The following is a 57671-nucleotide window of genomic DNA, read 5'->3' on the forward strand; positions in this document are numbered from 1 at the left end:
CCAGGCTCAGGTAGTTGTCGTTGAGCGTCCCGAACACGGCGAGCACCACGACCAGGGCGCCGATCAGGCTGAGGTGCTGGGCGCCGAGCCGGGCGATCAGCGAGGGGAGGACGGAGCCCCGGGCGGCCTCGGGCCGGGCGGGCGGGCTGGTCAGGGCGGTCATGAGGTGGCTCCAGGGGAGGGGTTGCGGGGCGTGAGGTCGTCGGCCATGGCGAGGTGCAGGACGGCTTCCTCGGTGGCGTCGGCGCGGTCGAGTTCGCCGGTGATCCGGCCGCCCTGCATGACGACGATGCGGTCGGCCAGGCCGAGCAGTTCGGGCAGTTCGGAGGAGATCACCAGCAGGGCGACGCCCTGTTCGGCGAGGTCGGCGATGATCCGGTAGATCTCGGCCTTGGCGCCGACGTCGATGCCGCGGGTGGGCTCGTCGAGGATCAGCACCTCGGGTTTGCGGGCCAGCCAGCGGGCGAGGACGACCTTCTGCTGGTTGCCGCCGGAGAGCTTGCGCACCTCGTGCTCGATCGAGGGGGTGCGCACCCGCAGCCGCTCGGTGTACTCCCGGGCCAGTTCGCGTTCTGCGCCGCGGCGCACGAAGCGGAAGCGGCGCAGGCGCTCCAGCACCGCCACCGAGGTGTTGTCGCGGATCGAGCGGTGCAGGAACAGGGCCTGGGCCTTGCGCTCCTCGGGCGCCAGGCCGAGTCCGGCCCGGATCGCCCGGCCCGGGCTGCCGCCCAGCGGCTTGCCGTTGAGCGTGGCGGTGCCGGAGCGGATCGGCAGGTCCCCGGCCAGCGCCAGGGCCAGCTCGGAGCGCCCGGCGCCGATCAGCCCGGCCAGGCCGACCACCTCCCCGGCGTGCACCCGCAGGTCGATGCCGTGCACGTCGTCGGTGGTGACGCCGCAGACGTCGAGCACGACCCGGTCGGTGGCCACCCGTTCGCGGGTGAACATCGCGGACAGGTCGCGGCCCACCATCAGCCGCACCAGCTCGCCCTCGTTCGTGGCGGCGGCGTCCTGGACGCCCGCGAGTTCACCGTCGCGCAGCACGGCGATCCGGTCGGCCAGCTGGAAGATCTCCTGCATCCGGTGCGAGACGTAGACGACCGCGACCCCGTCGGCGCGCAGGCGCCGGATGAGGGCGAACAGCGCCTCCACCTCCTGCTCGGAGAGCGAGGAGGTGGGCTCGTCGAAGGCGATGACCTTCGCCTCTCCGGTCAGTGCCCGCAGGATCTCCACCAACTGGCGCTGCGCGGGGGTGAGTTGCGAGCCGAGCAGGTCGGGGTCGAGGACGCCCGCGAAGCCCAGGCGCTCCAGGTCGGCCAGGATGCGGCGGCGCAGCTCGGCCCGGTCCAGGCGGCGGCCGGCCCGGCGCGGCAGGGAGCCCGCGTAGACGTTCTCGGCGACGGTGACGTGCGGGATGATCTCCGGCTCCTGCGGGATGATCCGGATCCCGGCGGCCCGGGCGTCGGCCGGGGAGCGCAGGTCGAGGCGGTGGCCGTCCAGGTGCAGGTGGCCCTCGGTGGGCTGGTGGTCGCCGGTGAGGATCTTCAGCAGGGTGGACTTGCCCGCCCCGTTCTCGCCCATCAGCGCGGTGACCTGCCCTCCGGGGAAGTCGAGGGTGACGCCGCCGAGCGCCCGGACGGCGCCGAAGCGCTTGCCGACGGCGACGACGCCGGCCGTGCCGGGCGGGAGCGGTGGCGGGGAGTGGTCGGGTGGGGTGGTCATGGCGGGTCACCTCGGAGCGGACGGGCGAACGGGCGGAGGGCGCGGCGCGCAGGAGAAGCGCGCAGGAGAAGGAAGGGGAGCGAGGGAGGGTGGGCCCCCGGCCCGGCGGGGGCAGCCGGGCCGGGCCGGGGGCGGCTCGGGCGGGTCAGCTGCAGCTGACGCCGGCGTCCTGCCAGTCGGCGGCGTCCACCATCCGGGTCGGCGCGAACGCCTCGGCGGGGAACTCCTTGCCGTTCTTGAGCTTGTCGTACACGGTCTGGACGGCCAGTGCGCCGACGTCCTTGCCGTTGATGAACAGCGCGGCCTTCATGCCGCTGGGCTGCCCGCTCTTCCAGTCCTTGCAGGCCAGGTAGGCGCCGAGGCCGACGCCGGCCACGTCCTCGGCCTTGAAGCCTGCGTTGGCCAGCGCGGTGACGCCGCCCTGCACGTTCTCGTCGTTGCAGCCCCACACCACCCAGTGCTTGACGCCCGGGTTGGCGGTGACGGTGGCGGCGACCTTGTCCTGGGCGCCGGTGGGGGTGTTGTCGGTGGCGACGTCGATGGCCTTGACGCCGGGGACGGCGGCGTCGAACGCCTGCCGGGCGCCCTTGACCCGGTCGCCGCAGACCGTGACGTCCTGCTTCCAGGCGGAGATCACCCGGGTGTCGGCGGCGCTCCAGCCGGCCTTGGTGAACTCCTCGGCGGCGCGCTTGCCGACCTCGCCGCCCATCTGGGCGCCGGAGAAGCCGATCCGCGGCACCAGCTGCTCCTTGGCGCAGGCGGCCGGGTCGGGGCCGTCGGCGCAGATCTGGTCGTCCGAGGTGAGCAGGGCGACCTTGGCGTCCCGGGCGGCCTGGACGACCTGCGGGCCGACCGCCGGGTCGGGGACGACCACGATCAGGCCGTTGGACTTCTGGGCGAGTGCGGACTGCACCTCGCTGACCGTCTTGTTGGCGTCGTTGCCGAGGTTGACGACCTTCAGGTCGACACCGAGCTCGGCGGCCTTGGCCTTGGCGCCGGCCGCCTCGCCGACGAAGTACTCCTGGTCGCCCTGCTTCTGCAGGTAGGTGATCGAGATCTTCCCGTCCACCTTGGCGACGCCGCCGTCGCCGGACCCGGACTGCTGTCCGGTCGAGCAGGCGGTGGCGGCCAGGCCCAGGGCGAGCAGCAGGGCTGCGGCCGAGGCGGTGCGGGAGGAGGGGGCGGTTCGAGGCATGGGGACGCTCCTTGGCGCAGGAGTCCGGACCGGCGCGAGACTGGCGCACTGAAGTCAACAGACAACCGAACACGATCAAACGTGATGCAACAATGAGAGGGGTGGGGACTCGCCGGAGTCAAGCCGGGCGACCCACCGATACCGGGTCGTGATCTGGCCGCCGATCCGGCCGGACCCGCCACCGCCCGCCCGACCGCCACCGCGACGACCGCCGTGACCTGCGGCTTCTCCGAGCGGATCGGGCGCCCGCCGGGGCCGCCGCCCGATCACGAAGCGGCATCACGACGCAACAACGGCTTGACGCCCCGGCAACACCGGGTCAACACTCGTCGCCAACACCATGTTGGCGTAAACATCCGCCGAAGGGCACTTCCCGTGAGCACGTCGCAGCGCACCACCTCCAGTCCCGCCCGGTCCCGCTCCGCCCCCGCCACCCGCCGTCCCCGCAACCGCGGTGCCCGGCACGGCGGTTGGGGCTTCGCGTTCTTCGCGCCGTTCCTGGTGGTGTTCGTGATCGGGGTCGCGGCGCCGCTCGGCTACGCCGCCTACCTGAGCCTGTTCCAGGACCGGCTGATCGGCGGCACCGTCTTCGTCGGGCTGGAGAACTACCGCCGGGCCCTGGGCGACGAACTGTTCCGGGCCGGCCTGTGGCGGGTGCTGATGTTCCTGCTGGTGCAGGTCCCGGTGATGCTCGGCCTGGCCCTGCTGGCCGCGCTCGCCGTCGACAGCGGCCGGCTGCGCCGCCCCGGCCTGTTCCGGATCGGCGTCTTCGTCCCGTACGCGGTGCCCGCCGTGGTCGCCTCGCTGATGTGGGGCTACCTGTACGGCGACCGGTTCGGACTCGCCGGGCAGATCGGCGACTTCCTCGGCACGAAGCTGCCCGACCTGCTCGGCCCGGACTGGATGCTCGCCTCCATCGGCAACGTGGTGACCTGGCAGTACACCGGCTACAACATGCTGATCCTGTACGCCGCGCTGCGCACCGTGCCCACCGAGCTGTACGAGGCCGCGGCGCTGGACGGGGCCGGCGAGTTCCGCAAGGCGTGGAGCATCAAGCTCCCCGCGGTCCGCCCGGCCCTGGTGCTGGCCACGGTGTTCTCGATCATCGGCACCTTCCAGCTGTTCAACGAGCCCAACGTGATGCAGTCGCTGGCGCCGAACGTGGTCTCCACCAGCTACACGCCCAACATGTACGCCTACAACCTGGCCTTCAACGGCCAGCAGTTCAACTACTCGGCAGCCGTCGCCGTGGTCCTCGGCGGCGTCACCGCCGTGATCGCCTACGCCGTCCAGCTCCGGTCGATGCGGAAGGGGCAGGGCGCATGAGCAGCAGCACCACCACCACCATCACGAAGCGGCGGCCGCGCCGCGGCCGGGCCAGCAACGCGCTCACCCTGGCGATGGCCCTGATGCTCGGCTACGCGCTGCTCCCGCTGGTGTGGCTGTTCATGGCCTCCACCAAGGACACCGCCTCGCTGATGGACAGCTTCGGCCTGTGGTTCGGCCACGGCTTCCACCTGTTCGGCAACATCGCCGACGTGCTGAGCTACGACCACGGCATCTACCTGCGCTGGTTCGGCAACACCCTGCTGTACGCGGTGGTCGGCGCCGGCGGCGCCGCGTTCATCGCCACCGCCGCCGGGTACGGCCTGGCCAAGTACCGCTTCCGCGGCCGCACCGCGCTGGCCGCCACCGTGCTCGGCGCGATCGCCATCCCCGGCACCGCGCTGGCCGTCCCCACCTACCTGCTGTTCAGCAAGGCCGGGATCGTCGACACCCCGTGGGCGGTGCTGCTGCCCTCGCTGGTCAGCCCGTTCGGCGTCTACCTGATGCGGGTGTACGCCGCCGAGGCGGTCCCGGACTCGATGCTGGAGGCCGCCCGGATCGACGGCGCGGGCGAGCTGCGCACCTTCTTCACCGTCTCGCTGCGGCTGCTCGCCCCCGGCTTCGTCACCGTCCTGCTGTTCGCCCTGGTCGCGACCTGGAACAACTACTTCCTGCCGCTGATCGTGCTCAGCGACCCGAAGTGGTTCCCGCTGACCGTCGGCCTCAACCAGTGGAACGCGCTGGCCACCGGCGCGGCCGGCAGCGGCGCCACCACCACCGACTTCTACCCGCTGGTCGTCACCGGCAGCCTGCTGGCGATCGTCCCGCTGGTGGTCGCCTTCCTCTTCCTGCAGCGCTACTGGCAGTCCGGCCTGTCGGCCGGCTCCGTCAAGGAATGACGGCACCTGCCCCTCCCTCCGCCCCTCCACAGCAAGGAACCACCATGTCTCCCGCACCCGCCCGCCGCCGCAGACTCGCGGCCCTCGTCCCGGCCGCCGCCCTGGTGCTCGGCCTGACCGCCTGCGGTTCCTCCGGCGCCGGGTCCGCCGCCCCGGCGGTCACCGACCCCGCCGCGGCGCTGGACACCCCCACCACGCTGACCTTCTGGACCTGGGCGCCGAACATCGACAAGACGGTCGCGCTGTTCGAGCAGAAGTACCCGAAGATCAAGGTGAACGTGGTCAACGCCGGCCAGTCCGCCACCGAGTACACCAAGATGCAGACCGCGATCAAGGCCGGCAGCGGCGGCCCCGACGTCGCCCAGGTCGAGTACTTCGCACTGCCCGAGTTCGCGCTCTCCAAGCGGCTGGTGGACCTCAAGCAGTACGGCGCGGCCGGCCTGGAGTCGAAGTTCACCCCGTCCGCCTGGTCGCAGGTCGCGCTGAACGGCGGCGTCTGGGCCGTCCCGCAGGACACCGGCCCGATGGCGATGTTCTACAACCAGAAGCTCTTCGACCAGCTCGGCCTGAAGCCGCCCACCACCTGGGCCGAGTTCGAGGACGTCGCGGTGAAGATCAAGGCGTCCGACCCGAACCGCTTCATCACCTCCATCGACCCCGGTGACGCGGGCGGCCTGGACAGCTTCATCTGGCAGGCCGGCGGCCGGCCCTTCCAGCAGAAGGACGCCGGCAACGTCGCGGTCGACCTCCAGGACCCGGGCAGCAAGAAGGTCGCCGACCTGTGGTCCTCGCTGCTGCAGCGCAAGCTGGTCGACGCCGCGCCCGGCTGGACCAACGAGTGGTGGCAGAGCATGGACAGCGGCCGCTACGCGATGTGGCTGATCGGCGCCTGGGCGCCCGGCAACATCGCCTCCACCATCCCGAACACCGCCAAGGACTGGCGGGTCGCGCCGATGCCGCAGTGGTCGACGGGCGACAAGGTCTCCGCGGAGAACGGCGGCTCGGCCGTCGCGGTGCCCACCTCCAGCAAGCACCAGGCCGCCGCCGCGGCGTTCGCCATCTGGCTGAACTCCGACCCGGAGGCCGTCCGCTCGCTCAACGACAACGGCCTCTTCCCGGCCACCACCGGCCTGCTCACCGACCCGGCCTTCCTGGACAAGCCGCTGGACGCGCTCGGCGGCCAGAAGGCCAACCGGATCCTCGCCGACTCCTCCGCCACCGTCGGCACCGGCTGGCAGTACCTGCCGTACCAGGTGTACGCCAACTCGGTCTTCAAGGACACCGTCGGCCAGTCCGTGAACGGCGGCGACCTGAACGCCGGCCTGGGCGCCTGGCAGAAGCGGATCGCCGACTACGGCAACCAGCAGGGCTTCAAGGTCACCACGCCGTGACCCCCGGCCGGTGCCCGCCCGCCCCGCCGCGGGCGGGCGGGCACCGGCCCCCTCCCCCCAGCACCCCAGGAGCAGCAACCCCATGCCCGTCCTCGACACCGACGGCGGCGAGTTCACCCTCGACGGCGCCCCGTTCCGCATCCTCTCCGGCGGCCTGCACTACTTCCGGATCCACCCCGACCACTGGACCGACCGCCTGCGCAAGGCCCGGCTGATGGGCCTCAACACGGTCGAGACGTACGTCCCGTGGAACCTCCACCAGCCCCGGCCCGGCGAGTTCCGCTTCGACGGCGGGCTCGACCTGCCGGCCTTCCTCGACCTCGCCGCCGCCGAGGGCCTGCACGTGCTGCTCCGCCCCGGCCCGTACATCTGCGCCGAGTGGGAGGGCGGCGGCCTGCCGTCCTGGCTGCTCACCGACCCCGGCGTGCGGCTGCGCAGCAACCACCCCGGCTACCTGCACGCCGTCGAGGGCTGGTTCGGCGCGCTGCTACCCCGGGTCCTGGACCGGCTCGCCACCCGCGGCGGCCCGGTGCTGGCCGTCCAGGTGGAGAACGAGTACGGCGCGTACGGCGACGACACCTCGCACCTCGCCCACCTCGCCGAACTGCTGCGCCGGCACGGCGTGGACGTCCCGCTGTTCACCTGCGACCAGCCCGGCGACCTGGCCCGCGGCGCGCTGCCCGGCACCCTGGCCACCGTCAACTTCGGCAGCCGCGCCCGCCAGGGCCTCGCCGCGCTGGACGAACTGCGGCCCGGGCAGCCCAAGCTGTGCGCCGAGTTCTGGATCGGCTGGTTCGACCGGTGGGGCGGCCGGCACGTGGTGCGCGACGCCGAGGACGCCGCCCGCGAACTCGACGAGCTGCTCGCCACCGGCGCCTCGGTCAACCTGTACATGTTCCACGGCGGCACCAACTTCGGCTTCACCAACGGCGCCAACGACAAGCACACCTACCGGCCCACCGTCACCAGCTACGACTACGACTCGCCCCTCGACGAGGCCGGCGACCCCACCGCCAAGTACCACGCCTTCCGCGAGGTGCTCGCCAAGTACGCCCCGTCGATGGCCGAACCGGCCCCCGCCGCCGGGCCCAAGCTGCCCGCCGCCACCGTCCAGCTCACCGAGAGCGCCCCGCTGCTCGCCGACCTGCCGGTGCTAGGCACCGCCGTGCCCGCGCTGCGCCCGCTCACCATGGAGGAGCTCGGCCAGGACTTCGGCTTCGTCCTCTACAAGGCGGTGCTGCCCGCCGCCGGCCCCGCCCTGCTGGAGGTCGGCGCCGTCGCCGACCGCGCCCAGGTGTTCGTCGACGGCCAGCCCGTGGGCGTGCTGGAGCGCGAGAACCACGAGCGGGCGATCGCCTTCCACGTCCCGCGGGCCGGCGCCGTGCTGCGGCTGCTGGTGGAGAACCAGGGCCGGGTCAACTACGGCGAGGGCCTGCACGACCGCAAGGGCCTGCACGGGCCGGTGCTCCTCAACGGCGCGGAGCTGACCGGCTGGACCAGCCTGCCGCTGCCGCTGGACGACCTCGGCGAGCTCTCCTTCACCGGCACCGCCGGCCCCGTCCCCGGCCCGGTCTTCCACCGCGGCACCTTCCACGTCGACGAGCCCGCCGACACCTTCCTGCACCTGCCCGGCTGGACCAAGGGCAACGCCTGGGTCAACGGCTTCCCGCTCGGCCGCCACTGGTCCCGCGGCCCCCAGTGCTCGCTGTACGTCCCCGGCCCGGCCCTGCGCCCCGGGCCGAACGAGCTCACCGTGCTGGAACTGCACGCCGCCCCGTCCCACCGCACCGCCCGGCTGCTCCCCCACCCCGACCTCGGCCCCACCGAGGAGTAGCCCCGACCCCGACCAGTGCACCCCGGCGGCCGCCGCGCCGCCGGGGGCTTCGGCCTGCCCGCGACCAGGGAGAACACCGGCAATCACCATAATCAAACATGATCCATCAGGAAACTCGTCCGTAACCTTGACACAACCAAACAGTGCTCTGAGACTCTCAGCAGTGTCCGCCCGACCGCCCGGGCGCCTTCCCCCACCGCGAGCAGGAGTCCCGCCATGTCCTCGCCCCACCTCTCGCTGGACCGCCGGCAGTTCGTCACCGCCGCCGCCCTGACCGCCGGGGCCACCGCCCTCGGCGGGGCCCTGCTCCCCGCCGTCCGCGCCGCCGCCGCCGTCCCCCCGCAGGTCGCCCTCCCGCAGCGCGGCAGCTACGACACCGCGCAGGCCACCGCCTGGACCGACGGCTTCGTCACCGGCAACGGCACCCACGGCGCGGTGCCCCACGGCACCCCCGCCCTGGAGCGGGTCGTCCTCAACCACCACTCCTTCGTGCTCCCCAACGGCACCCGCGACCTCCTGCCGCCCGTCCTCTCCGGCAGCCTCGACACCGTCCGCGACAAGGCGCTGGCCGGCGACTACTGGGGCGCCGCTGGGACCTTCGCCGAAGGCTGGTCGCTGCGCTGGACGCAGACCTTCCACCCCGGCTACGAGCTGCGGCTGAACAGCCCGGCCATGACCACCGCCGACAACTACGCCCGGATCGTCGACTACCGCACCGGCGAGGTCACCCACACCTGGACCGACAGCGCCGGCACCTGGAAGCGGCACGTCTTCGCCTCCCGGGCCGACGACGTGGTCGTGCACGAGCTGCTGCCCGCCACCGGCCAGACCGTCAACACCACCGTCACCGCGTACACCGCGCTCGACGGCGCCCCCGCGGACGTGACGTTCACGACGACCGCCGCCAGGGTCTCCACCACCGAGGGCACCCTCGACGTGCGCGGCACCTACCCGGCCGGGCAGGGCGCGTACGGCTTCGAGGGCGTCACCCGGGTCGTGGTCACCGGCAGCAAGGCCACCGTCACGGCCTCCGGCGGCGGCCTGGTGGTCGCCAAGGCCGCCAAGGTGCTGCTGCTCACCAAGCTCGGCAGGTACGAGAACGCCACCGGGTGGAACGCCAGGCCGCTGCAGACCGCCCTGGCCGCGCTGCCCGCCGACTACACCACCCTGCTCGGACGGCACACGCCGCTGCACCAGGCGCTGTTCGACTCCTCCAGTCTCGACCTCGGGGTGTCCAGCGCCGACCGGCAGCTGTCCACCGGCGAACTGATCGCCCGCCAGAACGGCGACCGCTCCACCGTCGACCTCGCCCTGCTGGAGCGGATGTACGACTCCGGCCGCTACCTGTTCGCCAGCTCCAGCGGCCTGCTGCCGCCCCGCCTCACCGGCCTGTGGACCGGCTCCTGGAACGCCGCCTGGGCTGACGACATCACCACCGACGCCAACATCAACCTCCAGGTCGCGGGCGGCAACCTCCTCGGCCAGGACGGCGCCATGAACGCCTACTTCACCCTGGTCCTCGGCCAGCTCGCCGACTGGCGCGACAACGCCACCCGCCTGTACGGCGCCCGCGGCTTCCTCGCCCCGACCCGCACCGACGGCGAGCACGGCCACATGCTGCACTTCGACGGCGGCTTCCCCGGCCAGTGCTGGACCGGCGGCGCCGACTGGCTGCTGTACCCGCTGCTGGAGCACTACCAGGTCACCGGCGACGCCGCGTTCCTGCGCGACAAGCTCGGCCCGGCACTGATGGAACTCGCGCTGTTCTACGAGGACTTCCTCACCCGCACCGACAGCAGCGGCAAGGCGGTCTTCGTCCCGTCCTTCTCGGTGGAGAACTCCCCGTCCAACACCGGGCAGATGCTCTCGGTCAACGCCACCGGCGACATCATGGCCGGCCGGCACGCCCTGCAGGCCGCGATCGACGCGGCGAACGCCCTCGGCCTCGAACAGGGCTCCGGCCAGGGCGTGGCCCGCTGGACGGCACTGCTCGGCAAGCTCCCCGACTACACCGTCAACGGCGACGGCGCGCTCGCCGAGTGGTCCTGGCCCGGGCTGCAGGACCGCTACAACCACCGGCACGTCCAGCACCTGTACGGGGCCTGGCCGCTGCACGAGATCAACCCCGAGGAGCGGCCCGACCTGGTCCGCGCGGCCGGCCGCGCCCTGGATCTGCGCGGCGACGAGAACTACTCGGCGCACGGCAGCCTGCACCGGGCGCTGGCCCGGGCCCGGCTCAAGGACGGCGCCGGCGTCCTCGACAACATCCGCAAGATCCTCGGCAGCAACATGGTGTGGCGCTCCCTGGTGACCTCGCACAACCCCGACCTGACCACCTACAACTGCGACGCCGCCAACGCGCTGCCGGGCGTCCTCGCCGAGGCCCTGCTGTACACCCGCCCCGGCGTGCTGGAGATCCTGCCCGCGCTGCCCGAACAGATCGTCAAGGGCACCGTCCGGGGCGTCCGGGGTCGGAACCGCGTCCTGGTGGAGAGCCTGGCCTGGGACACCTCGGCCCGCACCGCCACCGCCACCCTGGTCTCCGACACCACCCAGACCCTCACCTTCATCTGCCGCCGCGGCATCGCCGCGCTCTCCACCACCGCGGCCACCGGCACCTCCCCGCTCGGCGCCCACGCCCGGACCCTGACCCTGACCGCCGGCACCCGCACCACCGTCACCGTCACCACGCTGGCCGGCACCTACCGCCTGGTCAACCGGGCCGGCGGCCAGGTCCTCGACGTGGCGAACCAGGCGACCTGGGACGGCGCCCAGGTCGTCCAGTGGCCCTGGAACGGCGGCGCCAACCAGAAGTGGCAGCTGCTGCCCGACTACGACGGCTCGTTCCGGCTCGCCAACGCCAACAGCGGCAAGGTCCTCGACGACCCCGGCTCCTCCCCCACCCCCGGCCAGGCCCTCGACCAGTGGACGGACACCCGCAGCCCCAACCAGTGGTGGAACCTCGTCCCCGCCGCGAGCGGGTACGTCCGCCTGGTCAACGTCTCCAGCGGCCTGTGCCTCGACGTCGCGGGCGACTCCCCGGACGCGGGCGCGGCCATCGTCCAGGCCGCCGCCAGCGGCGCCCCCTCCCAGGACTGGACGCTCGTACCCGTCTGACCGGATCACGGCCCCGCCCCGTCGACCACCCCTCCTCTCCCCCGAAGGAGCAGCCATGTCCCCCACCCCCCGCCCCGTCAGCAGGCGCGGCCTGCTGGCCGCAGCCGGTGCCGCGACCGCCCTCGGCCTGCTGCGGTTCGCCCCCGGGGCCGCCGCCAGCGACGGCCCGACGGCCTACACCGCGAGCTGGCCCTCCGTGGACCAGCACCCCCCGGCCCCGGCCTGGTTCCAGGACGCCAAGTTCGGGATCTACTACCACTGGGGCGCCTTCAGCGTCCCCGCGTTCGGCAACGAGTGGTACCCGCGCACCATGTACAACAGCGGCTCGTCCGAGAACCAGCACCACATCGCCACCTACGGCGACCCCTCCGTGTGGCCCTACAGCAACTTCATCGACGGCGCCCGCGACCGGGCCAGGAACCCCGTCAAGTTCGCCCCCAAGCTGGTGTCCAAGGGCGGCAACTGGGACCCGAACGCCTGGGCCCGGCTGTTCAAGGCGGCGGGCGCGAGGTTCGCCGGCCCGGTCGCCGAGCACCACGACGGCTTCTCCATGTGGAACAGCCGCGTCAACCCGTGGAACTCGGTCCAACGCGGCCCCAGGCTCGACCTGCTCGGACTCCAGGGGCAGGCCATCCGAGGTCAGGGCCTGAAGTTCATGGCCGCGATGCACCACGCCTACAACTTCAACGGCTTCTACGAGTACGTGCCCTACCAGTCGGACCCGACGCTCCGGATCCTCTACGGGCAGCAGGGCGCGGCCGCGGAGAACCAGCTCTGGTACGACAAGCTGGCCGAGGTCGTCGACGGCTACCAACCGGACCTGATCTGGCAGGACTTCGCCCTGGACCGGGTCGACGAGGCCGCCCGGCTCAAGTTCCTCTCGTACTACTACAACAAGGCCGTCTCCTGGAACAAGGACGTGGTCGCCACCTACAAGGACGGCTTCGACGACCTGGGTGAGGTCTACGACTTCGAGCGCGGCGGCCCGTCCGGACTGCTCACCCCCTACTGGCTGACGGACGACAGCATCTCCTCGTCGAGCTGGTGCTACACAGTCGGCATCGGCTACTACACCCCGCAGGCGATGCTGCACTCGCTGATCGACAGGGTCAGCAAGGGCGGAACCGTGCTGCTCAACATCGCGCCGATGGCCGACGGCACCATCCCCGCCGACCAGCAGTCCGTCCTGCTCGGCATGGGCGACTGGCTCGGCCGCTTCGGCGAGGCCGTCTACGCCACCCGTGCCTGGAGCACCTACGGCGAGGGTCCCACCCCGATGGGCGGCGGCTCGTTCAGCGGCCCGAAGGCCGGCACCGCGCAGGACATCCGGTTCACCCGCAGCCAGGACAACACGGTGCTCTACGCCACCGCACTCGGCTGGCAGGGCGGCACCATGACCATCGCCACGCTCGGCTCCGACCGGATCAACCTCGGCGGCCTCACCCGAGCCCAACTGCTCGGCAACACCGCGGGAACCGCCGTCGACCTGCCCGCCCCCGTCCAGGACGGCAGCGGCCTGCACCTGGCCATGCCCTCCACCGCCCCGCCCTTCCCCGCCCTCGCCTACACCGTCAAGCTGACCTTCGCGGGCAGGATCCCCGCCCTGGGCGCACCGGCCGCCACGGCCACCTGGGTCGAGATCGCCAACGCGCGCAGCGGTCTGGCCCTCGACGGCGGCGGCGACGTCGCCGCCGGAGCCGACCTCGGGCAGTGGGCCTACGACGGGAGCCCCAACCTCCAGTGGCAGCTCGTCGACCTGGGCAACGGGTACTACCGCATCACGAACCGCACCAACGGCATGGCCGCCGACAGCTGGGGCGACTCCGGCAACGGCGCCCGGGCGAGGCAGGCGCCGTGGAACGGCGGCCACAACCAGCAGTGGGCGTTCAACAGCGTCGGCGACGGCCGCTACCAGATCGTCAACCGCGGCACCGGCACCGCCCTCGACGGCGGCGGCAGCACCGCGCCCGGCGCCCCCGCGGTGCTGTGGGCGCCGAACCCCGACCCCAACAACGAGTGGACCGTCACCGGCAGCTGACCACGGCAACAGCACGGCGCGGACCGGCCGGGGCGCCGGGGAGGATGCCCCGCCGAGGAGCAGCCCCCTCGGCGGGGCGGGCCTCCCGAGCGGCGGGGCGGGCTTCCCGGGCGGCGGGCGGCAGGCTTCCCGGGCGGCGGGCCGGCTCAGCGGTGGCCGGTCACCAGGGCCTCGATCGCGGGGACGCTCGCGGCCGGGGTCGGCAGGGCCTCGTTCTCGGCGCGCAGGCGGGCCGCGGCGGCCCGCAGGACGGGGTCGGTGACCAGGCGGGTGAGCAGGGCGGTGTCGACGTCGGCGGAGCTTGAGCGCAGGCCCGCGCCGGCCGCGGCCAGGGTCTCGGCGACGATGAAGTTGTCGGCGCCCTGGGGCAGCACCAGCTGCGGGACGCCGGCCTGGAGGCCGGTGAGGGTGCTGCCGGAGCCGCCGTGGTGGACCACCGCGTCGCAGACCCGCAGCAGTTCCGCCAGCGGCACCCAGGGCAGCGGACGGACGTTGGCGGGCAGCGGGCCGAGCTCGCCGAGGTCGCCGCCGCCGACGGCGAGCAGGAACTCCGCGTCGACCCCGGCGGCGGCCGCCACCAGGCGGCCGATCGCGGCCAGCCCGTCCGTCCCGGCGATCACGGTGCCCAGCGTGACGGCGACCCGCGGCCGCGCCCCGCGGCGCAGCAGGTCGGCGGGCACGGTGCCGCCGCCGTTGTAGGGCAGGTAGCGCATCCGCAGCCCGCCGGCGTCGCCGCCGAGCGACTCGGGGACGATGTTCAGCGGGGTGGTGGCGGCCGGGCCCGCGACGCCGTGCTTCTCGTACAGGTCGGTGAAGTGGCCGGCCAGCCGGCCGGCCATGTCGAGGCCGGAGCTGAGGCCGAAGTTCTGCAGCGCGGCCGGGATGCCCAGCTTCGCGGCGACCAGCTGGGCGGACGCCAGGCAGGAGTCGTGCACCAGCAGGTCGGCGCCCCACTCCTCGGCGACGGCGAGCAGGCCGTCCACGGTGGCCCGGGAGGCGTGCGCGAAGGCGGCGGCCGCCAGGTCGAGGATCTGGTCCTGGGTCATGTGCGGCCGGGCGTAGCCGACGGACTCCCCGGCCGGGAGGACCGCCTCGAACGAGTCGCGCAGCGAACTGCCGTCGCCGATCTCGACGATCGGGAACCCGGCCTGGCGGAGCTGGTCGAAGGGCGCGGGTGAAGCGAACAGGACCTCGTGCCCGGCCGCCCGCAGGGCCTGCGCGGTCGGCACCATCGGGAACACATGGGTGGGCGCGGCCGGGCCGGTGAAGAGCATGCGCACGGTGGTCTCCTCGTGTCTCGTCAGCAGACGGAATCGCGTGGACGCGGGCCGTACCCGGACGACCGCGCCCGCTCCATTAACTGACGGATCCTCAGTTGACCTTCCCGGCACGATCGATAATCGGACGTTCTGTCACGCCCCTTGCCTTCCCGGCCCCGGTCTGCTCCCGTCCGCCGCCACTCCGGGTGAACCGTTGGTCAGCGGCAGGTGACGGCCGCGGCCCCGGCGAAGCGGCGGCGGCGCCTACGCCGCCGCGGCCGCCGGAGCGCCGCGACCGGTGCCCGGCAAACGACCGGATGCCGCCGCAGTCCCCCGGAGGGAACTGCGGGCGGGCGGGCGGCGGTTCAGCAGGAGATCGGCGCGGAACCCAGGGCCACGTCGTCGTACCAGAGGGTGTCGGCGCCGTTGCCGTAGGCCTCCCAGCCGAGGTCCAGGGTCACCGGCCGCGGGGCGGCGGTGCGGCTGAGCCACTGCTGGTCGATGTCCGCGGTGGGGACGCCGTCGTCGTGCAGGCCGGGCACCAGCCGGTCGTTCAGCCAGGTGTCCATGGACTGCTTGGTGGTGTCGACGGCGAAGCGGACGCAGACCCACTGGTTCACCGGCAGCGGCACGCTCTGCGCGACGCCGACCGGGCTCTGCGCGGGCAGCGTCGCGTCGTCGGACTCCCGGTTCCACTGCAGGGCGCCGTTCTGGCCGCCCAGCCGCAGGTGCTTGTTGCCGTCGGCGGAGTCCGCCATGGTGACCATGGCGATGTGGTCGGCCGGCAGCGCGGTGGTGTGCCGCACCCAGTACCGGGCGTAGACCACCGGCCCGACGGCGGCGACGTTCGCGGTGGCGGCCGCGAACACGTGGTTGCAGTAGCCGGCCTGCCCGTTGACCCGCAGCGAACGCCCGCCGCTGTGGGCGACCGCGGTGTCGACGGTCACCGTCCCGGCGCCCGAGCAGTCGGGGGCGGCGACGGTCCAGTCACCGCTCAGGCTGCTGCCGCTCTGGTCCTCGAAGCCCGAGCAGACCACCGTCCCGGCCCCGGCGCAGCCGGTGGAGCCACTGGAGCTGGGCGACGGCGACGGCGACGAAGACGGACTGGACGACGGGGACGGGGACGGGGAGGAGGACGGGGACGGGCTGGGTGTCGGGGACGGTGTGGGCGTGGGCGAGGGGGTGCCCGAACCCCCTTGGCAGGAGGCGCCGTTGAAGGCGAAGTCGGCGGGGGCCGGGTCGCTGCCCGACCAGGTGCCCTGCAGCCCGAAGGACACCGAACCCCCGCTCGCCACCGTCCCGTTGTAGCTCAGGCTGCTCGCCGTGACGGCGGTGCCGCTCTGGGCGAGCTGCGCGTTCCAGCCCGAGGTCACCTGCTGACCGGCCGCGAACGTCCAGCTCAGCTTCCAACTGCTGACTGCCGCACCCGCGTTGGTGACGGTCACCTGCGCGGTGAAGCCGCCCGTCCACTCGTTGCCCACCCAGGAGACCTGGCAGGCCGCACCACCCGCGCCCCAGGCCGGCGCCGGCCCCTGCCCGAATCCGGCCAGCAGTCCGAGCACCACCGCGAGGGCGGCGAGCACCGCTCCCCGTCCGCGCCGGCTTCCGTACGTCCTCGCTCCGTTGCGCACCATGTCGAACCTCCTCGTGTCGTCGGTTCCCGTCCGTGGGTCGTGCGGGCCCCGGGTCGGGGCCCGCCGCGGGCTGCGGCGGGCCCCGACCCGGGGCGCGGGGTCACGCGGCGGTGCAGGAGATGGAGCCGGTCGGGAAGTTGTTGCCGGTGGAGTTGGCGGTGAAGCCCAGCGTGGTGCTGGAGTTCGCGGCGATCGTGCCGTTGTAGGCCGCGTTCTTCACCGTCACGTCGCTGCCCGAGGTGGTCAGCGCCCCGTTCCACAGGCTGGTGATGGTGGTGCCCGGGCCGGTCTGCCACTTCAGCGTCCAGGAGTTGACCGGCGTCGCGTTGTGGTTCATCACCTCGACCGACGCCTGGAACCCGCCGCCCCAGGAGCCGACCACGCTGTACGTCGCCATGCAGCCGCTGCTCGGCATCGTCCCGCTGGGCGAGCTGCTCGGGGACGGCGAGGAGGACGGCGAGGAGGACGGCGAGGACGAGGCGCTCGGGGACGGGGAGGTCGACGGGCTCGCACTCGGGCTCGGGCTCGGGCTGGTGCCGGTGCTCGGGCTCGGGGAGGACGAGGAGGTCGGCAGGTGGATGCCGGTCACCTCGCCGTGGCCGCCGTCGAAGACCAGGTCGGAGCAGGAGAAGAAGTTCTCCTGGCTGTCCGAGCGCACCCACTGGATGAACATCTCGGCGGCGCCGCTGCGGCCCGACGGCAGGGTCAGGTTCCAGTAGTAGTGGCCGCCGTCGGCGCCGGGGCTGCCCACCTGCGGCGGGTTGGCGACGGTGGTGAGCAGGCCGAGGTCGGCCCAGGCCAGCGGGGTGGTCGGGGACCAGCCTTGCTTGGTCAGGTAGACCCGGAACTCGCCGGGGTGGGCGGCCCAGTTGGAGTAGTCGACCTCGACGGTGGCGCCGGAGGTGAGGTGCGTCTTGGGCCAGTCGTCGCGGGCCGCGTTGAAGGCCGCGAAGTCGTACGGGGACTTGTTGCCGGCGCTGCACAGGGTGCCGTCGGGGACGTAGCCCTGGCCGCGGCCGCCCGCGTTGGAGTCGAGCACCGCGAACCAGTTGTAGAGCGGGGTCGTGCCGCCCTGCGCGACGGCGGCCTGGCAGGCCGGGTTGGTCGGCGTCAGCGCGCCGGTCCCGGTGAGCCCGTCCTGGTAGCACAGGTACGTGCGCGAGCCCGGGACGATCGCCACGCCGTGCGCGTTCGCCGGGGACAGCCCGAGCAGCAGCGCGCAGATCGTCGCGGCCGCGGTCGCCAGGGCCGCGACGATCGTGGAGGTCTTGCGTCGTGACATGAAACTTTCACCACCTCGGTGGATGGGGCCCGCCCGTGCCGTCCCGGCCGGGCGAGCCGTCTGACTGGGGAAAAGCCATGCTCATGCCATGAGCGAGGGGGCTCGTGGGAGCGCTCCCAGGGCTCAAGGTAACGGGCTGTCAAGGGCGTGTAAACGGGGTGGCCCGCCGACCGTGAAAGGTTCAAGTCCCTTCCTCGGGAAGGATGTTGAAAACCACGGCGGCGAAGCCCGCCACCCGCGCCGACCCGGCGCCCCCGCGCTCCCCCGAACCCGCCCGGACCCGCTGGGATTCCACATGTATCCTAGTTGGGTGCCGGATTACCGATCCTCTGCTGCCCTGGAAGCCCTGGAGCGCCGCCTGCGCCACTCCCGCCTCCTGAACGTCGTCCTCGCCGCCGTCTGCGTGTTCCTCCTGGTCGTCGCGCTGGCCGGCGGCGGCTCCCGCAAGGTGGCCGGGTCCGTCCCGGCCCCCGCGGCCACCGGCGGCGCGAGCGCCGGCGCCACCGCGCAACGGACCACCGCCGCCGACTCGTTGGCCCGGCGCGACCCGGCGGACCGGATGGCGCTGGGCCCGGCCGACGCGCCGGTGGTCATGGTCGAGTACGCGGACCTGCGCTGCCCGTACTGCGCGCTGTTCAGCCAGCAGACGCTGCCCGCGCTGCTGTCCGAGTACGTCGACACCGGCAGGGTCCGCTACGAGTTCCGCGACCTGGCGTTCTTCGGCGACCAGTCGGTGGACGGCGCGGTCGCGCTGCACGCCGCGGCCGACCAGGGGCGGTTCCGGGAGTACCTGACCACCCTGTACGGCGCCGCCCCCGACCACGGGCACCCCGACCTGCCGAAGGAGAAGCTGCTCGGCTTCGCCCGCACCGCGGGGGTCCCGGACCTGGCGGCCTTCGAGACCGCGCTCGGCGACGCCGACCTGCGCGCCGCCGTGACCACCGCGACCGAGCAGGCCCAGGGCCTGGGCGTCACCAGCGTCCCGTTCTTCGTGGTCGGCGACCGGGTGCTGTCCGGCGCGCAGCCCGCCGACGCGTTCCGCGAACTGCTCGACGGCGCGCTGGCGAAGGCGGGCGGCACCCGGTGAACATCGGCTTCGCCGGGGCCCTGGCCGGCGGCGTGCTGACCCTGCTCAGCCCGTGCTCGGTGATGCTGCTGCCCGCGTTCTTCGCCTACGCCTTCACCGCGCCGGGCCGCCTGGTCGCCCGCACCGGGGTCTTCTACCTGGGCCTGCTGGCCACCCTGGTGCCGGTCGGCGTGCTGGCCGGCGGCCTGGGCGCCGTCGTCGCCGAGCACCGCGGCCTGCTGGTGGGCACCGCCTCCTGGACGGTGATCGCCCTCGGCCTGGTGCAGCTGGCCGGCCTGACCCTGCCGGCGCTCGGGCGGACCCGCACCGGCGACCTGACCTCGAACCTGTCGGTGTTCCTGCTGGGCAGCGTGTACGGGGTGGCGGGGGTGTGCGCGGGGCCGGTGCTGGGCTCGGTGCTCGCGCTGGCCGCGCTCGGCGGCACGCCCCTGTACGGCGGCACCGTGCTGGCGGTGTTCGCGTTCGGCATGGTCGTGCCGCTGTTCCTGCTGGCGCTGGCCTGGCCGCGGCTGCCGTGGGTGCGCCGCGCGGTGCGCCCGCGCGAGGTGCGGATCGGCCGGTGGCGCAACACGGTGACCCAACTCGTCGGCGGGGCGCTGGGCGTGGCCCTGGGCGTGCTGCTGCTGGCCACCGACGGGACGACCGCGCTGGGCGGGTTCCTCGGGGCGTCCGAGCAGTTCGCGGTGGAGACCCGGACCCTCGACGGGGCCGCGTCCGTGCCCGACCTGGCGGTGGTCGGGGCGGCCGTCCTGGTGCTGGGCGCCGCCCGGCTCCTGCACCGCCGCCGCGCCCGGGCCGCCGCGCCACGGCGTTGACGGGCGGACGCGCCGGGTGCCCGCCCGGTCGTCCGGCCGGCTCCGGGTCGGGGAAGATGGGGGCCATGTCGACAAGCGAGAGCGCCTCCGAGCGGGCCTACGCCGCCCTCCGGACCGGCATCCTGGACGGGACGCACCGGCCCGGGACGATGCTCGGCGAGGCCGGCCTCGCCGCCGAACTCGGCCTCAGCCGCACCCCCGTGCGGGCCGCCCTCGCCCGCCTCCAGGACGAGGGCTGGATCACCGTGTACCCCAAGCGCGGCGCCCTGGTCCGCGGCCTGGACGGCAAGGACGTCCAGGACCTCGCCGACGCCCGGCTGATCCTGGAGAGCACCGCCGTCCAGCGCACCACCCCCGAACGCCGGGCCGCCCTCGCCGCCCGGCTGGGGACCGAAGTCGACCGCCAGGAGAGCGTGTTGGCCGACGGCGACCTGCCCGGCTTCATCGAACTCACGGTGGCCTTCCACCGCTCCTTCGTCGAGGCCGCCGGCAACCAGGTCCTGCTGGAGCTGAACGACCGCCTCGCCGACCGGCAGCGCTTCCTGCTGTTCAGCTACGGCGGGCAGCTGATGGAGCGTTGCGCCGACATCATCGCCGAGCACCGCGCCCTGGTCGCCCGCCTCGCCGCCGACGACATCCAGGGCTTCTCCGACATCCTGCGCTCGCACGTCGGCGACACCTACGGCTTCGACCTGCGCCACCTGCGGGTCTGACCCGCCGTCACACCACCGCCCCCGCCCTGGAGCAGTGCAGCTCCGGGTCGGCGACGCTGCCGGTGCGCAGCAGGGCGACGTCGCCGCGGTAGTCCATCGAGGTCAGCCACGGCATCCGGTCGCCCTGGCGGGGCAGCGAGTCGACGGCGCGCCGGACGTACCCGGCGCCGAAGTCCAGGAACGGGCGGGTCGGCATCGCCGGGTCCGCGGGCTCGGGGCGGCAGACGTCGTGGCCGTGGGCGTCCAGGTGGGCCAGCAGGCGGCAGAAGTGCTCGCACAGCAGGCCGATCTTCAGCGTCCAGGAGGAGTTGGTGTAGCCGATGGCGAAGGCGAAGTTGGGGACGCCGGAGAGCATCATGCCCTTGTAGGCGAGGGTGTCGGCGAGACGCACCTCCCGGCCGTCGACGGTCAGCTCCAGGCCGCCGAACGCCTGCACGTTCAGACCGGTGGCGGTGACGATCACGTCCGCCTCCAGTTCCCGCCCGGACTCCAGCCGGACGCCGGTCTCGGTGAAGGTCTCGATCCGGTCGGTGACCACCGAGGCCCGGCCGGCGCGGATCGCGGCGAACAGGTCGCCGTCGGGGACCGCGCACAGCCGCTGGTCCCACGGGTCGTACGGCGGGTTGAAGTGCTCGTCGACGGGGTAACCGGCGGGCAGCCGGCGGGTGTTGACCCAGCGGATGATCCGCCGGGCGGCCTGCGGGTGGCGCCGGCAGAAGCTCCACACCAGGCGCTGCTGGGCGATGTTCTTGCGCCGGGTCAGCGCGTAGCCGCGGCGCGGGCCGAACAGCCGCTTCAGCGCGTTGGCGACCGGGTCCTTGCGGGAGACCGGCATGACGTAGGTCGGGGTGCGCTGCAGCATGGTGACGTGCCCGGCGGTGGCGGCCATCGCGGGGACGACGGTGACGGCGGTGGCGCCGCTGCCGATCACCAGGACGCGCTTGCCCGCGTGGTCCAGGTCGGCGGGCCAGTGCTGCGGGTGCACGACGGTGCCGGTGTAGCGCTCGCGGCCGGCGAACTCCGGGGTGTGGCCCTGGTCGTAGCGGTAGTAGCCGCCCGCGCTGAACAGCCAGCCGCAGGTCAGCACGGTGCGCTCACCGGTGTCGGTGCGCTCCACCTCGACGCTCCAGCGGGCCGTCGCGGTGGACCAGGACGCGCCGAGCACCTTGTGGTGGTAGCGGATGTGCGGGTCGATGCCGTTCTCGGCGGCGGCCTGGCGCAGGTAGGCCAGGATCCGGGGGGCGTCGGCGATCGACTGCTCGTCGCGCCAGGGCTTGAACTCGTAGCCGAAGGTGTGCAGGTCCGAGTCCGAGCGGATCCCGGGGTAGCGGAACAGGTCCCACGTCCCGCCGGAGGCCGCGCGCGCCTCCAGGACCGCGAAGCTCTTCGCGGGCAGTTCGGTCTTCAGGTACCGGGCGGCGCCGATGCCCGATATCCCGGCACCGACGACGAGGACGTCGAGGTGCTCGGCGTCGGCACTGGCAGCGGACGGGGACACGGGCGGCTCCGGGGGCGTCGGCGGGCGGACGGGTTCATCGTGCTGCCGCCGCGCCCGCCCCGGCAATGTGCGAACCGCACCCTCCAGGCCCTCTTGAGTGGGCATGGTGCACCACTACGATGGGCCGCATGTCGTGGCCGCCGCCCTCGCCCCGGGTCCGGGAGCTGATCCGCCGCGGCGCCGGGATCGCCCTCGACCCGCCGCCCGGCTGGCTCGCCGAACTCGACGCCGCCGTGCTGGCCGGCGAGGCCCGGCGGCAGATCGCCGCCGACCCGGTGCTGGCCGCCGGGACCCGCCGCACCAACCGCTCCAACCTGCTGTTCTGGGCCGCCTCCAACATCCGCGCCCCGGGCGAGCCCGTGCCCGCCAACGACACCGGGGCCCCGCTCGCCGTCGCCCGCGACCTGATCCGGCGCGGCCTCGACGAGTCCGCGCTGGACGCCTACCGGGTCGGCGAGAGCGTCGCGGTGCGGATGTGGACGCAGATCGCCTGCACCCTCACCGGCGACCCGGAGGAGCTGCGCGAACTCCTCGACGTCTCGCTGCGCTCCATCTCCGCCTTCGTCGACGACACCGTCAGCGCCATCTCCGCCCGGATGCGCGCCGAACGCGACGAACTCACCCGCGGCACCCAGGCCGAACGCCGCGCCACCGTCGCCCTGCTGCTCGAAGGGGCGCCGATCACCCGGCAGCGCGCCGAGAGCCGCCTCGGCTACCGGCTGCAGCCCGCCCACACCGCCGCCGTCCTGTGGAGCGACTCCCCCGTCCCCGACCCGCGCCAGCTCGACCGCGCCGCCGACGCCCTCACCGAGGCCGCCGACCAGCCCCGTCCGCTCAGCGTCGTCGCCGGCACCGCCACCCGCTGGCTCTGGGTGCACGGCCGCCCCGACGCCGACCGGCTGCGCGCCGCCCTCGACCGGCTCCCCGACGTCCGCCTCGCGGTCGGCCCCACCGCCCCGGGCCCCGACGGCTTCCGCCGCAGCCACCTCGACGCCCTGACCGCCCAGCAGCTGCTCACCCGCCTGCGCTCCCCCGCCCGCCTCGCCTTCCACCACGAAGTGGAACTCGTCGCCCTCCTCACCGCCGACCCCGACCGCGCCGCCCGCTTCGTCACCCGCACCCTCGGCGCCCTGGAGACCGCACCCCCCGAACTCACCGGCACCGTCCGGGTGTTCCTCGCCGAGCAGTGCAACGCCACCCGCGCCGCCGCCCGCCTCTTCACCCACCGCAACACCCTGCTGCGCCGCCTCGCCCGCGCCGACCACCTCCTCCCCCGCCCCCTCGCCGAGCACCCCCTCGACGTCGCCGCCGCCCTCGAAGTCCTGCACTGGCGCGGCCGTCCCTGACCCGGGGGCCGCGGACGGCCGGGTCAGGCGGATTCGCGGCAGACCAGCGTGGTGGGCAGCAGGGTCCGGGGGCCCGGGGGCGTGCGGTTCTCGATCAGGGCGAGGATGTGGCGGGCCATCGTCGAGCCCTGCTCCTCCACCGGCTGGCGGATCGTGCTGAGCGGGGGGTGGGTGTACTGGGCGACCGGGTCGTCGTCGAAGCCGATGACGGCGACGTCGTCGGGCACCCGGCGGCCCGCCCGGCGCAGTGAGCGCAGGGCCCCGGCCGCCATCAGGTCGGAGGCGGCGAAGACCGCGTCGAGGTCGGGCCGGCGCCTGAGCAGCCTGGTCATGGCGCGCTCGCCGGACTCGAGGGAGAAGTCGCCGAGGTCGACGACGGGTTCCAGGCCGGTGGCGGCCAGGGCCTCGGTGAAGCCGCGGAGCCGGTCCTGGCTGGCGGCCATGTCGCGCGGCCCGGCGATGGTGCCGATCCGCTGGCGGCCGGCCGCCAGCAGGTGGTGCACGGCGGCCTGCGCGCCGCCGTAGTTGTCGGTGTCCACGTACGGGGCCCCGTGCTCGGCCAGCGGGCGGCCGCACAGCACGGTGGGCACCCGGGCCGTGTCCAGGACGGGCATCAGCGGGTCCGAGCCGTGCGAGGAGACCAGCAGCACCCCGTCGACCCCGCGCTGCACGAAGCGGGCCGCCGCCACGTACTCGCTGCGGTCCTGCACCGCGACGAACGCCAGCTGGTAGCCGGCCGGGGCGAGGGCCCGGGACGCGCCGTGCAGCAGGCGGGCGAAGAACGGGTCGGAGAAGAACCGCTGGCTGGACTCGGTGACGATCGCGGCGATCGACCCGCCGCCCGAGCGGTGCGCCCGGGGCGCCCGGCGGCGCACGTAGCCGAGCTGCGCGATCGCCTCCTGGACCCGGCGGTTGGTCTCCTCGCTCACCCGGGCCGAGCCGGTGAGGACCCGGGACGCGGTGGCCGTCGAGACGCCGGCGCGCAGGGCCACGTCGGCGAGGGTGGGCGGCGGCGGGCTGCCGGCGGCATCGGCGGGTGCGGGCACGACTCCTCCACGGGGTACCGGGCGGCGGGAGCGGACGGGGGCGCCGGACGCGGCCGGGCGGCGAGGGCGGGCAGCGCGGCGGGGGCGGACCGGGGCCCGGCGGGGACGGCCCGGAGGCGCTGCGGGCGGTCGGGCCGGAGCGGCGGCCCGGCGGTCGTCCCACCCATGATCCACAGCACCGGACGCACCGTCAATCCCGGCCCGGCCCGGCCCACTTGGCGCCGCGCCCCGGCGGCAGGTCACCGGTGGGCGCCGTCACCGCCGTCCGGCAGGAGCCGCGGCAGCCGGGCCGCCTCCTCCGTGAGCAGCGCCGCCGCCCGCTGCTCGCGCCGGCGCAGCTCGGCCAGGTCGCCGCGGATCCGGTCCGCCGTCAGCGCGGGCGCCCCGGCGTGGAAGGCGTTGATCCGGTCGGAGAGCGCGGTGGCCAGCTGCGCGACGTCCGCGTACGCGGCGCGGACCTGCCCGCCGTGCCGGGTGAGCGCCAGGAAGCGGCCGAACAGGGTGCGCGAACCCGCCAGCAGGGCGATGCTGTTGACGCCGGGCGCCCGGTACACGGCGTCGGCCGCCGCCCGTTCGGCGGCCAGGTTCTCGCCGATCAGGTCGTAGATCCGGAACCCGTCGCGGAACCGGGCCAGGAAGGCGCGGTAGGCGGACTCGAACCCGTCCAGGTCCGGTCCCGACCGGGGCACCACGGTGGAGCAGTCGACGAACCAGCGCTCCGGCTCCCGGGCGTACCCCTCGCGCAGCACGTCCCACCCCACCGTCAGCGGGACGTACTCGTGGTCGTCGGTGGTGTTGTCGAGCAGCAGCACCTCGCTGCCGCTCGCCCCGCCCACCAGGAACGAGTGCAGCAGCCGCCGTTCCTCCGCGACGGTGCCGACCCGCTCCATGAACTCCACCCAGTGCGGGAAGTGGTGCCGGGGCGCGTAGAACAGCACCGGCCGTCCCGCGGCGAGGAGTTCGGGCAGGCCGGCGGCGAAGCGGTCGACGTCCACCGTGCCGGCCGAGAGCAGGTCGAAGCCGAGCAGCCGCAGGTCGTCCTCGGTCACGTAGGGCGCCTCGAACGCCCAGCGGTCCCTCCCGCGCAGGTAGCAGTGGCGGTAGACGGCCGAGGTCGAGCCCAGCGCCCGGTACATCAGCAGGTCGGAGTGCGGGGTGCGGCCCGCGACGTGGGCCAGCAGCTGGGACTTCCGGCAGTGCAGGTGGTTGTTCGGGTCCTGCGTGCGGATGCGGTCGGCATCCGGGATCCGGATCATCCGGTCGGTGAGCGCCACCGTGGTTCCTTCCGTCGCGTGCGGTCGGGGCGGTCCTCCGTTCCAGCATCCGGCGGCGGTGGCGGACGAAGACGGGCGGCGGGAGGAGATCCTCGCCCCGGCGGCGGGCACCGTCAAGGCGCCCCCGGTCCGCCGCCGGCGGGGGCCCGGAATCCGCCGGGTCCGGGCCGCCCGGACCTGCGGCGGCGGCCCGGATGTAAATTTCACGGCCTTTTGACCCGCCGTCAGGCCCGGACGCATATTGCTGCCCGAGCGACCGATCACGGCGTCAGCCCGTCGCGGGCGGGATTCCCGGCGGTCCGGCGGGCCGGTGCTGCGGGCACCGCTCCGGGCGGCGCGCCCCCCCATGACCGACTACCGGTGAGGACGTACCTGTGCGGGTGTTACTCCATTTCGGCGGCCTGGGCGATCCCGAGGGCCCGCTGCTGGACCGGCTCCGCGCGCTGTTCCGGCAGCCGCAGAACGCCCGGTTCTTCGCCTCGGCCCTCGCGGGCGTCGAGGCGGCCTTCGAGATCGTGGGCCGCGCGGAGTGCGCCCGCTTCCTGCCCGGCGGGCTGCCGGTGCGCGACTGGCTGGCCGCCCCCGGCGACCCGCCGGTGCCCGCGGCGGCGCGCGGCTCGGTGGCCGAGGGCGTGCTGCTGCACCTCTACCAGCTGTGCGTGCTGCAGCCGGGTCCGGGCAGTCCGCTGGCCCCGGCGGGCGGCCTGCGCCCGGTGGGGGCGGTCGGGCACAGCCTGGGCAGCTACGCCGCGGTCTTCTCCGCCCTGCCCGTCACGGGCCGGCGCGGGTACGCGGAGGCCGCCGGACGCTCGGTCGCCCAGGTCACGGTGGCGCTGCTGCGCTGCCACCAGGTCGTCCCCGCGGCGCCCCGGCCGGACGGGGAACTGCTGCGCCGGCACGCCGCCCTCGGCCCGGGGGCGGGCGTCCCCGCGGCGATGGCCGCCGTGGTGGGCCCGCGGCGCCCGGTGCTGGAGGAGGCGGTCCGGCGCAGCGGCGACGGCCCGGGCGGCCGGGTTGGGATCGGCCTGGTCAACTCGCCCACCTTCCACGTCCTCACCGGCGCCACCGAGGCGCTGATGCGGCTGCGGCTGGCCGAGGCCGAGCTCTTCGAGCGGCCCGGCGCCCGCTGGACCTACCTGGGCGCCACCGCCCCCTTCCACAGCCCGGCGCTGGACCCGGCCGTGGCGCTGATCGGCCACGACGTCGACCACCACTGGCAGCCCGTCAAGGGCGACGGCCTGACCATGCCGGTCTACGGCACCGGCACCCCCGCCAACCTGCAGTTCTCGCCGCACGTCCTGTACGAGGTGGCCGAGCAGCAGATGTGCCGCCCCTTCGACTGGCCGGCCGTCGTCGACGCCGCGCTGGCGGAGCTGGACCCGGACCTGGTCCTCGACCTCGGCCCCGGCGTCTCGGCGGCCGCGCTGACCAGGTCGCGGCTGCGCGAGAGCGGCTCGGCCGCGCGGTTCGCCTCGGTCTGACCGCCCGCCGCGCCCCGCGCCGCGGCGCAGCGCCGGACCCGCACCACCCCACGACCACACCCCACGACAGGGAGGGCGCGCCGTGCGCTGCCTCGTTTTCCCCGGCCAGGGCGTCCAACGCCCGGGCATGGGCGCCGAGTTGTTCGACCTGTTCCCGGAGGAGGTCGAGGCCGCCGACGCGGTGCTCGGCCACTCGGTCCGGGAGCTGTGCCTGCACGACCCCGAGGGGCGGCTGGGCGACACCCGCTACGCGCAGCCCGCCGTCTTCCTGGTCAACGCCCTCGACGCGCGGCGGCGCCTGGCCGAGGAGGGCGACGGCGCCGAGCCGGTCGGTTGCTACGCGGGCCACAGCCTGGGCGAGTACAACGCCCTGGTGGCGGCCGGCTGCCTGGGCCTGCTGGACGCCCTGCGCCTGGTGCGGGCCCGGGCCGAGGCCATGGCGACGGTGCGCGGCGGGGCGATGGCGGCCGTGGCGGGGATCGGCGGCGACCGGGTGGCGGCGGCGCTGCGGGAGGCCCGGGTGCGCAACGTCTACGTGGCCAACCGGAACTCCGACCGGCAGACCGTCGTCGCGGGCGGCCGGGACGAACTGGCCGGCGCCGCCGCCGTGCTGCGGGCCGCGGGGGCCCGGGCGGTGGTCCCGCTGCCGGTCAGCGGCCCCTTCCACACCCCGCTGATGGCGCCCGCCGCGCGGGCGTTCGCGGCCGCGCTGCGCGGGCAGGCGTTCGCGGCCCCCGCCGTGCCGGTGTTCTCCGGCGTCACGGCGGCGCCCTTCGAGCCGGACCGGGCCGCCGCGCTGCTCGCCGCGCAGATCACCGCCCCCGTGGAGTGGGTGCGCACCGTGCGGGCGCTGCGGGCCGCCGGGGTCACCCGGTTCGACGAGGCCAACGGCAGCACGCTCACCGCCCTGCTGCCCGCGATCGCCTGACCGCTCCGCGCCCGCCCCACCGCTCCGCACCCGCACGTCCCGGCCGGCCGCTGCCCGCCCGCCCGTCCCGAAGGAGAACGCCTTGAGCTCGGACATCGCCATCGTCGGCATCTCGGTGGAGGTGCCCGGAACCCGGGACGTCCACGGGTTCTGGGACCTCGTCGCCGAGGGGAGGAACCTCACCGGCCGCTTCCCCGAGCACCGGGCCCGGAGCATCGACGCCTACCTGCGGTACGTCTTCGGCACCACCGTCCGCTCCCCCGCGGACGCCGGCATCGCCTACCGCGACGGCGCCTACCTGGAGCACCCGGAGTACTTCGACGCCGAGTTCTTCGGGATGACCCCGAAGCAGGCCGCGACCACCGAACCGCACCTGCGGCACGCGCTGCGCGCCATGTACCTGGCCTTCGAGGACGCCGGCTACCCGGCCGCCCGGCTGCGCGGCAGCCGGACCGGCGTGTTCGTCGGCTTCGCCGTCAACCCGGGCTCGGCCTACCTGGAGTACCTGTCCAAGATCGACCGGTCGCTGATCCAGCCGGCGCTCACCGGGAACGTGCCCACCATGATGGCCAACCGGCTCTCGCACCTGCTGGACCTGCGCGGCCCCAGCATGGTGGTGGACAGCGCCTGCTCGGCCTCGCTGGTGGCCGTCCACCAGGCCAAGAACGCCCTGCTGCTGGGCGACTGCGACACCGCGGTGGTCGCCGGGGCGCGCATCGTCAGCGCGCCGATCGACCACCCGGACACCCGGATCGGCATCGAGTCCTCCGACGGCCGCACCCGCACCCTGGACGAGCGCGCCGACGGCACCGGCTACGGCGAGGGCTCGGGCGCCGTCGTCCTCAAGCGCCTCGACCACGCCCTCGCCGACGGCGACCGGGTGTACGCCGTCATCAAGGGCAGCGCCGTCAACCACGACGGCACCGCCGGCGGCGTCACCACGCCCGACTCCGCCTCGCAGGCGGACCTCCTCCACGCGGCCTGGGCCGACGCCGGGGTCGACCCGCGCAGCATCGGGTACGTCGAACTGCACGGCACCGCAACGAAGTTGGGCGACCCTATCGAGATCGAGGGCCTGCGGCAGGCGTTCGCCCCGCACACCGCGGACCACCGGTTCTGCGCGGTGGGCACGGTCAAGGCCAACATCGGGCACCTCTTCGAGGGCTCCGGCGTGCTGGGCCTGATCAAGGCGGCGCTGGTCCTGCGCCACCGCACGCTGCCGCCGCTGGCGGGCTTCGAACAGCCCAACTCCCGGATCGACTTCGACCACTCCCCGGTCCGGATCCCCACCCGGGCCGAACCGTGGAGCAGCGAGCACGGCCCGCTCCGCTGCGGCGTCAGCGCGTTCGGGCTCGGCGGCACCAACTGCCATGTGGTGCTGGAGGAGCACCCGGACCCGGCCCCCGCCCCCGCCGAAGTCCCCGCCCCCGCCGGCGCGCCCGCGCCGCAGCTGTTCACGCTCAGCGCGCACAGCGAGGAGTCGCTGCGGCTGCTGGTCGGCGCCTACGCGGACTGGTTCGCCCTGGGCCGGTTCGACGGGGTCCCCCTCGCCGGGCTGTGCGCCGCCGTCCGCCGCTCCCGCGCCACCCACCGCCACCGGCTGGCCCTGGTCGTCACCGGCCTCGACGAGCTGCGCGCCCGGCTGGAGGCGCTGGCCGCGAACCGGCTCGCGGACGCCGCGCCGTTCCACTCCAGCCACCCCGACTGGGAGTTCTGGGCACCCGCCCCCGGCACCGCGGCCGACCCGGACCTCGCCGCCCGGGCCGCCGCCTGGGCCGCCGGGGCCGACCTCGGACCCGACGACGCCCGCCCCGGCACCGGCCCGGCCCCGCGCCCGGTCGACCTGCCGCCCTACGAGTTCGACGAGCGCCGCGCCTGGATCGACTTCCCCGAGGACTGGCGGGAGGCCCTCGCCCTCGGCACCCCCGGCTCCGCCGGCCCCGCCACCCACCAGGTCGTCTTCCGGCCCGCCGACGGCCCCGCCCCCGCCGCCGACCCCGGCGCCCGGGTGCTCGCCCTGGTCGACGGCTCCACCGGCGCCGAGGAGCTGCTCCGCGCCGCCGGCCTGACGGACGCCCAGCTCGTCCGCCTGCCCGCCGCGGCGGACACCGACGCCGACGCCTTCTACGAGGAACTGGCCGTCCAGGCCGTGGAGGAGGGCGTCACCCACCTCGTGCACGCCCTCGGCTTCGAGGCCGACCCGGCCCGGGACCTCGCCACCCTGGACGCCCGGCTGGAGAAGAACCTGCACGGCCTGTTCCGGCTCGCCAGGGCGCTGATCACCGAGGGCGCCGAACTCCACCTGGCCGTCCTCACCCGCACCGCCCTGGCCTCCCGCCGCGCGGAGCCCGGCGTCGTGGTGGAGAACTCCACCCTGACCGGCCTCGCCAAGAGCGTGAGCCGCGAGTACCCGTACCTCACCGTCTCGGTGGTCGACACCGACGGCGCCACGCCCGCCCGCACCGTCCTCGACGAGCTCCTCGGCGCCGAGCCCGCCGTCGTCGCGCTGCGCGGGGGCGCCCGCCTGCGCGAGACGTTCGCCGAACTGCCGGAGGCCGAACTGGCCGACCGCGGCGAGTACCTCAAGCCCGGCGGCACCTACCTGGTCACCGGCGGCACGGCCGGCCTGGGCCTGGCCCTGTGCCGCGAGTTCGCGGCCCGCCGGCCCGGCATCAACCTGGTGCTGCTCAGCCGCTCCGGCGACCCCGGCCCGGACGACGACCCGGCCGGCGCCGACACGCCCGGGGCCCGGCTGCGGGCCGCCCTGCGGGAGCTGCGCGAGCTGGGCGCGGAGGTCCTGGTGCTGGCCGCCGACGCCGGCGACCCGGACGCCCTGGCGGCGGCCGTCGCCACCGTCCGGGAGCGCTTCGGCCGGATCGACGGGATCGTCCACGCGGCCGGCCTCCCCGGCGGGGAGGTGATCACCCAGCGCACCCGGGAGGACTTCGACGCGGTGGTCCGCCCCAAGGTGCACGGCGCGTTCGCGCTCGACCTGCTGACCCGCGACGACCGGCCCGACTTCGTCGTCCACTTCTCCTCCGTGGCGGCCGTGTTCCCCGCCATCGGGCAGGCCGACTACGCCGCCGCCAACCAGTTCCTGGACACCCTGGCGGAGTCCGAGACCGACCCGGACTGCCACGTCATCACCTTCGACTGGGTGTCGTGGAAGGAGATCGGCATGGCCGTGCGCAGCCGCGCCAACGTCGACACCACCTTCAAGGCGCTGCCCACCGCGCTCGGCCTCTCGATCGCCGACGCCGGCCTGCGCTCCGGCCGGGCCCGGGTGTTCGGCGGCGAACTGCACTACGAGGGCGACTACGCCGACGCCCTGCCCGGCTACCACATCGCCCTCGACCCGCCGATCGCCGACAAGCTCCGGGAGGCGTCGCGCCGCCGCACCGCCCGCCGCGAGCAGGGCGCCGACCAGGCCCGCCGGGAGATCGCCGAACTGCCGGTCGAGCTCACCGGCCGCCTCGACGGCCGGTACACCGACACCGAGCTGACCATCGGCCGCTGCTGGGCCCACGTCTTCGGGTTCACCAGCATCGACGTCGACGCCGACCTGTTCGACCTCGGCATCGACTCGATCACCGGGATGTCCCTGGTGGCCACCGTCACCTCGGTGCTGGGCGTCGAGATGCAGAGCAGCGACCTGCTGGTGGACCGCACGGTCGCCGCCCAGGCCAAGATCGTCGACGAGCGCCGCGCCGCCGGGCCCGACGGCCGCCGCGGATGAGCGGGGCCACCCGCACCGGCCCGCCCGGGGGCACCCCGCCCCCGGGCACCGCCGGCACCGCCACGGCCGCAGCCGAGATCCCGGAAGGAGAGCACTCCCGCCTCACCCGCGGCCCCGTCCTGCGCGCCGTCCTCGGCTTCGCCGCCCCCCTCACCCTCGCCAACCTCCTCCAGCAGACCTACCTGCTCGCCGACGGCGCCGTGCTCGGCCACTGGGTCGGCGTCGACGCGCTCGCCGCCGCCGGTGTCGTCCAGCCGCTCTACCTGCTCGCCGACGGCGTCTTCCTCGGCCTGACCACCGGCTTCGCCATCCGCCTCGCCCACCACACCGGCGCCCGCTCCCGGCGCGGCCCCGCCACCGTCGCCACCGCGCTGGCCCTGGCCGCCGCGCTCTGGGCGGCGGTGTGCTTCCTGGTCGCCCGCACCGCCGGCGGCGCCCTGCTGCGGCTGACCGGGGCCCGCGGCGCGGTGCTGCACGACGCGCAGGTGCTGCTGTCGACGCTGGCCTACGGCTTCCCCGCGGTCTTCGCGGTGTCCGCGGTCTTCGCCCTGCTGCGCGGCCTCGGCGACTCCCGGGCCCAGATGCGGCTGATGATCGGCAGCAGCCTCGCCAACCTGGTGCTGGCCTGGTTCTACGTGGTGGTGCTCCAGCTGGGCGTGGCCGGCGCGGCCCTGGCCACGGTCACCGCGGCCACCGGCACCGCGGCCGCCGGGCTGGTCCTGCTGCGCCGCCGGGGCGAGCTGCTGCCGCGCCGCTCCCCCGGGTGGCCGGGCGTGCGGGCCGAGGCGGCGGCCGCCCTGCGCCTGGGCCTGCCCGGCGCCGTCCAGCAACTGCTGATCGCGCTGGGCATCGTGGCGCTGATCCGGATCGTCGCCCCGCTCGGCGCGCCGCTGCTGGCGGCGGTCACCGTGGTGGGGCGGCTGGAGTTCTTCGCCGGAACCGCGTTCCTCGACCTGTCCGGGGCGCTCACCGTCTTCGTCGCCCAGAACCGCGGCGCCGGCCGCCCCGACCGGGTCCGCCGCGCCGTCCGCCGGACGCTGCCCTTCGCACTCGCGCTGGCGCTGGCCGTCAGCCTCGCCGTGGTGCTGCTGCGCCCCGTCATCGCCGCGGCCGCCACCACCGACCCCGCCACCCGGCACCTGGTGGAGCTCTACGTCCTGATCACCTACCCGTGCTTCGTGCTGTACGCCGTCACGGCCGTCGTGCACGGCGCGCTGAACGGCGTCGGCCGCACCGTCGTGCCGCTGGTGTGCACGCTGGTGTCGTTCGTCGCCGTCCGGCTGCCGCTGTCGTACCTGCTGCGGGTGCGGCACGGCGCCGAGGGCGTGATGTGGGCCGTCGACCTCGGCTGGGTGGTCGGCGCGCTGTACACCGCGTTCGCCGTCCGCCGCCACCTGCGCCGCCGCCCGGCCGGGCCGCCCGCGCTGCCCGGGATCCCCTGGAGGCGGGTGCTGGCCCCGGTGCTGTGCGCCTGCGCCGTCCTGCTGGCCACCGCCGGCCGCTACGGCTACTTCCGCGACGAGCTGTACTGGCTGGCCGCGAGCCGCCACCTCGCCGCCGGCTACGACGACCAGCCGCCGCTGGTGCCGCTGATCGTCCGCGCCGAGACCTGGTTCGGCGGCGACTCGGTGCAGGTCGTGCGGATCGCGCCGATGCTGTTCGCGGCCGCCACCGCCCTGATGTCGGTGCTGTGCGCCCGGGAGCTCGCCGGGACCGACGAGCGGCGCTCGCACCGCGCCCAGCAGATCGCCGCGGTCGCCGTCTCGGCCTCCGTGCTGGTGCTCGTCGAGGGGCACTTCTTCACCACCGCCACCTCCGGCCTGTTCTTCTGGTCGGTGGCGATCTGGCTGGTGCTGCGGATCCTGCGCACCGGCGACCGCCGCCTGTGGTACGGCTTCGGCGCGGTGCTGGGCGTCGGCATGCTCAACAACGACACCATCGTGATGCTGCCGATGTCGCTGCTGGCCGCCGCCCCGTTCACCGGCCACGCCCGGCTGCTGTGCGACCGCGCCCCGTGGCTGGCCCTGCTGCTGGCCCTCGCCGTCGCCTCGCCCGACCTCGTCTGGCAGGCGGCGCACGGCTGGCCCCAGTTCACGATGGCCGGCCACCTGTCCACCTGGGCCAAGCGGTTCACCGCCCTGCCCCTGCAACTGGAGGCCGCCACCGTGCTCAGCTGGCTGTGGCTGGCCGGCCTGCGGCACACCTGGCAGGACCCCCGCTACCGGATCCTGCCCGCCGCCTACGCGGTGACCCTCGGGATCGTGGTCGTCTCCGGCGGCAACTTCTACTACCCCATGGGCTGGTACCCGCTCCTGCTCGGCGCCGGGGCCGCCCGGCTCGCCGCCCGCTGGCCGACCGGCCGCCGCCGGTTCGCCGCCTGCGCGGCGGCCGCGGCCGCCGTCACCCTCGCGCTGGGCCCGCCCCTGCTCCCGGTGTCCGCCTACCGCCACCTGACCGCCGTGAACCCCTTCAACGCCGACTCCCTCGGCTGGCCCCGGCTCGCCCGGCAGGTCGCCGACCTGGAACGCCGGCACCCCGGCGCCACCCTGCTCGCCGTCAACTACGGCGAGGCCGGCGCCCTCGCCCACTACGGCCCCGCCCTCGGCCTGCCCACCCCCTACGCCGACCACAACGGCTACAGCCGCTTCGGCCACCCCACCGGCACCTCCGCCACCACCATCGCCGTCGGCTACACCCCCGAGTCCCTCGCCCCCTACTGGCGGAGCTGCACCGTCGCCGACCGCATCGACAACGGCCAGGGCGTCCCCGCCATCGAGCAGGGCCTCCCGATCCTGGTGTGCACCGGCCAGAAGTACTCCTGGGAGGAGCTCTGGCCGCTCCTCAAGCACTACAACTGAGCCCGCCCGGCCGGCGGTTGAAGCCGCCCGGCCGGGAGGGCGCCCGGCCGGGAGGGCGCCCGGCCGGGAGGGCGCCCGGCCGGCGGCACCGGCGCGCACGGAGCCGACGGCGGCTCGGAGCGCGGCCGGCCGCCGCCCGGCCGGTGAAGGCCACCGCACCGTCACCGTCCACCTCGGCCGCCGCCCGGTCAGGGGGCCGGCAGGGCCGCCCACACGGTCTTGCCGCCCGGGAACGGCGAGACGCCCCACTCGGCGGAGACCCGTTCCACGACGTGCAGGCCGTGGCCGTGCGGCTGCCCGGGGTTCCACGGCCGGGGCACCGGCCGGGTGACGGCCGCGTCGGTGACCGCGACGGTGAGCCGGCCGCCGTCCAGGTCGACGTCCAGGCCGGTCGGGCCCGGGGTGTGGTCGCACGCGTTGGCCAGCAGCTCGCACGCCACCAGCAGCACGTCCTCGCGCCGCCGCCCGGCCCCGTCCGCGCCGCCGTCCCCGGCAGCACCGTCGCCGTCGGGCAGCCGGGCCAGCACGCCGCGCACGCAGCCCATCCCCGGTCCCACCGCCCCGCGCCCCTCGGCTCCGAGGGAGAAGTGCCAGTGGTACCGGACGTCGCTCTCCACAGCCGCCACCTCCCGCCGTCGTACGGCCCGCGCGCTCCGGCGCGTCCACCGGGCGTCTTGCCGCCCGGGCCCGGACCGTAACCTCCGGTGGCCGCAACCCGGCTCCGGTTTCGTTCCCGGGGCGGGCGGTTTCGCTCCCGGAGTTGCGAACGGGTGCCCCGCGGCGGGACGGTCGAACCGAGGCACTGCCGGCACCCCCGCGGAAGGAGCCCGACCATGGACACCGCCCTCACCGTCGACCGATGCCCCTCACCGCCGGGCACCGTGGTCCTCGCCCTGCACGGCGACGCCGACCGCGACACCGCGCCCGTCCTCGCCCGCGCCCTGCGCCGGGCCCTGGCCGTCCGCCCCGCCCCCGAGGCGCTCGTCGTCGACTGCTCCGGCCTGCGCCTGTGCACCTCGTCCTGCCTCAACCACCTGCTGCGCGCCCGCAGCACGGCGGCCGAGGCCGGCACCGTGTTCTGCCTCGCCGCGCCCAGCCCGGCGCTCGCCCGCCTGCTGGCGGTCACCGAGACCGACACCGTCTTCGACATCCTCCCGGCCCGTCCCGCCCGGCCGGGCCCGGCCGTCGGCGGGACGACCGCGGCCCCGGCCGGGCCCGCCCACGCGCGGGCCCGGCTCCTGGCCGCGCAGGCCGAGCGGCGGACGGCCGACGGCGACCCGGTGCCGGAGGCCGCGGCCCTGTTCCGCGCCACCGCCGCCCGCCTGGCCGACGCGGTGGGCCCGGCCGCGGAGCAGGAGCAGCTGCCGGGCATCGAACGGCTGGAGCGCCTGCGCGAGGCCCTCGCCGCCCTGGCCCTCGGCCTCGCCCGCACCCACGGCCGCCCGGCCTGGATCCTGGCCCGCGCCGCCGACGTGCTGTCGCCCGCCCTGCACTGGCGCGCCCTGACCGACGACGGCACCACCACCTTCGGCACCGTCGTCCCCACCCCCGACGACCTCACCGACGCCGAGCGGGCCGTCCGCGCCCTGCACGACGTCCTGACCCGCGAAGCCGCGCAGCACACCGCCGCCGCCGGGATCCGGCCCCGGAGCGGGTGACCCTCACGCCGCGGCCCGGGCGGTACCGGGCCCCGCTCCTGTCCGGCCCGCCCCGCCCGCACACCCCGCCTGCGGCGAGCCGCCCGTGTCGGATCCCCCCGGAGCGGGCAGACGTCCGGTGACCGAGAAGGTGAGGGAGATGCCCACGACCACCACGGCCAAGCGCCCCGCCCCGCCCCGTCCGCGTCCGCCGCTCGACCTGCGCACCCCTTCGGGCCGCCGCCTCCCGTACTGACGCCCCGCGCGGGCGCACGGCGGGCCCGGCCCCGGCACTGTCGCCGGGGCCGGGCCCGTCCGCGTCCCGCTCCCGGGGCCGCGGCGGCCCCGCGGTCAGGCGCCCATGGCGTGGACGCCGCCGTCGACGTGCACGATCTCGCCGGTGGTCCGCGGGAACCAGTCGGACAGCAGCGCCACCACGCCGCGCGCGGCGGGCTCCGGGTCCCGCAGGTCCCAGGGCAGCGGCGAGCGGGTCTCCCAGATCGCCTCGAAGTCGGCGAAGCCGGGGATCGACTTGGCCGCCATCGTGCGGATCGGGCCGGCCGCGACCAGGTTGGAGCGGATGCCGCGGCCCCCGAGGTGGCGGGCCAGGTAGCGGGAGGTGGCCTCGAGCGCGGCCTTGGACACGCCCATCCAGTCGTAGCTGGGCCAGGCCACGGTGGCGTCGAAGTCGATCCCGACCAGCGAACCGCCGTCCTGCATCAGCGGCAGGCAGGCCGTCGCCAGCGCCTTGTAGGAGAACGCGGAGACCTGGACGGCGGTCGCCACGTCCTCCCAGTCGGTGTGCAGGAAGTTCCCGCCCAGGGCCGCGGCCGGGCCGAACGCGATGGAGTGGACGACGCCGTCCAGGCCGTCCAGGTGCTCGCGCACCCGGTCGGGGAGCGCGGCGAGCTGCCGGGCGTCGGTGACGTCCAGCTCGATCACCGGGGCCGGCTTGGGGAGGCGGTCGGCGACGCGTTCGACCAGGCTGAGCCGCCCGTAGCCGGTCAGCACGACGTCCGCGCCCTCCTCCTGGGCCAGCCGGGCGGCGTGGTAGGCGATCGAGGCGTCGGTGATGACGCCGGTGACGAGGATCCTCTTGCCGAGCAGGAGAGTGCCCATGGTTGCGTGACCTGTGCCCAATCTGCCGCCGGGACGCGGCGGCTGCGGTCGGTGCCGGTGCGGCGGGGTGCGTCAGGGTGCGGCCGTGGCGCACGCCGACGCCACGAAGGAGGCGAGCCGGCGGACGCCCTCCTCGATCTCGGAGGTGGACAGGTAGCTGCAGGACAGCCGGAGCAGGCGGGTGCCGGAGCCGTCCGGGTAGAAGGAGCTCATCGGGGTCCAGAGCACCCCGAACTCGCGGGCCGAGCGCTCCAGGGCCCGCTGGTCGGCGGTGAACGGGACCGTCATGGTGAGGAAGTAGCCGCCGGCGGGCCGGTTCCAGCCGATGCCCAGCTCCGCCCGGCGGGCGGCCGGGAAGTGGCGCTCCAGCTCGGCCAGCAGGGTCTCCAGGTTGGCCCGGTAGAAGGCGATGGCCCCGGCGTTGGCCTCGCGCAGCCGGAAGCCGCTGTCGATGAGCAGCCCGCCGATGACCGCCTGGCTGAGCGTCGGGGTGTTCACCGTGGTCATGCTCTTGATCTTCGACAGTTCGTCGGCCAGCAGCGTCCGCCGGCCGTCGGCGCCGCGCACCTCCTGGTCGGCCACCACGTAGCCGACCCGGGCGCCGGGGAAGGCGGTCTTGGCGAACGACCCCAGGTAGACCACCCGGCGGCCGGTGTCCATCGACTTGAGCGTCGCGGCCGGCTCGCCCTCCCGGCTGAAGAAGCCGTACGGGTTGTCCTCCAGGAGCAGCAGGTCCTCCGCCTCGGCCACGTCGAGCAGGTCCCGGCGCGCGCCGTGGGACAGGCTCGTGCCGGAGGGGTTGGCGAAGTCGGGCACCAGGTACAGCGCCCGCGGGCGCCGCCCCTCGGACCGGACCCGCCGGGCGGCCTCGGCGACCGCGGCCGGGTCGAGGCCGTGCGGCCCCTCGGGGACGGTCACCACCGGGATGCCCAGCAGGCTCGCGGCGCCCGTGACGCCCACGTAGCACGGGGAGCTGACCAGCAGGACGTCCGCCGGGGTGGCGCACAGGGCGCGCAGGGCGATCAGCATGCCCTCCTGGCACCCGACGGTGACCACGACGGACTCCGGCGGCACCACGATGGACTCGTCGTTGGCGATGGTCCGGGCGACCAGGTCCTGGATGAGGCCGCTGGTGCGCCCGTACTGGAAGAGCTCGGTGTCGACCTGCCGGCCGGTGTAGCCGCGCTCCTTGCGCAGGTGGTCGGTGTAGACGGTGAGCCAGTGGGTGACCTGCTGGACGTCGAAGAAGCCCTCGTAGGGCCGGCCCGGGGCGAAGGAGAGCGCGTCGGGGAAGCGGCCGGTCACCTCGTTGAGGAAGTTCATCGCGTCGAGCAGCGGGTCGGAGACCGAGCCGTGCAGCTCCGCGAGGTCCAGCACCGCCGGGGCGTGCGCGGCGGGCTCGGAGGCGGCAAGCACGGACGCGGCGGGCTCGGGCGCGGCGAGCGCGTCGCGCAGGAAGCCGGCGGCCTGCGCGAGCGCCTGCCGGCCCGCGTCGAGGACGCCGCCCATGGCGAAGAAGCCGTGCACGACGCCCGGGTAGCGGGTGAGTTCGGCCGCGACCCCGGCCGCGGCCAGTTTCCGCGCGTACGCCTCGCCCTCGTCCCGGAGCGGGTCGTACTCGGCGGTGATCACCAGCGCGGGCGGCAGGCCGCCGTGGTCGGCGGCGCGCAGCGGTGAGGCCAGCGGGTCCGAGCCGTGCTCGGGGTCGGCCAGGTAGTTGTCCCAGTACCACTGCGCGGAGCGGGCGTTGAAGAAGTACGGGTCGTTGTTCTCGCGCCGGGACGGGGTGTCGGAGCGGTAGTCGGTGTTGGGGTAGACGAGCAGCTGGGCGGCGATCTCCGGCCCGCCGCCGTCCCTGGCGCGCAGGGTGACGCCGGCCGCGAGGTTGCCGCCGGCGCTGTCGCCGCCCACGGCCAGGCGGTCCGGGTCGAGTCCGAGTGCGGCGCCGTGCCGGGCGATCCAGTCCACGGCGGCGTGGCAGTCGTCCACGGCCGCGGGGAACTTGTGCTCGGGGGCGAGCCGGTACCCGACGGCCACCACCGCGCAGCCGGCGGCGTTGGCCAGCGACCGGCAGATCGCGTCGGAGGTGTCGATGGTGCCGAGGGTCCAGCCGCCGCCGAAGAAGTAGACCAGGACGGGCAGCGTCCCTGCGGGCCGCGGCCGGTAGATCCGGATCGGCAGGTCGCCGTCCGGCCCGGGGATGCTCCGGTCCTCCACCAGGGCGACCGGCTCCGGGGTCCCGGCGGTGGCCAGGATCGCCGCGAGGTCCTGCGCGCGGGCCTCCTCGACGGTGTAGTTGTACAGCTGGCGGTGTCCGCCCGCTTCCCGGGCCGCGCGGATCGCCTGGACCTGCGGATCGAGTGGCATGAGTGTCTCCACGGAGGGGTTCAGGTACGGGTCGGGGACGGTGGGGTGCCGGGGACGACGACGGTGGCCGGGGCGCCGGCCGCGCCGGGGGACCACACGCCGACCGCCAGGCAGAGCCCGGGCGGGGCCTGCGGCAGGCAGAGCGCGAGGTCGGGCCGGGTCGGCAGCGGGGCGAGCAGGCCGGTGGGCGGGGTCCCGAGCGGCAGGACGCGGCGGCGCATCCCGCCGCCGCGCAGCCCGGTGCCCAGGGCCTTGCCGAGCGCCTCCTTCTGCACCCACAGCCGCAGGAAGGCCGTCGGCTGCTCCGGGCCGGGCTGCCGTTCGAGCCACTCGGCCTCCGCCGGGTCGAACCAGCGGCGGGCCAGGCCGGCGGTGGGCAGCGGCCGGATGCGCTCCACGTCCACGCCGACCGGCCCGAGCCGGGTGAGGGCCGCGGCCACGGTGTCGCGCCCGTGGCTGAGCGCGATGTGCAGCGGACGGTCGGCGCCCTCCGCCACCGGCGGGCCGACGCCCTCCAGCACCGGCCGGCCGCCCGGCTCGCGGGCGATCCGCAGACCGGCCCGGGGCACGCCGAGGGTGTCCGCGGCGGCTTCGAGCAGGACGGTGCGGACGGTCCGGCGGGCGTCCGGCCCGGCGGCGGCCAGCAGGACGGTGACCCCCGCCGCCGGCGCCGCGGTCGGGCCGGTCACCGGTGCGGGGTGGGCCAGTTGAGGGCCACGGCCCGCTCGGCGAGCATCAGCACCGGCAGGTGCGTGGTGGCGCGCGGGCTGACCGGCATGACGGAGGCGTCGACGACCAGCAGCCCCTCGACGCCGTACACCCGGCAGCGGCCGTCCACCACGGCGTCCGGGGCGTCGGCGGGCGCCATCCGGCAGGTGCCCACCGGGTGGTTGTAGATCGCCGGGTGGTGGCGCACCGCCTCCTCGAGGTCGGCGTCGGCGACCTCGGGGCCGGGGCGGAGCTCTCCGGTGAGCAGTTCGCGCAGCGCCGCGGTGTCGGCCAGCCGGCGGGCCGTCCGGACGCCGGCCGCGACCCGGCGGGCGTCCTCCGGGTCGCGGTAGAAGCCCATGTCGATGACCGGCTGGTCGGCGGAGTCCGGGGAGGCCAGCCGGACCGAGCCGGTGGACCTCGGCTGGACCAGGCCGACCATCATGATCATGTCGTAGCCGGTCGGGTGGGGTCCGCGGCTCAGGGTGGGGGCGGCGGCCCGGGCCTGGACGTGCAGGTCCACGTCGGGGGCGTCGGGCGAGCTGCGCAGCGACAGCATGGTGCGCAGGCGCGGGGCCGGGTAGTCGCCGGGGCGGGCCGCGAACACGGTGCGGTACGCCGGGTGCTCGACCAGTCCGGAGCCGACCCCCGGCCGGTCGCGGACCACCGTGATGCCCAGCTCGCGCAGGTGGGCGGCGGGTCCGATGCCGGAGCGCTGCAGGATCGCCGGGCTGCTGTAGCTCCCGGCGGACAGCACCACCTGACGGGCCCTCAGCTCCTCCCCGGTGCCCAGCCGGACCCCGACCGCCCGGCCGTCCTCGACCAGCACCGAGTGGACCTCGCAGTCGGCCCGCAGCCGGAGGTTCGGCCGCTGCAGGGCCGGGGCGAGGTGGGTGAAGACCGCGTTCTCGCGGCGGCCGCCCAGCTGGTTGAGCGGTGCCACGCCGACGCCCTCGGCGGTCGGGTCGTTGAAGTCGGCGACCGCCTTGTGTCCCTCGCTGCGGCAGGCCGCCAGGAAGCTGCGCTGGGCGTCCGTCAGCTCCTCGGCGCCGCCGCGCCGGACCGGCACCGGGCCGGAGCGGCCGTGCCAGCGGGGGTCGCCGTCCGGGTCGTCCTCCAGCTGCCGGTAGAAGGGCAGCACCTGCTCCCAGGACCAGTCCGGGAGCCCCTGGGCGGCCCAGGCCCGGTGGTCGGCCGGGCGGCTGCGCAGGGCCAGGCAGTAGTTGACGGCGGAGGAGCCCCCGACGACCTTCCCGCGCAGCAGCCCGACCGGACGGCGGGTCCCGGGCGGGACGGCCTCGCGGTAGCCCCAGTCGTGGTCGGCGGGCATCGCGGCGGCGTCGAGCAGCTGCTCGGGCCACTGCCCGTCGGCGGTGTAGTCGGGGCCGGCCTCCAGCAGCAGGACCTCCCGCTCCGGGTCCTCGCTGAGCCGCGCGGCCACGACGCACCCCGCCGAGCCCGCCCCGACGACGACGACATCCAACTCCATGGCTACTCCGTAAGGTGATAGTCGGCCCGGGAAGGCCGGGCGGCTCAGCGGTAGAAGCGGTAGAGGGCCTGGGCGACGCAGGCGGGCTTCGGGCCGTCCTCCACCTCGACGGTGAAGTCCAGTGCCAGTTCGAGGCCCTTGGGGACGTCCGTCACCGAGGCGATCCGGGCCGCCAGCCGGATCCGCTGGCCGGTGCGGACCGGTGCCGGGAAGCGGACCTTGTTCAGACCGTAGTTGACGGCCATTCCGGCGCCCTTGACCTCCAGCAGCTCCAGGAAGAGCGGGATGAGCAGGGAGAGCGTCAGGTAGCCGTGCGCGATGGTGCCGCGGAAGGGGCTGGCGGCGGCCTTCTCCGGGTCGACGTGGATCCACTGGTGGTCGTCGGTGGCGTCGGCGAAGGTGTCGACGCGGTCCTGGGCCACCGGCATCCAGCCGGTGTGGCCGAGGTCGAGGCCGGCCAGGTCCTTGAGTTCGTCCATGGTGTGCACGTGGGTGGGCATGTCGATCCTTCCGAACCGTTGCGTGGGGGCACCGCGGAGGCGGGTGCCGGGGCGTCAGGGGAGCTCGGCCAGCCGGTGCCGCAGGAGCTTGCCGAGCGCGTTGCGGGGCAGGGCCGGCAGGAACCGGACGGCCCGGGGGACCTTGTAGCCGGCCAGCCGGCCGCGGAGGAACTCGAGCAGTTCCGGCCCGTCGGCGCGGGCGCCCGGGCGCAGCACCACCGCGGCGTGGCCGCTCTCGCCCCACTTCGGGTCGGGGACGCCGAACACCGCGCACTCGGCGACGGCGGGGTGGCCGTGCAGGACGTTCTCGACCTCGGCCGGGTAGATGTTCTCCCCACCCGAGATGATCATGTTCTTGAGCCGGTCGACGATCCGGACGCAACCGTCCCCGTCGCGCACCCCGACGTCGCCGGTGCGCAGCCAGCCGCCGGACAGGACGGCGTCGGTGGCGTCCGGGTCGCCCCAGTAGCCGGCCATCACGTTCGGCCCCTCCAGCAGGAGTTCGCCCTGCTCGCCGTCGGCCGCGCCGGCCGCCCCGGCCGGGTCCGGGCCGGCGACCCGGAGGTCGGAGAAGAAGTTGGCGGCGCCCACCGACCCGGCCTTGGCCGCCGCCCGCTCCGGTTCCAGCACCGTGGCGCACGGGGAGCTCTCGGTCATGCCGTAGCCCTGGACGAAGGGCAGCCCGCGGTCGAGGTAGGCGCGGACGGTGCGGTCGGCGGCCGGGGCGCCGCCGCTGAGCACGATCCGCAGGCTGCTCAGGTCGGCCGTCGCCCAGCCGGGCGCGGCGGCCGTCGCCTCGTGCATGGTGGGGACGGCGAACACGAAGTCGACCCGTTCCCGCTCGATCAGTTCGAGGGCGCGCCGCGGGTCGAAGCCGTCCTCCAGCAGGACCTTCCCGCCCTTGAGCAGGGTGGGCAGGCAGATCAGGTTGAGCGCCGCCGCGTGGAACAGCGGGGCGTGCACCAGGGACACCCCGTCGGAGCCCAGGTCGAGGTCGACCAGCAGGTTCATGCAGTTCCACACGACGTTCCCGTGGGTCAGCACGGCGCCCTTGGGACGGCCGGTCGTCCCCGAGGTGTACATGATCAGGCAGGGGTCCTGGTGGCCGACCGGCAGGTCGACGGGCTCCGGCGGCGCGGCCAGCAGTTCCTCGTACCCGGTGTCCCCGGCCGCCGGGCGGGCGGCCTCCAGCGCGACGAACCGCCGCACCGGCGTACCGGTCCGCAGCCCGGCCACCACCTGCGCGTGGCCGGGCGCGTGCACCAGGACGGAGCTGCCCGAGTCGGTCAGGACGTGGGCCAGTTCGGGCCCGGCGAGGCGGGTGTTGAGCGGCACGAACACCGCGCCGAGCAGCCCGCAGGCGAACAGGGTCTCCAGGAAGGCCGGGTGGTTGCCACCGAGGTAGGCCACCCGGTCGCCGCCGCGGACCCCGAGCGTGCGCAGCCCGTTCGCGGCCCGCAGCACCCGTTCGTGGAGCTCCCGGTAGGTGACGGGGCGGTCCCGGTGGAGCAGGGCCACCCGGTCCGGGGAGCGCCTGGCCCGGCGGGCCGGCCACGAGCCGATCCCGTGGTTGCGCACCCCGGGCTCTCAGTCCTTGACCAGGCCGAGCAGGCGGGCCGCGTTCCCCTTGAGGATCTTCGGCCGCACCTCCGGCTTGATGTCGAGCTTCTCGAAGTCCGCCAGCCAGCGGTCCGGCGTGATCATCGGGAAGTCGGATCCGAACAGCATCTTGTCCTTGAGCAGGGTGTTCGCGTACTGGACCAGCTGCGGCGGGAAGTACTTCGGGGACCAGCCGGACAGGTCGATGTAGACCAGCGGCTTGTGGTTGGCCACCGCCAGCGCCTCGTCCTGCCACGGGAAGGAGGGGTGCGCCATGATGATCGGCAGGCCCGGGAAGTCGGCGGCGACGTCGTCGATCAGCAGCGGGTTGGAGTACTTGAGCCGGATGCCCGCGCCGCCCGGCGCGCCCGCCCCGATGCCGGTCTGGCCGGTGTGGAAGAGCGCCGGGACGCCCAGCTCCTCGATCGCCTCGTACATCGGGTACGCGGAGCGGTCGTTGGGGAAGAAGCCCTGGACGCTGGGGTGGAACTTGAAGCCCCGGACGCCGAACCGCTCGACCAGCCGGCGCGCCTCGCGGGCGCCGAACCGGCCCTTGGCCGGGTCGATGCTGGCGAACGGGATCAGCACGTCCGGGTTCGCGGCCGCGACCTCGGCGACCTCCTCGTTGGGCACCGCCGGAGCGCCGGTGGCGGCCTCGGCGTCGACCGGGAAGATCACGCAGGCCATCTTCCGCTCCCGGTAGTAGCCGGCCATGTCGGCGGCGTTCGGGTAGCGCTTGCGCTCCACCTTGAAGTACGCGGCGGACGCCTCCTCGATCTCGTCCGGCAGGGAGTTGCGGCCCTCCAGCGAGACCTGCGCGTGGGTGTGCATGTCGATGGCGACGAGGTCGTCCACGTCGAGCGGTGTCATCTGCTTCTCCTGGTGGTTTCCGACGGGCGGCACGGGCGGTGGCGGGGTCAGGAGGACAGCTGCTGGAGGGCGGCGATCCCGTACGACTGCGGCTCGGCGCCGACCGAGGTGGGCCAGGCGGTGGCGATCGCGTCCGCGCTCCAGCCGCCGTCGGTGAAGGCCGCCGCCACCTCCTCGGGGTGCGACCACAGGGTGAGCTTGTCGCCGCCGATGCCGACGCACTGGCCGTTGACGTCCTTGGCCGCGTCGGAGGCGAGGAAGACCACGGCGCCCGCCACGTCCTCGGCGGTGCCGAAGCCGATGCCCTTGCGCAGGAAGTCGGGCAGCGGGGTGCCGTGCTGCTCCCAGGCGTCGATGTGCGGCGCGAAGGCCGGGATGGTCTTGGTCATGGCGGTCGCCGCGTTCGGGATCACCGCGTTGACCGTGATGCCGGCCCGGGAGAGCTCCATCGCCCAGGTGCGGACCATCGCCGCGATGCCGGCCTTGGCGGCCGCGTAGTTGGTCTGCCCGAAGTTGCCGCGCTGCCCGGCCGGGGAGCCGGCCAGGATGAGCCGGCCGCCCCCGCCCTGCTCGCGCATCCGGACGGCGGCGGCCCGCGCGCAGACGAAGGTGCCGCGCAGGTGCACCCGGACGACGTCGTCGAAGTCCTCGTCGGTCATCTTCCACAGCACCCGGTCGCGCAGGATGCCGGCGTTGGTGACCATCACGTCGAGGCGGCCGAAGCCGTCGACGGCGGCGGCGACCAGCGCGTCGGCGGACGCGCTGTCGCCGACCGCGGCGACCACCGGGACGGCCCGGCCGCCGACGGCGGTGATCTGCTTGACGGTCTGCTCGGCCGCGTCCGCGTCGACGTCGTTCACCACGACGGCCGCGCCGCTCGCGGCGAGCGCCAGCGCGTACGCCGCGCCGAGCCCGCGTCCGCTGCCGGTGACGACTGCGACCTTGCCGGTGAGCTCCATTGATCTGCCCTTTCGTTGCGACGGATGAGCGGGACGGTGCGCGGTCAGCCGGCCTGGCCGGACCGGGCCGCCTCGGCGGCGGCCATGTCCTCCACCAGGCGCCGCGCGCGCAGGGTGCCGGCGTCGTTGCGCAGGTTGACGGTCGGGCGGCCGGGGTTGCGGCGCATCACCGAGTAGGCGCCCTCGATGGCCCCGCTGTCCTCGGCGAAGACGTTGGCGAACTTCTTCTGCAGCACCTCGTCGTAGCCGGGCTCGTCGCGCCGGAACTTGCGGGCGAAGGCCCAGAAGTACCAGGTGGTGTGCTCGGTCTCCGGGGTGCCGAAGTTGAGGTTGCAGCCCTGGGCGCCGTGGCTGCGGTCGCCGCCCGGCGCGCCGGTGCCCACCGGGGCCACCCCGACGTCCAGGACGGTGGAGGCCGGCGGCTGGAACCTGATGATCTGCCAGCGGTCCACGTTGCCGTCCTGGTTGAGCGCCTCGCGCCACAGCGGGGCGGCGTCGTGGTCCAGGATCCAGCGGGTGACCAGCACCGACTTCTCGTCGCCGGTCACGCTGATCGGGTTCGCCTGGATGTTGTCGTCGCCGAGGCTGCCGATGTGGACGTAGGTCTCGTGCGTGGTGTCGATCAGGTTGTCGGCCAGCAGGGTGTAGTTGGCCTGCAGGTGGATCGTCCCGTGGACGGACGTCCAGTCCGGGTGGTCGTTGCGCTCGAAGATGTCCTGGATCAGGTCGGGGTCGGCGAGCTCCGCCTCGCCCGGCCAGACCCAGACGTAGCCGTGGCGCTCGACGCAGGGGAACGCCCGGACCCTGGCCGCGGCCGGGACGTTCGCCTGGCCGGGGGCCTCCACGCAGCTCCCGTCGGCCTCGAACCGCAGCCCGTGGTACATGCAGCGCAGGGTGCAGTCCTCCTCCAGCCGTCCGAGCGCGAGCGGCATCTGCCGGTGGCAGCAGCGGTCCTCCAGTGCGGCGGGCCGGCCCTCGCGGTCGCGGAACAGGACCATCGGCTCGTTGCAGATCGTGCGGGAGAGGATCTCCCCGGGCGGGACCTCCTCGGGCCAGGCGGCGACGTACCAGGCGTTCATGATCAGCGTCATGGCTTCCCCCTTCAGGATGGTGAGCCCTCGGCGCGGGCGGCCACGACGGGGCCGGCCGGCCGGGGGAGCGGGGCCGGAGTCTTCGCGGACTCGGCCGGGGCGTGGAAGTAGTCGTCGGTCCGGGTCTCGTCGGCCCCGTCCGGCACCCGCAGGGCGCGGCAGGCCAGGGTCACCAGGACGGTCACCACGAGGTTGACGACCAGGGCGAGCACGCCGACGTACATCGTCATGTGCGTGTGGAAGCCGAGTTCGGACAGCGGGAGGGCCGAGCCGCCGAAGTGGGCGTGGTGGGTGGCCGGGTTGGGGATCCGGTAGAGCATCCACAGGCTGGCCGCCATGCCGAGCACCCAGCCCGCCAGCAGGCCGGTGCGGTGGAACCACCGGACGACCACCCCGAGGCCGACCGCCGGGAGCGTCTGGAGGATGATCACGTTCCCGATCAGCTGGAAGTCGGTGGAGAACTGCGGGGTGAGCATCAGGGTGCAGATCAGGGCGCCCAACTTGACGGCCAGCGAGGCGAGTTTGGACACCCGCGCCTCCTCGGCGGGCGTCGCCCGGGGCCGCAGGAACTCCCGGTAGATGTTCCGGGTGAACAGGTTGGCCGCGCCGATCGACATGACGGACGCCGGGACGAGGGCGCCGATGCCCACCGCCGCGAACGCGATGCCGGCGAACCAGCCGGGGAACATCTGGTGGAAGAGCAGCGGGACCACGGTGTTGGAGTCGGTGCCCCCGTCGGCGGTGCCGAGCGGCACCACCCCGGCGGCCAGGGCCATCAGCCCCAGCAGCGCGATGAAGCCGACCGCCAGGCTGTAGGCCGGCAGCGCCGCCATGTTCCGCTTGATCACCTTGCGGTCGCGGCTGGCCAGCGCGGCGGTGCTGGTGTGCGGGAAGAGGAACAGCCCCATCGCCGAACCGAGCGCCAGCGAGGCGTAGTTGAGCTGCCCCTGGGGGGCCAGGGCGGTCCTCCCGGTGCCGGACGCGGAGAGCTTGTGGCCGGCCGTGTCGAAGATGTGCCCCCAGCCGCCGAGCTTCAGCGGGATGAACACGATCGCGGCGATGACCACCGTGTAGACCAGGACGTCCTTGACGATGGCGATCAGGGCGGGGGCCCGCAGGCCGGACTGGTAGGTGAACCCGGCCAGCCCGACGAAGGCGACCGCCACCGGCCACTGCCCGTCCACGCCCATCGTCCGCAGCACCGCCTCGATGCACATCAGCTGCAGGGCGATGTAGGGGAGGGTGGAGAGGATGCCGGTCACCGCGACGCACAGCGCCAGCGCCCGGGAGCCGAACCGGCCGCGGACGAAGTCGGCGGTGGTGACGTACCCCTTGGCCTTCGACACCGACCAGAGCCGGACGAGCAGCAGGTAGACCATCGGGTAGACGATGGCCAGGTCCGGCAGCGAGAAGAAGCCGGCTCCGCCCACGTGGTAGATCAGGGCCGGGATGGCGACGAAGGTGTACGCGGTGTAGAGGTCGCCGCCGATCAGGAACCAGGTGATCCAGCTCCCGAACTGGTGGCCGCCGAGGCCCCACTCCTTGAGGTCGTCCATGGCCCGGGTGCGGCGCCACCGCGCGGCCAGGAAGCCCAGCACCGTGACGGCGAGCAACAGCACGGTGAACACGGTGAGTTCGGTGACGTCAAGCTTCATCGGACGCTCCGCCCCGCCGGGTCGCCAGGTAGACGGCGGACGTGCAGGCCGCGGCGAAGGCGACCAGGAGCAGTTGGAACCAGTAGAAGAACGGGATGCCGGCGAGCCGGGGTTCGTCCCGGTTGAAGGTGAAGGTGAGCAGCGGCGCGATCGCCGCCGGGGCGAGCAGCCAGTTCCAGGGGCTGCGGTCGCGTCTCGCGGGTGAGGGTTCGGCGGACGAGGAGTCCGAGGTGGCCGTGACCACGCTTCCTCCGTCGGGTCAGAGGGCGGCAAGTGACGTCAAACAAAGTGAACGATCGATCGGGCAATGTCAAGAGTCCTCAATTCCCCATACCGGGCAGCACTCTTGAGTAACTGATGGTACGTTCGGTCAGTTATATCGTCGTCACCGGCTGTGAGAAGAGAGTGAAAGCCATGGCTGTTTCGCGCACGGCGGCAGGTGTCAGCAGCGGCATCGTCACCGGCCTGGCCTGGGGCTGCATGTTCGCCGTCGCCAAGTCCGCGTACGGGCACCTGGACCCGTTCCACCTGACGGCGGTCCGGTTCGTGCTGGCCGCCGCCATCTTCTGCGTCCTGCTGCTGGTCCGGGAGGGGCGCGCCGCCTTCGCCTTCGAGGGACGGCTGGGCAGCCTGTGGGTGCTGTCCACGATCGGCTTCGCGGGCTTCAACTTCTGCACCTACGTGGGCCTGGAGAGCATCCCCGCGCAGAGCTCGGCCCTGATCATGGCGACCATGCCGCTGGTGACCGTGCTGGTGATGTGGGGGCGCACCCGCAAGGCGCCGCCGCTGGTCACGCTGGCCCTGGTGCTGACGGCGCTGCTCGGCGTCGCCATGGTGCTGGGCAACGGCAACCCGGCCAAGGTCGTCACCGGCGGCGTCGGCTACGGCGGCCTGCTGACCCTGGTCGGGGTGGCCGGCTGGATCCTCTACACCACCGGCGCCGCCGGCTACCCGTCCTGGTCGCCGCTGCGCTACACCACGCTGACCTGCCTGCTCGGCACCGCCAGCATCGTGGTGATCACCGTCGCCGCCTCGTTCACGGGCTGGATCCCCAACCCCGGCCCGCGCGAGTACCCGGCCGTGTGGTGGCAGATCCTGTACGTGGTGGTCGCCGCGACCACCGTCGCCGCCCTGACCTGGAACACCGCCTTCCGCAACCTCGGGCCGTCGAACGGCGTGCTGTTCATCAACCTCGTCCCGATCACCGCCTTCGTGGTCCAGGCGTTCCGCGGCCACCGGCCGACCCCCTACGAGATCGCCGGGGTCTGCGTCGTCCTGGCCGCCCTGGCCGCCTCCAACCTCTACTCCCGCCGCCGGGCCGCCGCCCAGGCCGCGCAGGCCGCCCCGGCGGCGGCGGCCGAGCCCACCCCGCAGGCCGCCGCGGGCCGGTAGCCGGGCATGACGTCCCGGCCGCCGCGTTCCGACCATGACGTAAGCTGCACGACACCCAACGACCAAGAATCCGGGTGCCGAGCGAGCAGACCGGGCACCACCCCGGTCCGCCGGCCGCACGGCCGGACCTTCACCAGGGGCGCCCACCGCTCTGCCCGGCTCCGCCCCGCAGCCAGACGGATGGAGCCAACATGATCGATCCCCGGACCGACGGTCGCATCCTCCGCGGCAACCAGACCCGACGGACGATCGTGCGCCGGGCCGTCGACATCGCCTCCGTCGAAGGACTGGACGGCCTGTCGATCGGCCGGCTCGCGGCCGACCTGAAGCTCAGCAAGAGCGGCGTGTTCGCCCTCTTCGGCTCGAAGGAGGACCTCCAGCTCGCCGCGGTACGGGCCGCCACGAAGATCTACACCGAGCAGGTGGTGGATCCCTCGATGGAGGTGACGCCCGGACTGGGGCGGGTCTGGACCCTCTGCGAGCGGTGGCTGGACTACTCGGAACAGCGCGTGTTCCCCGGCGGCTGCTTCTTCTTCTCCGCGTCGGCCGAGTTCGACTCCCGGCCCGGACGGGTCCGCGACGCCGTCGCGGACGCCAGCCGGACCTGGCAGCAGATCATGGCGCGGACCATCACCGACGCGGTCCAGATCGGCGACATCACCTCCGGCACCAACAGCGACCAGCTCGCCTACGAGCTGATCGCCCTGCTCGAGGCCGCCAACGGGATCGCCCTGCTGCACGACGACCCCGCCGCCTACGTCCGCTCCAGGATGGCGATCCGCGCCCGGCTCAGCACGGTCTGCACCTCGCCCGCGCTGCTCCCCTAGACCCCGGCGCCCCGGCCGGCCCCACCCCCCTCCGCGGTGGGCGCCGGCCGCTCGCTGCCCGCCAGTTGACGACTTCTGCATGTCGTCAATTGCCAACTTGACGTACCGCCGGCTTCCAGAATTCTCACTGGCGGCCCTTGGCCGCCCCCGGTCACGGATGGTAAAAATGTATGACCGTTCGGTCAGACTTTCGCACCCAGGCTCCCGGAGCAGCAGGGCGGCCTGGTCCGACCGCACCACTGGGGAGAAGCATGGACAGACAGGGTGCGAAACCCCTGCTCGTCCGGGACTACGAGGACCTGGCCAGGGCCCGGCTCCCGGCGGACGTCTGGGACTTCATCAGCGGCGGCAGCGGCACCGAGTCCACCCTGACCGCCAACCGGGCCGCCCTGGAACGGATCCGGCTGCGCCCGCGCGTGCTCACCGACGTCACCGCGTGTGACCCGGGGACCGAACTGCTGGGCGCCAGGATCGCCGCGCCGATCGGGATCGCGCCCATGGCCTACCACCGGCTGGCCTGCCCCGAGGGGGAGACGGCGACGGCCCGGGCCGCCGGGCTGGCCGGCGTCCCGCTGATCGTCAGCATGTTCGCCAGCCGCACCCTCGCGGAGATCGCCGCCGCGGGGTCCGGCCCCCTGTGGCTGCAGCTGTACTGGCTGCGGCAGCGGGAGTTGCTGACCGGGCTCGTCCGCCGCGCGGAGGAGGCCGGCTTCGGCGCGCTGGTGCTCACCGTCGACGCGCCGCGCGTCGGCCGGCGCCTGCGGGACGTCCGCAACGGGTTCGTCCTGCCCCCCGGCGTCCACGCGGCGAACGTGGCCCCCGGAGCGATGGCGGCCTCGCACCGCGCCGCGCCCGACGCCTCGGCGATCGAGCGGCACGCCCGGGAGCAGTTCGACTCCTCGATCACCTGGAAGGACCTGGCGCAGCTCCGCGCGCTCACCACCCTCCCCCTGGTCCTGAAGGGGATCCTGACGGCGGAGGACGCCCGGCTGGCCCTCGACCACGGCGTGGACGCCGTCATCGTCTCCAACCACGGCGGCCGCCAGTTGGACGGCGCGGTGGCGAGCGCACAGGCGCTGCCCGAGATCGCCGCGGCGGTGGGCGGCCGCTGCCGGGTCATCGTCGACGGCGGGATCCGGCACGGCACGGACGTCCTGAAGGTGCTCGCCCTCGGAGCGGACGCCGCACTGGTGGGCCGGCCGGTCCTGTGGGGGCTCGCCCAGGGCGGCGCCCAGGGGGTCTCGGACGTGCTGGGACTGCTCCGGGACGAGCTGGAAGAGGCGATGGCGCTGTCCGGGCGGCCGCGGATCGCGGACGTCGACCGGTCCGCCGTCGTGCTTTAGAAAGAATCCGCCCCGGCCCCGTTCATATATCTCCCGGAATATTTTCTGACCCCCCTTGCGCACCGACCGCCCACCCGCAAGGATGAATTCGTCTTCGTTTTCGAATCGCAATGAAAACCGCCCGGTGATGCGCATTCTCCCGGGCGCCTCCCAGCCAGAACGCCGAAACATTGGCTCGTCCCGTCAGCCCGGCATATCAGGTTTCATGGAGGAATCACAATGCATCGATCGTCTTCACCGGAAGCACCGGGCGATTGGGTCGACCGGTTACTCCTGGCCGGCCCGGAGCAGGATATCTGCCTGGAGTTCGACCGGCCGATTTCCCGGGCCGAGCTGCGTGCATCGGTTTCCGAACGGCAGCGGGCGCTCGCCGGGGCCGGCCTCGCGGCCGGCGGGGCGGTGGCGCTGAGGCTGCCGCCGTCGCTCGCCTGCGTCACCGAACTGCTGGCCGCCTGGCGGCTCGGCGCCCAGGTCGCCCTGCTGGACCACCGGCTCACCGAGCACGAGGTCTCCCGGGCGCTGGAGCGGCTCGCCCCGCAGTTCCTGGTCGAGCCGAGCCGCCCGCCGACCGCCGGCGCCCTGCGCGGCTACCTCTCCGTCGAGGCGCGGATCGTCGCCCTCCCCGGCCGGCCGGCCGACGGCGACCACGTCCTGGTCCAGCTGAGCTCCGGATCGACCGGCCCGTCCAAGGTGATCGGCCGCACGGCGGCCGACCTGGCCGCCGAACTCGGGCGCTACGACCTGATCGAGGGCTTCCCGGGCCGCGGCCACCGGGTCGTGGTGCTGGCCTCGCTGGTGCACGTGCTGGGCCTGGTCGGCGGCCTGCTGCACAGCCTGCACGCGGGTGCCCGGACGGTGGTGCCGGAGCGGTTCAGCGTCGACGGGATCCTCCGCGCGCTGGCGGCCGCCGAGGAGCCCACCACCGTCCTGGGCGTCCCGTTCCACGCCGAGATCCTCGCCTCGGTCGCCGCCCCGCCCCCGCTCCCCTTCCTGACCGGCATGATCACCGGCGGCGAGCCGGTGCGCCAGGAGGTCTGGGAGGCGTTCACCACCCGCTACGGCGCGACGCTGGGCAACATGTACGGCATGACCGAGGCCGGCGTGATCGCCACCGACGTCACCGGCCGGCACCGGCCGGAGCTCGCCGTCGCGCCCGGCATGGAGGTCCGGGTGGAGGCGGGCGAGATCCTGATCGGGCGGCCCGCCTCGCCCTACCTCGGCGCCGCCGGCCCGAGCCGCTGGGCGGACGGGTGGCTGCGCACCCGCGACGCCGGCGCCGTCGACCCCGTGACCGGCCGGCTGGCCGTCCGGGGCCGGCTCGACTCCCAGGTCTCCATCGGCGGCCTCAAGGTCGACCTGGCCGAGGTGGAGCAGACCGTCCGGTCGCTGCCGCAGGTGCGCGAGGCCGTCGTGCTGCACGGCAGCCACATCGAGGCGTACCTCGCCCTCGCCGAGCCGGCCCCGGTGGCCGAGCTGGAAGAGGCCCTCGCGGCCCGGCTCGCGGCCTACAAGCGGCCCCGCCGCCTGCACGTCCTGCCGGACCTGCCCCGCACCGGCACCGGGAAGCTCGTCCGGGACCCGGCGGCGCTGCGCGCGGCCGCCGGACAGCCCGCCTCCTGACTCCCCCTCCTCCCCCGCGCCCCGGCGGCCCGCCGCCCCGGTTCGCACCGCTCCGCACCCGTCCGCATCCTTCGTGTACATGACAAGGAGTCCCCATGAGCGCCGACATCAACCGGTTCATCGTGAAGAGCCTGGCCGAGATGAACTACGACACCTCCGAGATCTCCGACGAGACCCCGCTCGGCCCGTCCGGCCTCGACCTGGAGTCGCTCGCCCTCGCCGAGATCGCCATCCAGGTCGAGGACGAGTACGGCGTGCGGATCGACGAGGACGAGACCGAGCAGCTGGCCCTGATGACCCTCGGCGAGCTCGCCGCCGAGATCGCCCGCCGGGCCTCGCTCATCCAGGCCGGGGGCAAGTGAGCATGGGCCGGCCCCCGCGCATCGACCGCACCGAGGTGCTCGCGCTGCTCGCCACCTACCGCGAGCGGGCGGCGCAGGACGGGGTCGAGCAGATCGACTCGCTGGAGCTCGCCTGGCTGATCCACCAGGTCGAGCAGCGCTACCAGGTCCAGCTCGACCTCGGCGACGACCAGCTCGTCCGGATGGCCACCGTGCCCGGCGCGGTCGGCGTCCTGGACGAGCAACTGCAGGAGTGCGGCCATGGCTGACCCCGTCCCCGACCTCGAACCCGTGATCACCGGCCTGTCGGCGCTCTCCGCCTGCGGCCGGGGCGCCGAGGTCCTGTACGAGCGGGCGGCGGCCGGCGAGCCGGCCTTCGGGCCGGTGACCCGGTTCGACGTCAGCCGGTTCCGGGCCGGCGCCGCCGCCCAGCTGCCCGGGAACCCGGTCCTCGCCGACGAACTGGCCGCGGTGACCGAGGAGGCCTGCACCGCCGCCCGGCTGTCGGCCGGGCAGCGGGCCGGCAGCCGGCTGCTGCTGGCCGGCCACACCGACCCGGCCGCCGCCCGGCTGCCCGCCGCCGACCGGGCCCGGCGCACCCCGGCCGCCGACGCCCGGACCCTCGCCGACCGCTGCGGGCTGCGGGCCGGCCACCGCGCCTACACCACGGCGTGCGTGGCCGGGAGCACCGCCGTCGCGGACGCCGCCGCGGCGATCCGCACCGGCTCCGCCGAACGCGTCGTGGTCGCGGCCGGCTACCTGGTCGACGAGGAGCACTTCGCGCTGTTCGACGCCGGACGGGCGCTCGCCCCCGACGGGCGGGTGCGGCCGTTCAGCGCGGGCCGCCAGGGCATGGTGCTCGGCGACGGCGTGGCCGCCGTGGTGCTGGAGTCGGCCGCCGCGGCCCGCCGCCGCGGCGCCCCGGTGCTGGCCCGGCTCGCGGGCTGGGGCCGGGCCGGCGACGCCCACCACGTCAGCCAGCCGCACCCGCAGGGCACCGGGCTCGCCCGGGCCGTCCGCAACGCCCTGCACCGGGCCGGCCGGCGGCCCGAGGACATCGGCTACGTCAACGCGCACGGCACCGGCACGGCGGCCAGCGACGCGGCCGAGACCGTCGGCCTCCGGGCGGCGCTCGGCGACCGGGCCGCGCTCGTCCCGGTGAGCTCGTCCAAGTCGGTGCACGGCCACACCCTGGAGTCCTCCGGACTGCTCGAACTCGTCGTCACCGTCGGCACGTTGCGGGCCGGCCGGCTGCCCGTCAACGCCGGCTACCTGGGGGCCGACGAGCGCTGCGGGCTCAACCTGGTGACCGAAGGCCCGCACCGGGCCGCCCCCCGCTACGCGCTGAGCCTGAACGCCGCCTTCGGCGGGGCCAACACCGCGCTCCTGGTCGGTGCCGCGTGAGCCCGACCGCCCACCGGGCCGGGGCCGCCGCCGACAGCCCGGCCACCCGGCAGGCCGGGGCCACCGCCGACCACCTGACGGCCCGTCGGGCCGGGGCCGCCGCCAACACCGTCCGGGCCCGGGCCGCCTGGCCCGAGCCCGGCGAGACCGGGGCGCCCGCCATGCCCGCCGGGTTCATCGCCTCGACCTTCCCCGCCCTGGTCGCCACTGTCGCCGACCGCTGCCTGCGGCGCGGCTACGGCGAGCCGGGCGCTCCCGCCGCCGGGGGCGGGGAGCGGCGCACCGCCGTCGTGCTGGTCAGCGAGCGCGGCGACCAGGGCACCCTCGATGCGGTCGCCGCCGCGGTGGACGGCGGCCGCCGGATGCAGCCGCTGCTGTTCTTCCAGTCCGTGCCCAACGCCGTGCTCGGCTGGGTCGCGGCCCGCTGGGCGCTGGTCGGCCCCGTGGTGTGCGTCAGCCCGGGCGGCGACCCGGCCGCCGAGGGCCTGGAGCTGGCCGACCTGCTGATCGAGGACGGCGACGCGGACGACGTGCTGCTGCTCCTGGCCGACCAGGCCGCCGGGCCCGACCACCCGGACCGCGCGACCGCGTTTCTGATCACCCGACCGTCGTGAGCAGGCCCGGAAGGGTCCTGACCCAGGAGATGACATGAGCCTACGCACGATCCGCGCCGAGCTCGCGGCGGACCCGCAGCTCGGGACCGGCAACGTCCTCACCACGCTCGTCGCCCGCGGCGAGGGGCTCGACGAGCCGTCGCTCACCTTCGACACCGACGTCGACGGCCACCCGGCGCTGCACGCCCTGACCCTGCGCGAGCTCGACCAGCGGGTCGCCGCCCGGGCCGCCGCGCTGCACGCGCTCGGCATCCAGCCCCGGGACCCGGTCGCCGTCCAGGTCACCGCCGGTGCCGACCAGGTCCTCAACTTCCTGGCGCTGGCCCGGCTCGGCGCCATCCCGGCACTGGTCAACGGCAGGCTCCCGGCGGAGCCCGCCGCCGAGTTCATCCGCCGGCTGCGGGCCGCCGCCCTGCTGACCGACGCCGCGCACCGCACGGCCTTCGGCGACCGGGACCTCGGCGTCCCGCAGGTGATCGACGTCGCCGGGCTCGGCGCCGGCGACCCGGCCGCGGCCCCCGCCCCGTTCCGCCACCGCCCCGGCGACCCCGCCGTCATCACCCACTCCTCCGGCACCACCGGCCTGCCGAAGGCCGTGGCGCACTCGCACGCCAGCCTGTTCGCGTCCGTCCGCCACCGGCTCACCCTGCCCCGGGCCCAGGGCGTCGAACGGCTGCTCGGCGCGCTGCCCCCCGCGCACGCCGCCACCGTCATCGCCGTCAACCTGGCGCTGGCCAACCGGTCCGAGCTGCTGGTGCTCTCCGAGCCGAGCGGGACGACCGTGCTGGCGGCGATCGAGGGCTGGCGCCCCACCGGCGTGCTCGGCTTCGCCGCCATCTGGTCGGAGCTCGCCGCCGTCGACCTGACCACCCGCGAGACGGACTCCGTCCAGCTCTGGTGGAACACCGGCGACTGCGCCCACGAGGCCCACATCCGGCGGCTCGTCGCGGTCGGCAGCCGCCGGGTGGCCGCCCGCGGCGGCGGCCGGGTCCAGCCGGGCTCGGTGTTCATCGACGGCCTGGGCTCGACCGAGATGGGCCACTCGCAGTTCTTCATCACCCACACCCCGGAGACCGAGCGCTACGGGCGGTGCATCGGCAAGCCGCACACCTTCTCCGACGTCGCGGTGCTGGACGAGGCCGGCGAGCCGCTCGGCGTCGGCGAGGTCGGGCAGCTCGGGGTCAACGCGCCGACCCTGGCCCTCGGGTACTGGAACGACTCGGTCACCACCTGGCGCACCCGGCTGAACGACTACTTCCTCACCGGCGACCTGGTCTACCGGGACGAGGCCGGCTACTACTACCACGTCGACCGGATGGTCGACTCGGTCGACCTGGGCGGCGGCCGGCGGCTGTTCACCGCCGCCTGCGAGGAACGGGTGCTCGCCGCCCTGCCCGACGTGCTGGAGTGCACCGTGGTCGCGGTCGCCGGACCCGCCGGCGCCGACAGCCACGTACTGCTGGTGCTCACCGCGGACGCCGACCCTGCCGTCGACCGGACCGCCGCGGTGCTCGCCGCGCTGGAGGAGCACGTCGCGGCGACCGTCCGCGGCGTCGTCGTGGTGGACCCGGACCGGCTCCCGCTCGGCCCGACCGGCAAGGTCCGCAAGCTGCTGCTGCGCGAGCGCTACCTCGCCGGGCAGCTGCTCGCCCCGACGGGC

The 57671-nt window shown here is 74.6% G+C and carries 45 protein-coding genes (2 of these 45 only partly in view); 24 read left to right on the forward strand and 21 right to left on the reverse strand.

Annotated features, from left to right (window positions below; all coding sequences use genetic code 11):
• From EDD39_RS30945 to EDD39_RS30955, 3 genes are all read right to left on the reverse strand, one after another.
• On the reverse strand, window positions 1-163 hold the 5' portion of the coding sequence (locus EDD39_RS30945; RefSeq protein ID WP_123562385.1) for an ABC transporter permease. The gene continues 863 nt to the left of window position 1, outside the view; 163 of the gene's 1026 nt are visible here — the first part of the coding sequence; it begins with the start codon at window positions 161-163; the stop codon falls past the left edge of the window.
• Window positions 160-1719: a sugar ABC transporter ATP-binding protein gene (locus EDD39_RS30950; protein ID WP_123562387.1), complete on the reverse strand. Its 1560-nt coding sequence runs from the start codon at window positions 1717-1719 to the stop codon at window positions 160-162. Before EDD39_RS30950 ends, EDD39_RS30945 begins: the two co-directional genes overlap by 4 nt.
• A 145-nt stretch (window positions 1720-1864) precedes the next feature.
• Entirely contained in the window at window positions 1865-2914 is a 1050-nt protein-coding gene (locus EDD39_RS30955) for a substrate-binding domain-containing protein (RefSeq protein ID WP_123562389.1), read from the reverse strand.
• Between the two features lie 375 nt (window positions 2915-3289).
• Between EDD39_RS30955 and EDD39_RS30960 the strand changes: the two genes are divergently transcribed.
• The 6 genes from EDD39_RS30960 (at window position 3290) to EDD39_RS30985 (ending at window position 13519) form a co-directional block, all read left to right on the forward strand.
• The gene (locus tag EDD39_RS30960) at window positions 3290-4240 is read left to right on the forward strand and encodes a carbohydrate ABC transporter permease (protein ID WP_162870263.1); all 951 of its coding nucleotides are present in this window, start codon (window positions 3290-3292) and stop codon (window positions 4238-4240) included.
• Entirely contained in the window at window positions 4237-5139 is a 903-nt protein-coding gene (locus tag EDD39_RS30965; protein ID WP_123562391.1) for a carbohydrate ABC transporter permease, read from the forward strand. The genes EDD39_RS30960 and EDD39_RS30965 overlap by 4 nt, the downstream gene beginning before the upstream one ends.
• Window positions 5140-5183: 44 nt before the next feature.
• Window positions 5184-6530 carry an ABC transporter substrate-binding protein gene (locus EDD39_RS30970; protein WP_123562393.1) on the forward strand — a complete coding sequence of 449 codons (1347 nt, stop codon included), beginning with the start codon at window positions 5184-5186 and terminating at the stop codon, window positions 6528-6530.
• An 82-nt stretch (window positions 6531-6612) separates the two neighbouring features.
• The gene (locus EDD39_RS30975) at window positions 6613-8364 is read left to right on the forward strand and encodes a glycoside hydrolase family 35 protein (protein WP_123562395.1); all 1752 of its coding nucleotides are present in this window, start codon (window positions 6613-6615) and stop codon (window positions 8362-8364) included.
• 216 nt (window positions 8365-8580) lie between these two features.
• On the forward strand, window positions 8581-11481 hold the full coding sequence (locus tag EDD39_RS30980) for a glycosyl hydrolase family 95 catalytic domain-containing protein (protein ID WP_123562397.1): 2901 nt from the start codon (window positions 8581-8583) through the stop codon (window positions 11479-11481).
• A 55-nt stretch (window positions 11482-11536) separates the two neighbouring features.
• Window positions 11537-13519, forward strand: a complete 1983-nt coding sequence (locus EDD39_RS30985) for an alpha-L-fucosidase (protein ID WP_123562398.1) — start codon at window positions 11537-11539, stop codon at window positions 13517-13519.
• 146 nt (window positions 13520-13665) lie between these two features.
• Here EDD39_RS30985 and EDD39_RS30990 read toward each other — a convergent pair whose 3' ends face one another.
• The 3 genes from EDD39_RS30990 to EDD39_RS31000 all read right to left on the reverse strand — a co-directional run bounded on the left by EDD39_RS30990 (window position 13666) and on the right by EDD39_RS31000 (window position 17694).
• Complete coding sequence (locus EDD39_RS30990) at window positions 13666-14793, reverse strand: nucleotide disphospho-sugar-binding domain-containing protein (RefSeq protein WP_244257436.1); 1128 nt, start codon at window positions 14791-14793, stop codon at window positions 13666-13668.
• A gap of 350 nt (window positions 14794-15143) precedes the next feature.
• A complete protein-coding gene (locus EDD39_RS30995; protein WP_123562403.1) occupies window positions 15144-16412 on the reverse strand; it encodes a cellulose-binding domain-containing protein in 1269 nt (422 codons plus the stop codon).
• A 100-nt stretch (window positions 16413-16512) separates the two neighbouring features.
• Window positions 16513-17694 carry a lytic polysaccharide monooxygenase gene (locus EDD39_RS31000; protein WP_123562405.1) on the reverse strand — a complete coding sequence of 394 codons (1182 nt, stop codon included), beginning with the start codon at window positions 17692-17694 and terminating at the stop codon, window positions 16513-16515.
• A gap of 310 nt (window positions 17695-18004) precedes the next feature.
• Between EDD39_RS31000 and EDD39_RS31005 the strand changes: the two genes are divergently transcribed.
• From EDD39_RS31005 to EDD39_RS31015, 3 genes are all read left to right on the forward strand, one after another.
• A complete protein-coding gene (locus EDD39_RS31005) occupies window positions 18005-18781 on the forward strand; it encodes a DsbA family protein (protein ID WP_208765687.1) in 777 nt (258 codons plus the stop codon).
• Window positions 18778-19596, forward strand: coding sequence for a cytochrome c biogenesis CcdA family protein (locus EDD39_RS31010; protein ID WP_123562409.1), 819 nt, complete (start codon window positions 18778-18780; stop codon window positions 19594-19596). The genes EDD39_RS31005 and EDD39_RS31010 overlap by 4 nt, the downstream gene beginning before the upstream one ends.
• Window positions 19597-19661: 65 nt before the next feature.
• Window positions 19662-20309 carry a GntR family transcriptional regulator gene (locus tag EDD39_RS31015; RefSeq protein ID WP_123562411.1) on the forward strand — a complete coding sequence of 216 codons (648 nt, stop codon included), beginning with the start codon at window positions 19662-19664 and terminating at the stop codon, window positions 20307-20309.
• 7 nt (window positions 20310-20316) lie between these two features.
• Here the strand turns inward: EDD39_RS31015 and EDD39_RS31020 are convergent, their stop codons facing one another.
• On the reverse strand, window positions 20317-21807 hold the full coding sequence (locus EDD39_RS31020; protein WP_244257376.1) for a flavin-containing monooxygenase: 1491 nt from the start codon (window positions 21805-21807) through the stop codon (window positions 20317-20319).
• 128 nt (window positions 21808-21935) lie between these two features.
• Here EDD39_RS31020 and EDD39_RS42325 point away from each other — a divergent pair, with 128 nt between their 5' ends.
• Entirely contained in the window at window positions 21936-23153 is a 1218-nt protein-coding gene (locus EDD39_RS42325) for a PucR family transcriptional regulator (RefSeq protein WP_123563450.1), read from the forward strand.
• 23 nt (window positions 23154-23176) lie between these two features.
• Here the strand turns inward: EDD39_RS42325 and EDD39_RS31030 are convergent, their stop codons facing one another.
• Window positions 23177-24199 (reverse strand): LacI family DNA-binding transcriptional regulator, encoded by a 1023-nt coding sequence (locus tag EDD39_RS31030; protein ID WP_123562415.1) that lies wholly within the window; start codon window positions 24197-24199, stop codon window positions 23177-23179.
• Window positions 24200-24438: 239 nt separating this feature from the next.
• Window positions 24439-25473: a hypothetical protein gene (locus tag EDD39_RS31035; RefSeq protein WP_123562417.1), complete on the reverse strand. Its 1035-nt coding sequence runs from the start codon at window positions 25471-25473 to the stop codon at window positions 24439-24441.
• Between the two features lie 380 nt (window positions 25474-25853).
• Here EDD39_RS31035 and EDD39_RS31040 point away from each other — a divergent pair, with 380 nt between their 5' ends.
• The 4 genes from EDD39_RS31040 to EDD39_RS31055 all read left to right on the forward strand — a co-directional run bounded on the left by EDD39_RS31040 (window position 25854) and on the right by EDD39_RS31055 (window position 34476).
• The gene (locus EDD39_RS31040; RefSeq protein WP_123820357.1) at window positions 25854-26954 is read left to right on the forward strand and encodes an ACP S-malonyltransferase; all 1101 of its coding nucleotides are present in this window, start codon (window positions 25854-25856) and stop codon (window positions 26952-26954) included.
• A gap of 82 nt (window positions 26955-27036) precedes the next feature.
• Window positions 27037-27882, forward strand: a complete 846-nt coding sequence (locus EDD39_RS31045; RefSeq protein WP_051816667.1) for an ACP S-malonyltransferase — start codon at window positions 27037-27039, stop codon at window positions 27880-27882.
• Between the two features lie 82 nt (window positions 27883-27964).
• Window positions 27965-31618 carry a type I polyketide synthase gene (locus tag EDD39_RS31050; RefSeq protein WP_123562422.1) on the forward strand — a complete coding sequence of 1218 codons (3654 nt, stop codon included), beginning with the start codon at window positions 27965-27967 and terminating at the stop codon, window positions 31616-31618.
• Window positions 31615-34476, forward strand: a complete 2862-nt coding sequence (locus EDD39_RS31055; protein ID WP_123562424.1) for an MATE family efflux transporter — start codon at window positions 31615-31617, stop codon at window positions 34474-34476. Before EDD39_RS31050 ends, EDD39_RS31055 begins: the two co-directional genes overlap by 4 nt.
• A 188-nt stretch (window positions 34477-34664) precedes the next feature.
• On the opposite strand, the gene EDD39_RS31060 is transcribed toward EDD39_RS31055, so the two are convergent.
• Window positions 34665-35093, reverse strand: a complete 429-nt coding sequence (locus EDD39_RS31060; RefSeq protein WP_123562426.1) for an ATP-binding protein — start codon at window positions 35091-35093, stop codon at window positions 34665-34667.
• Between the two features lie 216 nt (window positions 35094-35309).
• On the opposite strand from EDD39_RS31060, the gene EDD39_RS31065 reads away from it, so the two are divergent.
• The gene (locus tag EDD39_RS31065) at window positions 35310-36134 is read left to right on the forward strand and encodes an STAS domain-containing protein (protein ID WP_123562428.1); all 825 of its coding nucleotides are present in this window, start codon (window positions 35310-35312) and stop codon (window positions 36132-36134) included.
• Window positions 36135-36464: 330 nt separating this feature from the next.
• Here EDD39_RS31065 and fabI read toward each other — a convergent pair whose 3' ends face one another.
• The 11 genes from fabI to EDD39_RS31120 form a co-directional block, all read right to left on the reverse strand.
• Window positions 36465-37232 carry an enoyl-ACP reductase FabI gene (gene fabI / locus EDD39_RS31070; RefSeq protein ID WP_123562430.1) on the reverse strand — a complete coding sequence of 256 codons (768 nt, stop codon included), beginning with the start codon at window positions 37230-37232 and terminating at the stop codon, window positions 36465-36467.
• 72 nt (window positions 37233-37304) lie between these two features.
• The gene (locus EDD39_RS41560; RefSeq protein ID WP_123562432.1) at window positions 37305-39599 is read right to left on the reverse strand and encodes an aminotransferase class I/II-fold pyridoxal phosphate-dependent enzyme; all 2295 of its coding nucleotides are present in this window, start codon (window positions 39597-39599) and stop codon (window positions 37305-37307) included.
• Window positions 39600-39619: 20 nt separating this feature from the next.
• Complete coding sequence (locus EDD39_RS31080) at window positions 39620-40288, reverse strand: 4'-phosphopantetheinyl transferase family protein (RefSeq protein ID WP_208765688.1); 669 nt, start codon at window positions 40286-40288, stop codon at window positions 39620-39622.
• Window positions 40285-41796, reverse strand: a complete 1512-nt coding sequence (locus tag EDD39_RS31085; protein WP_123562434.1) for a GMC family oxidoreductase — start codon at window positions 41794-41796, stop codon at window positions 40285-40287. Before EDD39_RS31085 ends, EDD39_RS31080 begins: the two co-directional genes overlap by 4 nt.
• A 44-nt stretch (window positions 41797-41840) precedes the next feature.
• Window positions 41841-42296 (reverse strand): MaoC family dehydratase, encoded by a 456-nt coding sequence (locus EDD39_RS31090; RefSeq protein ID WP_123562436.1) that lies wholly within the window; start codon window positions 42294-42296, stop codon window positions 41841-41843.
• 54 nt (window positions 42297-42350) lie between these two features.
• The gene (locus EDD39_RS31095; RefSeq protein ID WP_123562438.1) at window positions 42351-43874 is read right to left on the reverse strand and encodes an acyl-CoA synthetase; all 1524 of its coding nucleotides are present in this window, start codon (window positions 43872-43874) and stop codon (window positions 42351-42353) included.
• A gap of 9 nt (window positions 43875-43883) precedes the next feature.
• Window positions 43884-44765, reverse strand: coding sequence for an amidohydrolase family protein (locus EDD39_RS31100; protein WP_123562440.1), 882 nt, complete (start codon window positions 44763-44765; stop codon window positions 43884-43886).
• Between the two features lie 47 nt (window positions 44766-44812).
• Window positions 44813-45724, reverse strand: coding sequence for an SDR family oxidoreductase (locus tag EDD39_RS31105; RefSeq protein WP_123562442.1), 912 nt, complete (start codon window positions 45722-45724; stop codon window positions 44813-44815).
• A gap of 44 nt (window positions 45725-45768) precedes the next feature.
• Window positions 45769-46815: an aromatic ring-hydroxylating dioxygenase subunit alpha gene (locus tag EDD39_RS31110; protein WP_123562444.1), complete on the reverse strand. Its 1047-nt coding sequence runs from the start codon at window positions 46813-46815 to the stop codon at window positions 45769-45771.
• Between the two features lie 11 nt (window positions 46816-46826).
• Window positions 46827-48470, reverse strand: coding sequence for a monocarboxylate uptake permease MctP (mctP, locus tag EDD39_RS31115; RefSeq protein ID WP_123562446.1), 1644 nt, complete (start codon window positions 48468-48470; stop codon window positions 46827-46829).
• The gene (locus tag EDD39_RS31120) at window positions 48460-48714 is read right to left on the reverse strand and encodes a DUF3311 domain-containing protein (RefSeq protein WP_123562448.1); all 255 of its coding nucleotides are present in this window, start codon (window positions 48712-48714) and stop codon (window positions 48460-48462) included. The genes mctP and EDD39_RS31120 overlap by 11 nt, the downstream gene beginning before the upstream one ends.
• 170 nt (window positions 48715-48884) lie before the next feature.
• Between EDD39_RS31120 and EDD39_RS31125 the strand changes: the two genes are divergently transcribed.
• From EDD39_RS31125 to EDD39_RS31165, 9 genes are all read left to right on the forward strand, one after another.
• The gene (locus tag EDD39_RS31125; RefSeq protein WP_162870264.1) at window positions 48885-49862 is read left to right on the forward strand and encodes a DMT family transporter; all 978 of its coding nucleotides are present in this window, start codon (window positions 48885-48887) and stop codon (window positions 49860-49862) included.
• Window positions 49863-50053: 191 nt separating this feature from the next.
• Window positions 50054-50689, forward strand: coding sequence for a TetR/AcrR family transcriptional regulator (locus EDD39_RS31130; protein WP_123562452.1), 636 nt, complete (start codon window positions 50054-50056; stop codon window positions 50687-50689).
• 251 nt (window positions 50690-50940) lie between these two features.
• Window positions 50941-52032 carry an alpha-hydroxy acid oxidase gene (locus EDD39_RS31135; RefSeq protein WP_123562454.1) on the forward strand — a complete coding sequence of 364 codons (1092 nt, stop codon included), beginning with the start codon at window positions 50941-50943 and terminating at the stop codon, window positions 52030-52032.
• Window positions 52033-52251: 219 nt separating this feature from the next.
• Window positions 52252-53652, forward strand: a complete 1401-nt coding sequence (locus EDD39_RS31140) for a class I adenylate-forming enzyme family protein (protein ID WP_123562456.1) — start codon at window positions 52252-52254, stop codon at window positions 53650-53652.
• Between the two features lie 95 nt (window positions 53653-53747).
• On the forward strand, window positions 53748-54014 hold the full coding sequence (locus tag EDD39_RS31145; protein ID WP_123562458.1) for an acyl carrier protein: 267 nt from the start codon (window positions 53748-53750) through the stop codon (window positions 54012-54014).
• Between the two features lie 2 nt (window positions 54015-54016).
• The gene (locus tag EDD39_RS31150; RefSeq protein ID WP_123562460.1) at window positions 54017-54262 is read left to right on the forward strand and encodes a hypothetical protein; all 246 of its coding nucleotides are present in this window, start codon (window positions 54017-54019) and stop codon (window positions 54260-54262) included.
• The gene (locus tag EDD39_RS31155; RefSeq protein ID WP_123562462.1) at window positions 54255-55397 is read left to right on the forward strand and encodes a beta-ketoacyl-[acyl-carrier-protein] synthase family protein; all 1143 of its coding nucleotides are present in this window, start codon (window positions 54255-54257) and stop codon (window positions 55395-55397) included. The genes EDD39_RS31150 and EDD39_RS31155 overlap by 8 nt, the downstream gene beginning before the upstream one ends.
• The gene (locus tag EDD39_RS31160; RefSeq protein ID WP_208765689.1) at window positions 55394-56011 is read left to right on the forward strand and encodes a hypothetical protein; all 618 of its coding nucleotides are present in this window, start codon (window positions 55394-55396) and stop codon (window positions 56009-56011) included. The genes EDD39_RS31155 and EDD39_RS31160 overlap by 4 nt, the downstream gene beginning before the upstream one ends.
• A 34-nt stretch (window positions 56012-56045) precedes the next feature.
• On the forward strand, window positions 56046-57671 hold the 5' portion of the coding sequence (locus EDD39_RS31165) for a class I adenylate-forming enzyme family protein (RefSeq protein WP_123562464.1). Its footprint extends 12 nt past the window's final position; the window shows 1626 of its 1638 coding nt (coding positions 1-1626); it begins with the start codon at window positions 56046-56048; its stop codon lies off the right edge, out of view.

This window comes from Kitasatospora cineracea (genome assembly GCF_003751605.1).
Classification (GTDB): domain Bacteria; phylum Actinomycetota; class Actinomycetes; order Streptomycetales; family Streptomycetaceae; genus Kitasatospora; species Kitasatospora cineracea.

Coding starts and splice junctions, on each gene's coding strand:
- EDD39_RS30975 (WP_123562395.1), top strand. CDS start 6,613: ATGCCCGTCCTCGACACCGACGGCGGCGAGTTCACCCTCGACGGCGCC.
- EDD39_RS31085 (WP_123562434.1), bottom strand. CDS start 41,796: ATGGAGTTGGATGTCGTCGTCGTCGGGGCGGGCTCGGCGGGGTGCGTC.
- EDD39_RS30970 (WP_123562393.1), top strand. CDS start 5,184: ATGTCTCCCGCACCCGCCCGCCGCCGCAGACTCGCGGCCCTCGTCCCG.
- EDD39_RS31065 (WP_123562428.1), top strand. CDS start 35,310: ATGGACACCGCCCTCACCGTCGACCGATGCCCCTCACCGCCGGGCACC.
- EDD39_RS31130 (WP_123562452.1), top strand. CDS start 50,054: ATGATCGATCCCCGGACCGACGGTCGCATCCTCCGCGGCAACCAGACC.
- EDD39_RS31135 (WP_123562454.1), top strand. CDS start 50,941: ATGGACAGACAGGGTGCGAAACCCCTGCTCGTCCGGGACTACGAGGAC.
- EDD39_RS31105 (WP_123562442.1), bottom strand. CDS start 45,724: ATGGAGCTCACCGGCAAGGTCGCAGTCGTCACCGGCAGCGGACGCGGG.
- EDD39_RS30950 (WP_123562387.1), bottom strand. CDS start 1,719: ATGACCACCCCACCCGACCACTCCCCGCCACCGCTCCCGCCCGGCACG.
- EDD39_RS31155 (WP_123562462.1), top strand. CDS start 54,255: ATGGCTGACCCCGTCCCCGACCTCGAACCCGTGATCACCGGCCTGTCG.
- EDD39_RS31145 (WP_123562458.1), top strand. CDS start 53,748: ATGAGCGCCGACATCAACCGGTTCATCGTGAAGAGCCTGGCCGAGATG.
- EDD39_RS30995 (WP_123562403.1), bottom strand. CDS start 16,412: ATGGTGCGCAACGGAGCGAGGACGTACGGAAGCCGGCGCGGACGGGGA.
- EDD39_RS42325 (WP_123563450.1), top strand. CDS start 21,936: ATGTCGTGGCCGCCGCCCTCGCCCCGGGTCCGGGAGCTGATCCGCCGC.
- EDD39_RS31100 (WP_123562440.1), bottom strand. CDS start 44,765: ATGACACCGCTCGACGTGGACGACCTCGTCGCCATCGACATGCACACC.
- fabI (WP_123562430.1), bottom strand. CDS start 37,232: ATGGGCACTCTCCTGCTCGGCAAGAGGATCCTCGTCACCGGCGTCATC.
- EDD39_RS31055 (WP_123562424.1), top strand. CDS start 31,615: ATGAGCGGGGCCACCCGCACCGGCCCGCCCGGGGGCACCCCGCCCCCG.
- mctP (WP_123562446.1), bottom strand. CDS start 48,470: ATGAAGCTTGACGTCACCGAACTCACCGTGTTCACCGTGCTGTTGCTC.
- EDD39_RS30980 (WP_123562397.1), top strand. CDS start 8,581: ATGTCCTCGCCCCACCTCTCGCTGGACCGCCGGCAGTTCGTCACCGCC.
- EDD39_RS30955 (WP_123562389.1), bottom strand. CDS start 2,914: ATGCCTCGAACCGCCCCCTCCTCCCGCACCGCCTCGGCCGCAGCCCTG.
- EDD39_RS30965 (WP_123562391.1), top strand. CDS start 4,237: ATGAGCAGCAGCACCACCACCACCATCACGAAGCGGCGGCCGCGCCGC.
- EDD39_RS31090 (WP_123562436.1), bottom strand. CDS start 42,296: ATGCCCACCCACGTGCACACCATGGACGAACTCAAGGACCTGGCCGGC.
- EDD39_RS31150 (WP_123562460.1), top strand. CDS start 54,017: ATGGGCCGGCCCCCGCGCATCGACCGCACCGAGGTGCTCGCGCTGCTC.
- EDD39_RS31140 (WP_123562456.1), top strand. CDS start 52,252: ATGCATCGATCGTCTTCACCGGAAGCACCGGGCGATTGGGTCGACCGG.
- EDD39_RS30990 (WP_244257436.1), bottom strand. CDS start 14,793: ATGCTCTTCACCGGCCCGGCCGCGCCCACCCATGTGTTCCCGATGGTG.
- EDD39_RS31000 (WP_123562405.1), bottom strand. CDS start 17,694: ATGTCACGACGCAAGACCTCCACGATCGTCGCGGCCCTGGCGACCGCG.
- EDD39_RS41560 (WP_123562432.1), bottom strand. CDS start 39,599: ATGCCACTCGATCCGCAGGTCCAGGCGATCCGCGCGGCCCGGGAAGCG.
- EDD39_RS31110 (WP_123562444.1), bottom strand. CDS start 46,815: ATGACGCTGATCATGAACGCCTGGTACGTCGCCGCCTGGCCCGAGGAG.
- EDD39_RS30985 (WP_123562398.1), top strand. CDS start 11,537: ATGTCCCCCACCCCCCGCCCCGTCAGCAGGCGCGGCCTGCTGGCCGCA.
- EDD39_RS31015 (WP_123562411.1), top strand. CDS start 19,662: ATGTCGACAAGCGAGAGCGCCTCCGAGCGGGCCTACGCCGCCCTCCGG.
- EDD39_RS31125 (WP_162870264.1), top strand. CDS start 48,885: ATGGCTGTTTCGCGCACGGCGGCAGGTGTCAGCAGCGGCATCGTCACC.